The following is a 53,817-nucleotide window of genomic DNA, read 5'->3' as shown; positions in this document are numbered from 1 at the left end:
CGTACAGATCGCACCGGAATTCGCCTCCGTATCCTCCGGCGTGGTGAGCCGCGCAGAGACCGCCCAGGCGGCCGTACGGGCCAATGCCCAAGCCATGAGCCGGGTGTTCGACGCGCTGCGCCGCGCCGGCGTTGGCAGCGACGACATGCAGACAGCCCAGCTTACAGTGTCGCCGGTCTATGCCGACCGCCGCCAGCCCAACCAGATTGAACTGACCATTATCGGCTATGAGGCGCGCAACCAGGTCTCGGCCAAGGTGCGTGACACCGGCCGCGTCGGCCAGGTGATTGATGCCATGGTCTCGGCCGGTGCCAACAATATCAACGGTGTGACCTTCGGAGCCGACAATACGGACGACGCACTCAACAGCGCCCGCCGCAACGCCATTGCGGCGCTGCTCGCCAAGGCGGAGCTTTTCGCCGATGCCGCCGGGTTCGAACTGTGCGGAATCCGCCGCATGGGTGAGAGCAGCTACCGCCCGCAACCGATCTATGAAACCCGCATGATGAGCTTGGACGACAGCGCCTCGACGCCGATCGCAGCCGGCGAACTGTCGCTCACCGCCACGGTCAGTGCCGATTTCTGCATCAGTGAGTAGGCGGGAAAATCAGGCCGCCTGGGGCTTGGCCATGACCTTGTTGTGCTCGTCCAGCAGGACCACGACCGGATCATGCTGCTCGGCCTCGGCGGCCTCCATTTCGGCATAGGCGACCACGATGATGCGATCGCCGACCTGGGCCAGCCGGGCCGCGGCACCATTGATGCCGAAAGTCCGGCTGCCGCGCGGCGCCTCGATGGCATAGGTCGTGAAACGCTCGCCATTATTGATGTTGAGCACATCAACCTGCTCATAGGGCAGGATGCCGGCCGCATCGAGATAATCGCGGTCGATCGAGATCGAACCCTCGTAATGAAGGTCTGCCTGGGTCACGACGGCCCGGTGCAGCTTGCATTTCATCATGGTGAGGCGCATCGCGCATCTCCCGAACACAACATATTGCGCTGCACATAGAGCCTAAGACGGAAAAGTTCAACGCCTGCCCGCCGTATGCGGCGATGACAAGCCTGTTGGTGATTTGCAGCCACCGCCAGCCTGACAGGCGATCGACGCACCGCCGCAGGATGGCGGCGCGCGGAATGTCCTCATCGAAGGTTCATGCAGAGGGTGCAAAAAGACGCTATACTCGAGGTCAGGGAGAGACCGACGAAAGCCGGGGAGAGACCGATGACATACCGATCCACGCTTTGGGCACCACTTGCCGCCATGCTGCTGGTCAGCACGGCGACATCGGCCCAGCAGCAGCCCGCAACCCAGACACGGCAGCCCGTGCCGAGCCGGCTCGATACGTCCCAGCTGACGCGGCTGACCACACAGCAACCGGTGCGGGACCCGCGTCCCGACGCGCCTGTGGCGATGAGCATCAATTGGGGTCAGGTGTCCGAAGACATCCAGTTGCAGGCCCGCGAGTTCCAGCGCGCCAGCACGGTTGCGGCCATCGCCCAGAGCGATCTTCCCTTTGCCCGCCCCACCAATCCGGAAGCCGCCGGTGTGGCCGATACCGGCCTGCCCGTCCTGATCCCGGGAACGGCGGCGCTGGGGCTTGACGGCAATGCCCGCATCCTGCTGTTCCCGCGCGAGAATTTCTACAATCTGTCGATCACCGCGCCCGGCCTTGTGATCGAGGTCTTCGGCACCCGTCTCGCCCATGCCCGGGCCCCGGACCCGCTGAGCACCCGCCGCCTCAATGCCAGCGACAGCGATGGCTATCGCATCAGCCAGACCGAATATGGTCGCGAGCTCAGCTTCAATCGCTATGGCGCTGCCTATTCCATCACCGTGGAGTGTGACGGTCCGAACAGCGATCCACGCTGCCGCACGGATGCCTATGTGCGCGGCCTGGCGGACTCCCTGATCATCGCCGCCGGCAATCCGGCATCGGGAGGTCAGTGATGTCACGCGAAGCTGAACTCACCCTTGCCGCGGCGGTTGCGGCCGCCGGTATCGCGGCCATGATCTGGTGGCCCATGCAAGACGCGACACCGAGCGAGCAAGCCCCGCCGGCCGTTGAGCCCGTTGAGGAAGACCCGGCGCCGCTCGAAGTGCCGGACTCCGAGCCTGAACCGGAGCCCGAACCGGAACCCGAGCCCGTGCCCGACCCGGTCCCGGTCGATGACGCCGGCGAGACCTTCACCTACATGCCGCCCGGCGACCTGGTCGAGGGCTCTGGAACCGGCCAGACATTGCAGCCCAATTATGCCCCCGGCATGCGCTTCCCGATGGAAGCCGGCCAGGCCTATGCCAACAGCCAGGTCTATGGTTATGGCGGCTATCTCGGACCAGCCGGCGGGCAGTGCAATCCGGCCAATTATGAATATGCCTGGCGTGACAATTTCTGCGAGACACGCGGCTATGGCACGCCGATGTGCCCGACCGGGGTTGGCCATCAGGGCCAGGATATCCGCCCGGCCAGCTGCCAGGACAATACTCATTGGGCGGTCGCCGTCGCAGACGGAACCATCACATCGGTCGGCACCTATTCGGTCCGCCTGATGACCGATGAAGGCGTGCGCTACACCTATCTCCATCTCGACCGGGACACGCTGCTGGTCGAATCGGGCGACACGGTCAGCCGTGGCGAGCGGATCGGCTATGTCTCAAACGAATTCGGTGACACGGCAACCACGATCCACCTGCATTTCGAGATCAAGATGGCCATCGATACCGGCTCGGGCATCCAGAACACGCCGGTGCCGCCTTATGTCGCGCTGGTCGACAGCTATGAAAGCCTGCTGACAGGCGCCGAGGACTGATCGCGGCGCGGCCTTGGTCCTGTCGCCTTTTGCGCTAGCCTGGGTCGCAGCAGGGATGGATTGCCGTCGTCCGGGGTGCCGGACTGCGGCCAGAGGGGAGAACCCATGAAACCGATCGTTCTGGCGTGTCTCGCCTCACTGACACTTGTGGCTGGCTGCGAGAATTCCACCCCGCAGGACAGCGCCGAACGTGGCGAAGCTTTCGGCATGTTTGCCGCCGAAGATGCCATCATGGCAGAACCGGGTTATGCGCCGCCGCCGCCGCCGCCGCCGGCCGCGAACCACGCCGGCGCCGACGATGGCGCATTCACCGGTGGCGACGTCTCGGCACCCGATATGCGCCTGATTGCCTACAGCTACAGCTACCAGCTTGAAACACCCGCCGCGATGACATCCGGCCTGATCGACACCCATCGCGAGGCCTGCCTGTCGGCCGGTCCGGCGGTCTGCCAGGTCGTCAATGCCAATATCTACCAGCAGGGCGACCGCGGCGTGGCCGGCTCGCTCTCCCTGCGCGCCGTACCGGCCTGGATCGAGACTTTCCGCACGGGTCTTGGCGGCCAGCTTGAAACCGCTGACGGGCGGATCCGGCACCAGTCCCAGGACGCCGAGGACCTGACCGCCGCCATTGTCGATCTGGAGGCCCGGCTCACGGCCAAGCTGACCCTGCGCACCCGTCTGACAACCCTCCTGGAACGTCCCGGCGCGACCGTCGAGGAACTGGTCCAGGTTGAACGCGAACTGGCCCGCCTCCAGGGCGATATCGAAGGCTCACAGGCCCGCGTCCGCGCGATGCGGGGACGGATATCAATGTCATCGCTGACAATCAGCTACGCCTCGCGGGTCGAGCCGGTATCTCGCAGTGCCTTCGACCCGCTCGGTCGCGCCCTGCGAAACCTGTCCGGCAACTTCGCCTCGGGCCTCGCCGACGTCCTCACCTTCATCGCCGGCGCCCTGCCCTGGCTGATTGTCATCCTGCCTGTCGGCTGGCTGGCGACGCGCTGGATCGGTGGCGTCTTGCGGCGGCGACGCGAGCAGCGGAAACCCTGAGCCAGGTCGACGATGCGAGCGGCGTCCCGAACAGCTGGTTGCGGCGGGCTTCCATGTAAAGCGGGCATTAACCCTGTCTGGTGTGTCTTAGGCACCGCAAAGGTCTCCCCATGCCACGCTATCGCCTTCTGATACCGCTCAGTGCGGCCCTGTTCTGCCTTCTGGTCTTCACCGCACTTTCCCTGCACATCCGGTCGCAGGAGCATTATGCCGTTCGCGTCCATCTCGAAGAGATCTCGACCAACCTCCAATACAATCTCACCGAACGCGTGGACCGCGACCTCACCGGCCTGGAACGCATGGCCAGTCGCTGGGTGCGATCGGGCGGAACGGACGAGGCGGAGTGGCGCGCCGACGCGATGGCCTATGTCACTGACAATGCCGAATTGCGCTCGGTGCAATGGGCCAATCCGGCGTTTCGGCTGGAATGGGTGGAACCGCTGGAAGGCAATGAGGCGGTCCTCGGGCTGGACATCCTTTTTGAGGAATACCGCGCCCGCGCCGTGTTGCAGGCGGTCAATACCCGTCGTCCCAACAACAGCGCCGCCATCCATTTTCTCCAGGGCGGCACAGGCTTTCTCGCCTATTTCCCCCTCTTCCTGGAGGATCGTTTCGACGGTTTGATTGTTGGCGTCTTCGACGTGGCCAACATGATCGCGGCCGGACTTCCTGAAAGCTATTCCGACTATGTTGCAATCCGGGTCAATGAGGCCGGCGAGCCCATTGCCGAACTGGGCACCCCGACAAGCGGCCGCATCGTTTCCACCCGCACCGTCGAGCTTCCCGGCTCGGTCTGGACCGTCGAGGTCTTTCCCGCCGCACAGCTCTACGCCGAGGAATTCAGCTCGGTTCCGATCTTTCTTCTCCTGCTGGGCCTGCTGGTTTCGGCGGGCATCGGCATCGGGACACATCTCGTCCTGACCGGCCGGATCCGCCAGAATGAGCTGGCGTCGGAACGCGAAGCCGCCTTCGACGAGCTTGAGCGCAACCGCGAGCGCATGGCTCTGGCCGTGCGCGGATCATCGGACGGCTTCTGGGACTGGGACCTTGAGAACGGGACGATCTACCACTCGCCCCGGCTGCGCAGCCTCCTGGGCTATGACGACGAAGCGGCCCATCTCACCGAGGATGACTACCCGGACGATGTCCACCCTGATGACCAGGATCGGGCCATCGCCGCCATGCGCGATCACATCCGGCACGGCACCGACTATGACATGCAAATCCGGTTTCGTTGCGCTGGCGGCGGCTATCGCTGGTTCCGGACCCGCGGCGTCGCCCAACGCAATGACGGTCGGGCTGTCCGCATGGCCGGCTCGATCACAGACATTACCGATCTGATCGAGGCCCGTGATCGCGCCAACGCCGCCAATCGCGCCAAGTCGGACTTCCTGGCCAATATGAGCCATGAGATCCGCACGCCGATGAACGGCATTCTCGGCATGGCACGCGTGCTGGCGGACAAGTCCCTCCCCGACGATATCCACGCCAAGCTCGACATCATCGTACGCTCCGGCGACACGCTGATGCATCTGCTCGACGACATTCTCGACCTGTCCAAGATCGAAGCCGGCCAGATTGAACTCGAGGAAGCCGCCTTCAGCCTTGAACTAATCGGATCGCGACTCTCGGCGCTGTACGCGGACGCGGCTGAGGCCAAGGGCATCGACCTGAGAATCACGGTGCACGATACCAAGGACAGCGCCCGTTTCGGCGATCCGCTGCGCCTGTCCCAGATCGCCAACAATCTGGTTGCCAATGCGATCAAGTTCACGAGCGCAGGCTCCATCGAGGTGACGCTGGAACCCGTGACCGACCCTGCGTCTGGCACACAGGACACACGCAGCGACGCCAGCGACCAGGTCGAACTGGTCGTGACTGATACCGGTATCGGCATGAGCGAAGACCAGTGTCGCTCGGTGTTCGACAAATTCGTCCAGGCCGACAGCTCGACCACCCGCCGTTTCGGCGGCACGGGGCTTGGCCTGGCGATCTGCAGGGGGCTGGCTGAACAGATGGGCGGCACGATCTCGGTGACCAGCAGGCCGGGCAAGGGCACGCGCTTTTGCGTCCGCCTTCCCATGCCCGCGGTCGCGCCTGGCGCCGACATTCCGAACCGGCCCGACCTGATCGCGATCGGCGGCGCCCTGTCTGTCGACGGTCGTCCGGCCCGCATCCTTGCGGCCGAGGACAATCTGACCAATCGCCTCGTGCTCAAGGCCTATCTCGACAAGATGAAGGTCGAACTGGATATGGTCGAGAATGGCGAGGAAGCCGTCCATGCCTTCCGCACCAAGCCATTCGACATCGTGCTGCTGGACATCCAGATGCCGGTCATGAATGGCGAGGACGCGCTGAGCGAAATCCGGGCATTCGAACGCGCCGAGAACCGCCTGCCGACGCCAGTCCTCGCCCTCACAGCGAATGTCATGGCCGACCAGGTCAATCGCTACGCCATGCTGGGCTTCGACGCCTACACCGAAAAACCCCTGAACCCGGACGCGCTGGAACGCACCATGCGCCGCCTGCTCCTGGGCAATCAGCTGCGCCGCTCGGCCCGGCCGTCAACCGCCGCCTCGCAATAAGCCCGGCGCCGCTAGCCCGTCAGGTGCAGCACAACCTCGCGACGGTGCGACCGGTCACGATGTTCGAACAGGTAAAGCCCCTGCCAGGTCCCCAGCATCAATCGCCCGCCCTCGACCGGTATCCCGATCGAGGTCTGCGTCAGCGCCGCCCTGATATGCGCCGGCATGTCGTCCGGTCCCTCTGTGGTGTGGGCAAGCCAGGCCATGGACGGATCATCACCCGGCGGCACAAGCCGCCGGAAAAAGCCCTGCAGGTCCCGCTGCACGTCGGGATCGGCGTTTTCCTGGATGACGAGCGAGCAGGATGTGTGCCGCACGAAAGCGGTGAGCAGGCCGTCTGACGCAGAATGTTCGCGCGCGAAGTTTGCGGCGACCGGCGTGAACTCATAAAGGCCGGGACCGGCGGTTTGAAGCTGGTGACGGTGGAGGGGCATGAAGCGAGGCTAGCCCCTGGCGCATGGCCCGGCCACAAAAAAGCCGGCCCGAAGGCCGGCTTTTTCAATGTCTGAACCTGAAGCTCCGGATCAATTGTCCAGAAAGCTCCGCAGCTTGCGGCTGCGGCTTGGGTGCTTCAGCTTGCGCAGGGCCTTCGCCTCGATCTGGCGGATGCGCTCGCGGGTCACCGAGAATTGCTGGCCGACTTCTTCCAGCGTGTGGTCGGTATTCATGCCGATGCCGAAACGCATGCGCAGGACGCGTTCCTCACGCGGCGTGAGCGACGCCAGCACGCGCGTGGTGGTCTCGCGCAGATTGGCCTGGATGGCGGCGTCGATCGGCAGGACGGCATTCTTGTCCTCGATGAAGTCGCCGAGATGGCTGTCTTCCTCGTCGCCGATCGGCGTTTCAAGCGAGATCGGCTCCTTGGCGATCTTCATCACCTTGCGAACCTTCTCCAGCGGCATGGCCAGCTTTTCGGCCAGTTCTTCCGGGGTCGGCTCGCGGCCGATCTCGTGCAGCATCTGGCGGCTGGTGCGGACGATCTTGTTGATCGTCTCGATCATGTGCACCGGGATACGGATGGTGCGCGCCTGGTCGGCGATCGAGCGGGTGATCGCCTGGCGGATCCACCAGGTGGCATAGGTCGAGAATTTGTAACCGCGGCGATACTCGAATTTGTCGACGGCCTTCATCAGGCCGATATTGCCCTCCTGGATGAGATCCAGGAATTGCAGGCCGCGATTGGTGTATTTCTTGGCGATGGAGATGACGAGACGCAGATTGGCCTCGACCATTTCCTTCTTGGCGACGCGGGCCTCGCGCTCGCCCTTCTGGACGGTGCGGACGATGCGTCGCAGGTCTTCGATCGGCACGCCGGCACGCTGGGTCAGATCGGCGAGATCGTCGCGGATCTTGCCGGCATCGACACCTTCGCGATCGATGAAACGCGCCCAGGCCTTGGAGGTCGACGCCATCGAACCGGGCCATTCCGGATTCAGTTCATTGCCGAAATAGCTGTCCATGAACTGGGCCCGCGGCACGCCATGGGCATCCGCCATGCGCAAGAGCTTGCCCTCCAGCGCCATGCGTTCCTTGTTGATCGCATAAAGCTGTTCGACCAGCGCCTCGATACGGGCATTGTTCAGGTGCATCGTGTTGAGATTGGTCACGATGGCGTTCTGGAAGCCTTCGTACTTCTCGCGCGACTGCTTGGTGAGGTCCTTGCCCTCGATGCGGGCGGCGACCAGCTTGTCCTGCAGCTTGCGGAAAGCCGCGAAATCGGTGGCGATGGAGTCGAGTGTCTCCATCACGCCATCGCGCAGCTCCGCTTCCATGGCTGACAGGGACAGCGACGCACCGTCATCATCATCGTCATCATCGTCATCGCTGGACGAGGATTCGCTGTCGTCATCGTCCTCGTCATCATCCGACTTCTTGGACTCGCCCGCGTTGTCGTCATCCTCGTCGGATTTCGGCTTGACGCTCGCATCGCCGGCCGGGGTCGGCGTTTCGCCCTCGCCCGTGCCCTCGCCGTCCTCATCACCATCCTCGGCGGCTTCCGCCTGCTGGCCGCCATAGGTGGCATCGAGGTCGATGATGTCGCGCAGCAGGACCTGGCCTTCCTGCAATTCGTCGCGCCAGACCATGATGGCTTCAAAGGTCAGCGGGCTTTCGCACAGACCGCGGATCATCGCATTGCGGCCGGCCTCGATGCGCTTGGCAATCGCGATTTCGCCTTCACGCGACAAGAGCTCGACGGAACCCATTTCGCGCAGATACATGCGGACTGGGTCGTCGGTGCGATCGGCGGAGGTCGGCGTGTTCTGACCGGTGACGGCGGTCTTGGAGGCGCCGGCTACGGCACGGCTGTCGCTCTCCTCTTCCTCGTCATCATCGTCCTCATCATCATCGCCGGACGACGCGCCGGCCTTGGCGGTCTTCGGTGCATCGCCGCCGTCGTCATCCACATCGCTGTCATTGTCGACAACATTGATGCCCATCTCAGACAGCTGGGCGAGCACGTCCTCGATCTGCTCGGACGAGAATTCCTCGCTCGGCAGGACCGCATTCAGCTCGTCATGGGTGACATAACCGCGCTTCTTGGCGGTTTTCACCATGTTCTTCACTGACTGATCCGTCAGGTCCAGCAGCGGACCATCCGAATTTTCCGATGCATCATTGGCTTCGGCGGTTTTGCTCATCTATTCGTCCCTTGTCGCGCCGCCCGGGGGCGCGCAATTGGAATTATACGCATCAAGACGATTCCGAACGAGAGCTTTCATACCGGTAGGCATCCACCACCTGCCGAAAGCGTTCCGAATCCGCCTGCTTGAGTTCTTCGTCCAGACGGGCACGCGCCTCATCACGACGTGTCTGTGCTTCGCTTCGTTCCATATAGGCGTGAGCCAGCCGCTTCCAAGCTTCTGCCCTCACCTCTGGAGACGCCTCCATACCGCCCAGTTCCGCCCGCATGGGTCTGCGCTCACCGTCCAACCGCTTTATCTCTGCCGCGTATCCGGCATCGGCCAATTGAGCCCTTAGCGTGTCGGTCTGCACAAACTGCCCAGAAGAGCAGGCGTCTAGAACGGCGTCGCGCAGCCTGTCAAGCGATCCCAACCGCAAAAGCGCGAGGGTCTCGACCTGGGAGGCGGCGATTTCCGGGTATTCGATCGCTGCGACCAGCAGGAGATGCCCCAGCCTGGCGGTCGGATCCGCCTGCCGGGACTGCTTGTTGCGCAGCTCGGCCGTAGCCCCCAGCGGCACACCCTTGCCGGGGCGCCAGGGCCCGCGACGATCGCCGCGACCGGTTTTCGGCCGGGTGCCGAACAGGGCATCCGTCCGCTGATCAAACTCGCGCTTGTATTCCTCGCGGATGTCCGTGTCGGCAATCTGACCGACCAAAGCGCGGATGCGGCGGCGAAAACCGGCCCGGCGATCGGGATCATCGAGCGGTTCGGCGAGAACCTCGCGCTCCCAGATCAGGTCAGCCAGCGAGCGGGTCTCGCGGAAGACGGCGCGCAGGGCGTTGGCGCCCTCTTCGCGCAGGATGTCATCCGGGTCCTTGCCGTCGGGCATGAAGGCAAAACGCATTGTCTTGCCCGGCTGCAGCAGCGGCAGGGCGCGCTCGGCGGCCTTGAAGGCGGCGGCGCGGCCGGCGCTGTCGCCGTCAAGGCACATGACCGGTTCGCCACCGGCCCGCCACAACAGCTGGATCTGTTCCTCGGTCACCGCCGTGCCCAGCGGCGCGACGCCGTGCTCCAGCCCGGCCCGCGCCAGGGCGATCACGTCGAGATAACCCTCGGCCACGATCAGGCCGCGAATGTCCTGCTTGGGGTCTGACGCTGCCTTGCGCGCTTCGGGGTAGCGATAGAGGAGCGAGCCCTTGTGGAAGATGGGCGTTTCCGGCGAGTTGAGATATTTTGCCCGCGCTTCCTTGTTCAGGGCGCGGCCACCAAAACCGACCAGCCGGTTTCTCGGGTCGTGGATCGGAAAGGTGATGCGGTCGCGGAAACGGTCATAGGGCGATCCGCCGTCCGGCTCGATCAGCAGGCCGCACTCGATGAGGTCGGCGACCGGCGCCCCGGCGGTGACCAGCTCGTCTTTCAGCGCGGTCCGGCTTTCCGGGGCATAGCCGATCCCGAACCGGGCGCAATCCTCGCCGGTCAGGCCGCGCGATTTGAGATAGCGGCGCGCCTCCTCGGCGGCCGGTGCCCGCAAGGCGCGGAGGAAGAAGGCCTGGGCAGTCTCCATCCACTCGACGAGGGATTTGCGGTGCTGGGTCTTTTGCTGGCTCTCCGGGTCGGGCTCGGGCAGGCGCAAACCGGCCTCGCCGGCCAGACGCTCGGCCGCCTCCATGAAGGACAACCCCTCCATTTCCTCAAGCCAGGTGAAGATGTCGCCATGCTTTCCGGAGGCAAAGCAATGATAAAAGCGCTTGTCATCATTGACGAAAAAGGACGGGGACCGTTCTTTCTTGAAGGGCGACAAGCCGACGAATTCGCGACCCTGGCGCTTGAGCGGGACGGAACGGCCAATGAGGTCCGACGGGCGCACACGCGCCTTGATCTCGTCGATGAAATCCTCATTGAGACGCATGGAAACCCGTCACCCCGTCCGCGAAAACCCAATAGAGCATGATGCACCTTATTTGGGGGTCGGTCGATTTATTCGCTCAGGCCGTCCTCATCCTTTCGCGGGCCGGGCGTGAAGTTGAGTCGGCCGATCTCCTCCACCCGCTTGTCACCGAGCATGCCCTCGACAATCTCATAGCCCAGCAACGCCAGGATCCGGCCACGGAGGAAGATCGGACGGGCATTGCCATACCAGTCGGTGCACGACGCCCGGCAGCCATCGTCCAGCCCGGGACGGGCCCGCGCCTGCAGCCGCCCGATGGGCGCAAAACTGCCTGCCTCGCGCTGCAGGAAGACCATGTCCGCCTCGCGATCATCGCCCGACAGGAGAGGCAAGGCCGCCAACCCGTCGCCGTCCGCGCCTTCGGGGCGGAAGAAGAAGGCGTGGCTGCGGCTCTCCGATTCGGCACTGCCCGCGAGCAAGAAGCGGTCCGAGATCACCGGCTCATCCCCGGTCAGGGACACCGTGACGAAACCCGTCCCCTCGCCCTGTGTGACAACGAGCCCGTCGCGGCCAACCGCCTCGATACGCGACACCCGCCCGTCCAGCGGCAGACGCGTGACGGCGCCGCCCTCCAGCGCGACAGCCAGGGCCAGATCGAGACGTTCATCGCCCCCGCGCTCGGTCAGTCCGACCAGCAGCGTGTCGCCGACATAGCGGTTGTGTTCGATCAGGGCGTGCTCGGCGACCGGCAGGACCTGATAATCTGACGGCCTGGGTGGTTCGCTGCCATCTCCAAAGCGGGTTGTCGGCAGCCGCAACAGGGCCGGTCGTCCTGCCGCAGACTCGGCCCGCCACATCGCTTCGCCATTGCCGTCCGGCAGGACGAGGATGTCGAGCCGGCTCGCCGCTTCATTGGCGTGGAAGGAAAACTGGTCAAGCGGCGCACCCTCGACCCGGGCAACGCCGGGTGCCGACCCGTCCAGCGGGATGCGGTAGAGATAGCTCTGCCCGTCATCGCGCTCATACCAGTCCGGGACAACCCAGACATAGGTCGCATTGCGCGAGACGAAGAAGCTGCGCCCCATCTGACCCAGCACGACGGTCACCCGGCAATCGAAGTCGTCGGCGGCGAGGTCACAGCGCGTGACCACATGCATGCCTGACACGGCAGCGCCGCCACGCGCCTTCAGAGGCGCCGGAACATAGACATCACGGGCCTGCGCAATGCGGCGGAAGGCGACCTCTTCCTGGCCCGGCACCCAGCGGCTGAGCGCCGGCAGGCTGTCCAGCGGATCATCGCCCCAATAATTGTCAAAGGTCAGCGGCGCATAGGTGATCAGCTGGTCGCCGATCAGGCGCGAGGCGTAGTTGCGCGAGCTGTAATAATCGTCCGAACGCAGGTGATGGGTATCCAGATGCGTCAGACGGCCATCTCCAGCAAGCCGGAAGCGATTGATTTCGGTCGCTTCATATTCGTAGCTGAAGCCGATGATCACGATCAGGTCACCGGACACGATCATCTCGTCATACCAGCCGGCCGAACCCTCGCCGCCCGGCGGAAAGGCATCAATCTGATCGATGGCAACGAGATCGTCATCAGCGGTCGAGATGGTGAACAGGCGGCCGCGGCGAAGGACAATCAGGTAATCGCCAGCGACCTTGACGATCCCGCCCTCATCAACGCCTGCCACCTGGACATTGGTGATACCGGGATTGTCGATGCGCGACCCAGTGACGAGCAAGTCGGCCGTGCCGGCCTGCAGAGTCGGCGCACTGGCAGCGCCCGGCTGTGGGGGCGGAGGCGGAGGTGGAGGGGGCGGATAGAAGCTTCCAGGCAGCCAGTCCACGACCTCGCCATTCTCGTCGAGCTCGGCCAGAAAGGCGCGCAGCTCGTCGTCATCTTCGAAACTTGGAAGCGTTTGAGCGACGGCAGGCCCGACCAGCGTGACGGGCAGGCTGACGGCGCAGGCGGCCACCATGATCCGGATCGCCCCGGTCAATCTCGATACGAACATGCCCACTCCCCTGTTTTCCAAAGGAAAGCAGAGGGCGAACCGCACCGCAATCAAAGATCGGGGCCGCGCGTCACTTTTCAGGGATGACGGGTTGCAGATCCGGTGGGCGCCGGTCAGGCCGAGGCGAGCAGGTCTTTCACCTTGGCGCCGGCCTTGGCGAAGTCCATGCGGCCGGCAAAGCGCGATTTGAGCTCGCCCATGCAGCGTCCCATATCCTTCAGCCCGCTGGCTTCGAGCTCATCGACCACCGATTTCGCCGCATCGGCGATCTCGCCATCATCCATCGGAGTCGGCAGGTATTCGCGGACGATCTCGGCTTCCGAGCGTTCGGCTTCGGCGAGATCGAGACGGCCGGCCTTTTCATAGGTCTCGGCGCTCTCCTCGCGCTGCTTCACCAGCTTGGTAAGCAGCGTCATGATTTCGGTATCCTCGCAGCCGGCGCAGCGATCCTCCGCGCGAGCGGCGATATCGCGGTCCTTGATGGCGGCCGAGATGAGGCGAAGCGTCGACAGACGCGCCTTGTCCTGGGCCTTCATGGCCGATTTCATATCCGTGGCGATGCGTTCACGAAGCGACATGGTAGCAACCAAACCTATCCGGGCGCCGTCGGCAGCGCTCCCTGACGAGATCTCCGGTGTGAAGAACTTTTCCTGTGCACGCGTGGACGTGCCAATTGTTTCGAACAATGCGTGGCCTTTTGTTCTGCCTGATCGCGGGTGAGGCAAATGCCCCCGAAACGAGGGGCCGGGAATTATTCCGTTGGCGGCAAAGAATCAAGCCCGATTGTAAATCGTGATCAAATAACCGGTTTGCAAATTCGCCATGCGACCGCGCAAGCGAGGCTCCAATCAGCCGCGAAAGACCACCGGAGCATCTCTCCCCGCGCCCTTTCAGTCGTCACGACAGGTCCGCATCGCTATTGACCCGGCTCCCATCAGGGTCTAGCAGAGCGCCCGTTTACCCGCCCCTCGCCGCCAGCCGATTCCTGGCAGGGTGAGCGCGCCCCGCAAGACCCCTGGAGACCAAGTCATGACGTCCACGCCGACCCCCACACCGACCGGCGCGCTGGCGCTTGCCGACGGCAGCGTTTTCCTGGGCCACGGCACCGGCGCAACCGGCATGGCTCTGGGCGAGGTCTGCTTCAACACGGCAATGACCGGCCACCAGGAAGTCCTCGCCGACCCGTCCTACGCCGGCCAGGTCGTCTGCTTCACCTTCCCGCATGTCGGCAATGTCGGCGCCAATGCCGAGGACGAGGAGGCCGCCTCCGCGCCGGCCCGCAAGGCCGCGGTCGGCATGATCAGCCGCGCCAAGATCACGCCGCCGGCCAGCTGGCGTGCCCAGACGACCTTCGAGGAATGGCTGTGTACGCGCGGCATCGTCGCGCTCACCGGCATCGATACCCGCGCCCTGACCCGCAGGATCCGCGAGCACGGCATGCAAATGTGCGCCATCGCGCATGATCCGGCCGGCCATATCGATATCGATGCCCTCAAGGCCGCAGCAGCCGGCGCTCCGACGATGGAGGGCCGCGAACTGGCCGCCGATGTCGCCCGCACCGAGGGCGGTGACTGGCACGAGGGCAATTGGACGCTCGGCGAAGGCTATGCGGTCGGCCCGGAGACCGGTCCGCGCGTGGTCGTCCTCGATTACGGCGTGAAGGCCAATATCCTGCGCCTGCTGACCGGTGCCGGCGCCCGCGTCGCAGTGCTGCCGGGCAAGGCCTCGTTCGACGAGGTCAGCGCGCTGAACCCGGATGGTGTCGTCGTCTCGAACGGTCCGGGCGATCCGGCCGAAACCGGCAAATACGCCCTGCCGACGATCAAGGCCGTCATCGACGCCGGCATCCCGACGCTGGGCATTTGCCTGGGCCACCAGATGCTTGCCCTCGCGATCGGTGCCAGGACCGCAAAAATGCCCCAGGGCCATCATGGCGCCAACCACCCGGTCAAGAATTACGAGACCGGCCAGGTCGAGATCGTGTCGATGAATCACGGCTTTGCGGTGGATGGTGACAGTCTGCCCGACAATGCCGTCCAGACCCACATCTCGCTGTTCGACGGCTCCAATTCCGGCTTCAAGCTGGTCAACAAGCCGGTCTGGGCCGTCCAGCATCACCCGGAAGCCTCTCCGGGTCCGCAGGACAGTTTCGGCGTGTTTGACCGGTTCGTGGGTGAGCTCAAGGGCCGGGTTGAGGCGTAAGAGACCTCGACGACGCGATACCCGTCTTTGTGAACGGCTGGCGCAAAGCGCAAGATCGCCCATACATCACTTGCCAGCCAGTGCGCCGCTTTTCGAAGAAACACTCGCACTTTCACTGGACACAACCGTCACAAATCACGCCATCATGGCGGGATGCTGAACCGACGCGCCTTGCTTGCCGCCTCTGCGGCCACCGGCCTTGCGGCCTGCGGCCGCTCCGGACCGCCGCCCGGTCTCCTGCGCGTGGCCACCTCCGGCCTGCCCGACAGTCTCGATCCGGCGCGCGGTGAATTCGCCGCGGCGGCCCTGGTCTACAAGCAGATCCATGCCGGGCTGACCGAATACGCGCCGGACGGCTCGGTCGGGCCGGGCTTGGCCGAAGACTGGTCGGTGGACGAACGCGGCCTGGTCTGGACCTTCCGCCTGCGCGAAGGGCTCACCTGGTCGGACGGACATCCGCTCACGGCCGAGGATGTCGCCTGGTCGGCCCGGCGCATTGTCGACCCGGCCCAGAGCTTCGCCGTGCTGGGCGATTTCTATGCGGTCACGAATGCCCGCGCCGTCCATGCCGGTGATATGGCACCGGACCAGCTGGGCGTAGCCGCCCTCGATGACCGCACGGTCGAGGTCCGGCTTGAGACCCCGCTGGGTCTTTTCCCGACCCTGATGCGCGAATTCTACCCCTTCCCGCGCCATGTCATCGAGCGGGTCGGCCTGGACTGGGTGCGACCGGAGCATGTCGTGACGGCGGGGGCCTACACGGTTGCCGCCGAGAGCCAGATGAGCCTCGACCTCGTCCGTAATGCGCGTCACTACGCGGCCAGCCGGGTCGCGATTCCTGCCATCCGCCTCGACGGGGTGCGCGAGGACGCCACCCGGATGCGCCTGTTCCGCGCCGGCGATTACGACCTCGCCGACCGGCCACCGGCCAACCAGATCGATTACTGGCGCGAGCGGCTCGGGGCGCAATTCCAGAGTTTCGACGCGCCTGTCCTGCGCTATCTCAAAATCAATCATGCGCGCACCCCGCTGGATGATGTCCGGGTGCGCCGCCTGCTGTCGCGCGCCATCGACCGGTCCTTCCTGGCCCATGAATTCTACGCCGGCACGGCCCGTCCGACCGAGGTGGTGATACCCGGCGGGGTGATCACGGATGCCGGGCTTGCACCGCAAGCCGGCGGCGTCGCGCGTCCGCTGCAGATCCGCACCACGACCGGCGAAGGCGAACGCCTTGCGGTCGCGATCGCCGATGACTGGGGCCGGATCGGGATCGAAAGCGAGCTGCTGGTCAGCTATCCGACCGATCTCTACCAGGCCGTCGATGCCGGTGATTTCGACATTGCGATTTCCAGTTTCAATCGCGGCCTGAAATCCGATCCCTTCTTCATGCTCGACCCGTTCGCGCCCGGCGGTTTTGCCGACAATTTCGGCTGGCAGGACGACACTTTCGCCGAACTGATCAATGCCGCCAGGCGGCAGAACGCGGCTGCGGCCCGCGGTCAGCTCTACCTCGCCGCCATGGCGCGGCTGCACGACCGGATGGCCATCATCCCCCTCCTGCATGAGCGCGCCCACTGGCTGGTCGGGACACGCGTCGGCGGCACGCGGTCCGGCATCCAGCCGATGTTGTGGCGCGACCTGGAGCTGGTCGATGCATGACATGGAAGCGCAGCTGGAAGCGCGCTGGCACCAGCAAATGAATAGGCTCGGCTGGCGGGCCGGCGAGGCCGAGATTGCGGGTATTCTGGCCGCCTATGGCGAACCCCATCGCGCCTATCACGGCCTGTCGCACCTGATTTACATATTCGACGCGCTCGATGGTCTGGGCGATCTGGTCACCGACCCGCCCCGGGTCTGGATGGCGGCCTGGTATCACGACATCGTCTACGACACGCAACGCGATGACAATGAAGCCCGCAGTGCCGACCGGGCGTCCGCAGAATTGCCCGCACTGGGCGCGGCACCGGATCTGGTCATCCGGGTCAGGGCCCTGATCAACGCAACGGCCCATCATCAGGATGGCGGGCAGGACGAGGACGACAATCTCTTTCTCGATGTCGATTTCTCAATCCTCGGCGCGCCGGAGGATGTCTATGACCGCTATGCCGAAGGCGTTCGCAAGGAATACAGCTGGGCGCCGGACCTGCTCTACCGCAATGGCCGACGCGCCTTTCTCAAGTCGGCGCAGGCTGCGGAGCGCACCTTCCTGACGGACCGTTTCGAGGCTGAACTCGGTGCCCGTGCCCGGGCGAACATGCGGCGCGAATATCTCGCCTTGGGCGGAAAGCTCTGAGAATTCGCCAATCACCGCCCGCCGGACTTCGAACAACTTGCACGGATTGCAGCCCGCGCATCACTGACCCCGGCCGGTTTCAGGCGCGAACACACTCGATCCTGCCCGGCTTGCCTGTGGGCGCGGCCAGCCTGAACCCTCCGTTCCGCCCGACACAGGAAACCGGTACCCACCAAATCTCGCAAAGGTTGTTCTTGCCACATGCGCCATTTAAACTCGCCTTGCGCAGCCATTTGGGCTCCCGGGGGACTTTCATGACCGTTCAACTGCCTTCACGCCTCGCCAGCCTCGCCGCAGGCCTGCTCGTTCTCACAGCCTGCTACGAGGCACCCGATGGCCGGTCGATCACAACCGAACTCGTCGCGAACGAGGAAGCACCGGCTCAGGACGCGCCCCACGCCAATGCCATGCTCGCGGACAACGCGGCTGCGCCCACGCCAATCGCAACCGGCACGGGCGGCTCCTTCCTCGCCCTGTCCGATGTCCACCTGCTGTCGACCGACACGGCCTGCCCCGGGCACCATTGCGAGACATCGCCGTCCTTCTGGGCCGAAACGCAGACTTACGTCCAGACGCTGGTTGCGGCCGAACGACCGGACTTCATCATCTATCTCGGTGACATGCCGACCCACTCATCGCTTCCGGCGACGGTGCGCGATGACATCTTCGCCGGCGTTCTCAACGGCCTCGGCAACACGGCGGCCGGCACCGAGATTCCGGTGCTCTACCTGCCTGGCAATAACGACACGCTCGGACTGAACGAGGACTTCTACGGTCTCAACGATTACTGCCCCTTCACGGAAGACGACCAGACCGTCTTCAACGCGGTGGACGATCCGTTGCGCTGGCCGGTTCTGAATGGCAGTGCCGACATTGTCGACGGCAGCCACCGCGCCGACGGTTACTACGCCGCCCGCGTGCCGATCGGCGATTCAGGCTCGCACCTTCGGGTCCTGGCCCTCAATACCAATGTCTACACCTCGGCCTACACGCTTTGCAGCGATCTGGCCGTAGCGGTCGGCTCGGCCCAGCTGGACTGGCTCGCCGAACAGCTTGCCAGTGCCCGGACCGCCGGCGAGCCGGCGCTCCTTGCCATGCATGTGCCACCGGGACTGGATGGGTATCGGGGCAATGGCCAGTCCGAGCCGAACACGATGTGGGATCCCGACATGGCCTACCAGGGCAGCAATGCCGGCATGCAAGGCCGGTGGATGCAGGATGTCATGCTTGAGATTATTGCCGCGCACGAACCCGGGATCACGGGTCTTGTCGCAGGTCACACCCACCTCAATGGCATCCGGCGGCTGCACAGCTGCGACGCCGCCAGCACGGTGACCGAATTGCTGGTTTCTGTACCCGGCATCAGCACAGATCACCGCAATGCACCGGCCTTCAAACACATCCTGCTGGATGGGGCACTCGAGCCCGTCGGCGCCAGCACCCATGTCGCGACCTGGAACGGGTCAGCCCCGAGCTGGGCGTCCCCGACCATTTATGATTTCGCCACCAACTATCCCAATGCGGCAGCACCCGGCGCGACCCTTCTGGCCCAGGTCAACAGCATTGATGACGACGAGCGCCTGCAGGACATGCTCCGCTATCTCTACGCGCACGAGACCGCCGGTCCGCCTTCGGGACTGACCGATCCCGGATTCTTTCGCGAGGCCATGGAGGTGGCCTGCAGCCCTTAGCCTGCCACGGTATCAGGACGGCTCGGCCGTGCCTGGGCTGAACTCGAACAAATCGCCCGGCTGACAGTCCAGCGCGTCGCAAAGGGCGATCAGGGTTGAAAACCGGATGCCCCTGATCTTGCCGGTCTTGATCATCGACAGGGCCTGTTCGGACACACCGATCCGGTCCGCGAGCTCTTTCGAGCGAACCTTGCGGCGCGCCAGCAGGACATCGAGATGGACAATGATCTCGCCCGGCGGCTGCGCGTCGGCACTCACAGGATCAGCTCCAGCTCCTCGTGACGTTTGCGTCCCTCCGCCAGGATGAAGGCTATCAGGAAGAACAAGAGGGCTGCGCCGATCGATTCCAGATTATCCGTACCCAGCGAGACTTCCAGCGCGTTGAGGACATTGGGATTGCTGACCGACAGAAAGACCCCCATCAGCGTGTGCTCGAGCGGCGACCAGAGCGCCCCGACAAGGCTGGCCAGCGCGAACTGGCGAAAGCCGATCACCGCCGCGGCGGAAAAATAGGCGCCGCGCGCCGCTTCCTGAAACAGGACACGCAAATGGTAAAGGCCATAGAGCGTGATCGCCACGGCGACAGAGGACAGTCCGGCCGCGCCGAGCCGCACCGGCCAGATATACCAGGACAGGTCGTCTCCTCCGAACCCGTTGCCGGGGGCCGGCGTAGCGGCCACGCCGGATGCCCCGGGAAACAGCCAGATCCACCAGATCAGCGGCGGCATCACCAGGGCTATCAGACTGATCGCCCAGGCCAGAAACAGGCTCAGACGACGGATATGACGGTCGGAGGGCAGGTCGAGAGACGAGGTCCGGGGCACGGCACTGCCTTTCTGAATTAAAGTTTAACTTGAATTTTTTCTGATATTAGTTGAATCGTCTCGGGTCGGCAACCGGATGCGCCACCGTGATCAACCCAACCCCCAGCCGTCGCGGAAAATGGCGTTTGCCTCCTTCATCCAGCCCTTCCTCACGCCGGGCCGCCTGACGGAGCCCTGGTCCGGTTGCCGACACCAGCCAAGGCGCACAGCGTCCCCGGCCATGAATTTCCTGACCGTGCTTTGCCCATGTTTTCAGAGGCATGCCCGGAAAGCAGGATTTCGCACAGTTTCCCCCTCGCCATGGCGCCGATTCCGCGATAGGTACCCGCTTCAGCACCAAAACTGATCGCTCGCACGGCACTCCGTACCCGGAGGGTCGCTTCGAGCGCGCGCGTATGATGCGCCCCCGGGCGCCGAAGACGGGAAAAGAAGGCCACGCCCATGCCCAAACGTACTGACATCCAGTCCATCCTGATCATCGGCGCCGGCCCTATTGTTATCGGGCAAGCCTGCGAATTCGACTATTCAGGGGTTCAGGCGGTCAAGGCGCTCAAAGCCGAGGGCTACCGGGTCATCCTGGTCAATTCCAACCCGGCCACCATCATGACCGACCCGGAACTGGCCGACGCGACCTATATCGAGCCGATCACGCCAGACATGGTCGCCAAGGTGATCGAGAAGGAACGCCCCGACGCCCTGTTGCCGACCATGGGTGGCCAGACGGCGCTGAACTGCGCCCTCGAACTCGACAAGCGCGGCGTGCTGGACCTGTTCGGGGTCGAGATGATCGGCGCCAAGGCGGACGTGATCGACAAGGCCGAGAACCGCGAGCGCTTCCGCGACGCCATGGACAAGATCGGGCTGGAAAGCCCGCGCTCGCGCACCGTCCATTCGATGGCCGAAGCCGAAGCAGTGATGAACGAGATCGGCCTTCCCGCCATCATCCGCCCCTCCTTCACGCTCGGCGGCACGGGCGGCGGCATTGCCTACAATGTCGAGGAATACCGCCATATCTGCGGCACCGGCCTCGACGCCTCGCCGGTCGACGAGATCCTTGTCGAGGAATCCATCGTCGGCTGGAAAGAGTTCGAGATGGAAGTCGTCCGCGACAGGGCCGACAATTGCATCATCATCTGCTCGATCGAGAACGTCGATCCGATGGGTGTGCACACGGGCGATTCGATCACGGTCGCCCCGGCCCTGACCCTGACCGACAAGGAATACCAGATCATGCGGACGGCCTCGATCGCCGTTCTGCGCGAGATCGGTGTCGAGACCGGCGGCTCGAACGTGCAGTTTGCGGTCGACCCGGCCGACGGTCGCATGGTCGTCATCGAAATGAACCCGCGCGTCTCGCGTTCCTCGGCCCTGGCCTCCAAGGCAACCGGCTTCCCGATTGCCAAGGTCGCGGCCAAGCTCGCGGTCGGCTACACGCTCGACGAGATTGCCAACGACATCACCGACGGGGCGACCCCCGCTGCCTTCGAGCCGACAATCGACTATGTCGTCACCAAGATCCCGCGCTTTGCCTTCGAGAAATATCCCGGCGCCGAAGCCAAGCTTTCGACCTCGATGAAGTCGGTCGGCGAAGCCATGGCGATCGGCCGCACCTTCCAGGAAAGCATGCAGAAGGCCCTGCGCTCGATGGAAACCGGCCTGACCGGTTTTGACGAGATCGAGATCCCCGGCGTCGATGATGCCGTCGATCTTGATGCCCGCAAGCAGGCCGTGCGCGCAGCCCTCGCCATGGCCACGCCCGACCGCCTGCGTGTCATCGCCCAGGCCTTCCGCGAAGGCCTTTCGGTCGAGGAAGTCGAGCGCGCCTCGCTCTATGAACCGTGGTTCCTGCGCCAGATCGAGGAATTGATCACCACCGAGGACGACATTGCCACACTGGGCCTGCCGGACACGCCCGACGCTTTCCGCGACATCAAGGCGATGGGCTTTTCCGACGCCCGCCTGGCCAAGCTGGTAAAGACGGAAGAGGCCGATATCCGCAAGGCGCGCCGCGACCTGGGTGTGCGCCCGGTCTTCAAGCGCGTTGATACCTGCGCCGCCGAATTCTTCGCCGCAACGCCTTATATGTACTCGACCTATGAGCTGCCGGCCTTTGGCGGGCAGACGGATTGCGAGAGCGATCCTACGGATGCGAAGAAAGCGATCATCCTGGGCGGCGGCCCGAACCGGATCGGCCAGGGCATCGAGTTCGATTATTGCTGCTGTCATGCCGCCTTCGCCTTTGGCGAGATGGGCATCGAGTCGATCATGGTGAACTGCAACCCGGAAACCGTCTCGACCGATTATGACACGGCAGACCGTCTCTATTTCGAGCCACTGACCATTGAGGACACGCTCGAGCTCATCGAGACCGAGCGCGAACGCGGCACGCTGCTGGGCGTGGTCGTCCAGTATGGCGGCCAGACCCCGCTCAAGCTGGCTGCCGAGCTGGAAGCGGAAGGCGTGCCGATCCTCGGCACTGCGCCGGACGCCATCGATCTGGCCGAAGACCGCAAGCGCTTCAAGGACCTGCTGGACAATCTCGGCCTCAAACAACCGCCGAACGCGATCGCGTCGTCGGATGCCGAAGCGCGCGCCGCTGCCGAGAAGCTCGGTTTCCCGCTGGTCCTGCGCCCCTCCTATGTGCTCGGCGGCCGGGCCATGGAAATCATCCGCGAGATGGACAGTTTCGAGCGCTATATCCGCGAGGCCGTGAACGTTTCCGGCAAGTCGCCGCTGCTCCTGGACCGCTATCTGACCGATGCCGACGAGATTGATGTCGATGCGATCTGCGATGGCACCGATGTCTGGGTTGCCGGCGTGATGCAGCATATCGAGGAAGCCGGCGTGCACTCCGGCGACAGCGCCTGCTCCCTGCCGCCCTACAATCTCTCCGACGAGATGATCGCCGAACTGAAGGCCGAGACCGTCGCCATGGCAAGGGCCATCGGCGTGAAAGGCCTGATGAACGTCCAGTTCGCGGTCAAGAACGGCGAGATCTACGTGCTGGAAGTCAATCCGCGCGCCTCGCGCACCGTGCCCTTCGTTGCCAAGGCGATCGGCCTGCCGGTGGCCAAGATTGCCGCCAAGGTCATGGCCGGCACGCCGCTGAAGGAATTCGGCCTGAAGGATCCGGCGCCCAAGCACATCTCGGTCAAGGAAGCCGTCATGCCCTGGGCCCGCTTCCCCGGTGTCGATCCGGTGCTCGGCCCGGAAATGCGCTCGACCGGTGAAGTCATGGGGATCGACAGCACATTCGAGGCCGCCTTCGCCAAGGCCGAGCTCGGTGCCGGCATCGCCCTGCCGCGCAAGGGCGCCGTCTTCATCTCGCTGAAGGAAGGCGACAAGGCAGCCATGATCGAACCTGTGCGCGTGCTGAAAATGCTCGGCTTCACCATTCTCGCGACCGGCGGAACGGCCAAGACCTTCGAAGAGGCCGGCATACCGGTCACGCGTGTGAACAAGGTCTTTGAGGGACGCCCCCACATTGTCGACGCCATGAAGAATGGCGAAGTGCAGTTGATCTTCAATACGACGGAAGGCCGCCAGTCCCATCTGGACAGCTATTCGATTCGCCGGTCTGCGCTTGAAGCGCGCATACCCTGCTACACGACCGCGTCGGCTGCGCGGGCCGCGATCGCCTCCCTGCGCCGCATTGATGAGGGAGCGCTTGAACCTCAGGCGCTGCAGACCTACTCTTGATGGTCAATTAAGCGGAGGCTAGCCTGTCTCCTCTTTCCCGAAGATAAGTGGTCGCATGAACAAGATCCCGATGACCGTTGCCGGGCAGATTGCCCTCGACGAAGAGCTGAAACGTCTGAAAACCGTCGAACGCCCCGCCGTGATCGCGGCGATCTCTGAGGCGCGCGAGCATGGCGACCTGTCAGAGAATGCCGAATACCATGCGGCAAAGGAGCGTCAGGGCTGGATTGAGGGCCGTGTGCAGGAGCTTGAGGACAAGCTCGCCCGCGCCCAGGTGATCGACATCACCAAAATGTCCGGCGACACCGTCAAGTTCGGCGCCACGGTGACCGTGCTCGATGAAGACACTGAACAGCAGGCGACCTACCAGATCGTTGGCGAAGACGAAGCGGATGTGAAATCGGGCAAGATCTCGATCTCCTCGCCGATCGCCCGCTCGATGATCAACAAGGAAGTCGGCGATGTTGCCGAGGTGAACGCGCCGGGTGGCCTCAAGAGCTATGAGATCATGTCGGTGAGCTGGGGGTAAGTCTCCCGCTCCAACGCGATGACATGCCAAACCGGCGCTCCGATGGGGCGCCGGTTTTGCGTTGGGGGGAGCCCGGCCTCGCTTGATGCGGCGCCGGGCCCTGAAAACCGTGGCGCAGGTGGCCGAGCGCCCCTACCCCTCAATCGCAAACCTCAACCCGGCATGCTTTTGCAGGCGCTTGATCAACGCGTCGCCCATGGCCGGGGCGGTGGTGTAGACGCCACCGGGCGTGGTGTCGCGATCGACATCGAAGGCGAGGCACAGGCCGGCCTCGGCGATCATGCGCGAGGTCGAGCCATAGCCCGGGTCCCGCGTGCCGGAGACGCTGGCCGTCATCCGCTCGCCATCCTTGGTCAGGCCGGTGAACATGACGTCGTAAAAGCCCGTCTCGCGCTCTTCCTTCGAGGGGCCCTCGCCCGGCTTGGGCGGGTTTTCCGACATCGACTTGTCATTGGCGATCATCTTGGCGAAGCTCTCGCCCTGCTCGCCCGGACCGGTCAGGAACATCTCGTCATAGACGAAGTCCTCGCCATAGAGATGACCCAGGAGTGCGTTCGAGCGGTGCACATTCTTGGTGTTGATCGAGGCCATGATGAAAGGCGCGGACCAGGAATCGAGATCCGCCTCGAACACGACTTTCGAGCCGCTCGGCTGTTTCGGCCCCTCAAAGCCCGGCACCAGCGAGAACGGATCCTTGAGCCAGCCGATGATCTCCGGCTGCTTGCCGGCGCGCTTCATGGTTTCCGCAAAGCTGGCCGCTGTGCCGCCGGAGAAGGTCCCCTTCATCTTGCGGACGCGGCCCTTCACCTGTGTGATCGGCGCCCCTGTACTGGCAATGGCGGCCTGTTGCAGGTGATAGACGCCAAGGTCGAAGGGGATGGAGTCGAAGCCACAGGACAGGACAATGCGGGCGCCACTGGCCCGCGCCGGTGCGTCATAGGTGCGGATGATGTCATGCATCCAGGCCGGCTCGCCGCACAGATCGACATAATCCGTTCCCGCCGCCACGCAGGCCTTCACCAGCGGCTCGCCGTAAAGCTGGTACGGCCCGACCGTGGTGACCACGGCCCGCGTCTTCGCGGCAAGTGCATCCAGCGAGGCCGGGTCGGAACTGTCAGCGAGCAGCAGCGGCGTGTCGGACGGGGCGCCGATCAGGTCGCGCACCTCGGCCAGCTTGGCCTCGGACCGGCCCGCCATGGCCCAACGGATCGCCGCATGCTCTGCAGCGAGATACTCGGCCACGAGACGCCCGGTAAAACCCGTCGCCCCATACACCACGATATCGAATTCACGTTCTGCCATTGTCATCCCCGATCGTTGAAAATCTGCTTTGTGTTCGTGATGGCGAGGATAATTGGATGATCAGGACCATACCCGCAAGTCGAAGCTCCAGCCGCGCACACAAAAGGGGCGACCGACAGGCCGCCCCTTTTCACGTCGCGCGGATCGATTGCGCCTAGCGGAGCCCGGTCACATGGGCCGCCGGATCAACGCGCTGGCCATTATGGCGGACCTCGAGGTGCAGGTGAGGCCCTGTCGAGCGTCCGGTCGAGCCGACCGTGCCGATCTCCTCGCCCGCCGCCACTGTGGCGCCCGCGCCGACCTCGATATCCTGCATGTGGGCGTAGAGTGTCTCCCAGCCATTGCCATGATCGATGACGACCGTATTGCCCCAGGCCGGCCAGCCATTATAGCCCGCCTCGGCATGGCGCACCGTGCCGCCGGCAGCGGCCAGGATCGGCGTGCCTGACGGGGCGGCGATGTCGATACCGCCATGATCGGCCTCGGCGCCGGCCGGACGGGACGGACGATTGCCGAAATGCGAGGTCACGCGGCCGGCAGCAACCGGATGGAAAAAGGACGCCGGCGCCGGTGGCTCGACGCGACGCAAGGCGCGCGGCGCCTCTGCGGGTTTCGGCTCGGAGGTCGCGGTCGGTGTGGCTTCCGGAGTGCGCGATGCGGCCGGGAAGGGTTCGCGGGCACCGCCGCGCGGTGCGGGCTCACGCGTCGGTTCCACGCGCTCGGGTGCGACCGGGGCTTCAGGAAAAACATAGTCACCGTCTTCCGTACGCCAGTCGACATCGACATCGACATCCCCGTCAAAGCGCATCGTATTGCCGGCTTCGTCGGTGAAGGCGAATTCACGTGTCTCGCCGTCTTCGCTGGAGAAGAAGACAATCTCGCCCTCACCCCCCTCGGGGATGAACATCATATTCTGACCGGCATCGCCGAACGACATTTCCAGATTGCCATCCTCATCCGGATCAGCCTCGGTGAAGATGAGGGTGCGGCCGTCCTCCGTCCGGAAGACCATATCGCCATCCGTACCGTCATGTTCATGCAGTTCGGAGTCCGGACCGAAGGCGTGCTCCTCGTGCAGCTCATCGCTGAAATGGTGCTCGTGATCGCCGCCCGCTTCGGTCTCGCCATCCGGGGCCGCATAGAAGCGCACGGCATGATTGGCGGCCGGATTCTCCAGATTCACCGCCAGCTGTGTGCGTTCGGTCAGCGCCGCCTGGGCGCAGGCCACCGGAAGGACGGACACGCCGGCCAGCATGACCGCCAGAAGGCGCGAGGACGGGCGGGCGGAACGGCCCGACAATATGGCTTTGATACGCATTTCTCGATGTCTCCTGTCATCGGGTCCGAAGGCCGAAACCAGCCGGGCCGGACTTCTCATCATGGTGATCAGCGTCGACGCATAGGGCTTGCGCTCCGCGTCCCCCAGCGTTTCCAGACTTTCCGAATCGCAATCGATCTCGCGCGCCTCGTGGAGCTCGCGCTCGATGCGGCGGAGCGGCCAGTGGAACCACAGCGCGACCATGAGCGCTGCGCCCAACAGGCGATCCTGCTCGTCGCCGCGGCGGTAGTGGACGAGTTCATGGGTCAGGGCATAACGGCTGGCCGCCATGTCATCGAGCAGGTCCGGCGCGGCCAGGATGACCGGGTTCCAACCGGTCAGAAGCGGCGAGGCCAGCCCGTCGCGCAGACGGAAATCCGGTGTCTCGACACCGACCCGTGACGCCAGGACAGACAGATAATCCTGGGCGATCTCCGGTGCGGGGCGGCTCGCGGCAAGCAGGCGGGCGCGGCGGTGATGGCGCAGCGCAGCGCCGGCCAGGGCGACCAGCAGACCGGCGAGGTAGAGCCCGGCGAGCACAAGCAGCCAGTTGATCGACATCATGATCGCGGCCGGATCAAGGCCGGATGTCTGCTGCAGATACGCGCCGCCCGCGCGGGGGGGACCGTCCGGCAGGGGCGCATGCATCGGCGCGATCATGGTCTCGGGAATGAAATAGATGACCGGTGCCAGAAGCAGCGGCGCCAGGGCAGCCCAGCGCGCGACGCGCCACAGACCCGCCCCGCCGCGACCGCGACCGGTCAGCCAGCCGGCGAAGGCGAGCGCGCACAGGCCGGACACGAGCGAGAGCGCAGCGCCGACCACCAGGGCTTCGAAAAGGCCGGACATCAGCGTCCCTCCCCGTCAGTCTCGCCTTCGGTCTCAAGCAGACGGGTCAGCGCCTCCGCTTCGGCATCCGAGAACAGGCGGCTATTGGCGAAGGTTGTGGCCGGCAGCGGCCCGTCCATGTCGAGGACATTGGCGGCAAACTCACGGATCAGGCGCCCCATCAGCGTGACTTTCTCGACCCGGGCCTCGAACACCGACAGGCCGTGCACGTCGCGGCGCGCCACCAGACCCTTCTCGGTCATCCGCGCCAGCAGGGTCCGCGTGGTTGAATAGGACCAGCCGGTCGCCGCCTCGATGCGGCTCTGGACTTCCCGCGCCGATTGCGGACCGGCCGTCCACAAATGCTTGAGAACGGCCAGTTCGGCCTGTGAAGGTGTGGTTGTGGTCATGTCGAACGTCACCGCTTCGCTACAATCGTCTCATGATGTTACGTTTGTAGCAGTCCATGTCAAATTACGGCCTATTCATGTTCGCGAGCGACCGCCGCCCGGCCGACCGCCCCGGTGCTGCGTGACTCGATCCCGCTATGGTTGTATTATTCCGTTTTCAAGAGACGCCTGAGACCATGGGGGCATCGGGGCGATGGACTGGAATGAGATTCTGCAAAAGACCCGCAAGAACGGGCTGACTGCGGGCCTGGTATCGCTGGTGGCCGTCCTCGTCCCGACCGTTCTCACGATCTCCACCGAGGCGATCAGCAGCACGATCCAGTCCTGGTCCGCGGGTTGCCGCATCGTGATCGACTCCCGCCGCCATTCCATGGGCGACGCCTCCGGTTCGACCGAGGGTCGGATATATCGGGTCCGGACGCAGGGGGCGACCCCGGACCATGCCGAACTCACGATCGGCACGCAGACCCGCATGACCGAGGCCACACCGCTGATCTACCGGGTCGAGATCATTGATGACCCTGATCGGGCCTATTCGCTTCGGCATCCCTATCTGGGCGAGCGCTGTGAAGGGGGCCGAGAATCCGCCAATGGCGTCGACATCGACCGGTTCGATAGGTTGTGCCTCGAGGAAACGAATTTCCTGCAACGCCCCTCCGACGCCGATAGCCCGGAATTCGATGTGCCGGAAAACTGGATGCCGCGCGAAACGAGCGACCGCTATTCCGCCGGTGCCGTTGGCCTGAGGATCGACCCCTTGGTCCGAAATTTCGCGCTGTACCTGTTCGTCGAGACCAACCGGCCCGGCCAGGCCCTGCCGGCGCGGCTGGAATACGACTACGCTGATCAGCTCCAGCCCTGCACGCTGGAGCGCGCCAATCTTTTCAACCAGTTCGCCTTCCTGAACGCCTACCAGAAAGTGCTCTTCCTGGCAGTCTGTGTCGGCTTCATCCTTGTCATTTATGCCGCCCTCGCACGGCTGCGTCGACGAGAGGCGGCATCATCCGGGGAGAATGACCGTGTCTAGACTTTATCTGCTGGCCCTTGGCCTGGCCGCCACCCTGTTCAGCCCGGTCTGGGCCCAGGACCCGAAAGCGGAAATCATCGTCCGCGCCGCGCGGGTCAACGAAACCACGCCCTTTCCCGGACTGGGCGAAATCCGGGTCAGGCGTGACCTTGCGGATGCCGAAAAGGTCTGTGCCGTCCGGACGGACCCGAATGGCTATTATCAGTGCAACTTCACCTGTTTGCCCGGTGAAATAATCGGTCCGGAGCTGATTGCCTTCGAGTTTCCGCGCTATGGCAGCTATTCGACGCCGTCCAGGGAGGAATTCCGGCTCGACCACGAGACCTGCTCCTTTCAGCCAGCAGACCCGCCAACGGCGGTTTACGGACAGCGCATTCTGGCCAGCGCCAATGTCAGCGCCGCCTTCGCGCAGAGTTTCGACGCAACCGGCTATGCCGACCTGGCAACCACCGACTCCGGCACATTGCAGGAACGATTCCGCCACCTCGCGGAATTCGACCGTCAGGCTTTTACCCTGGTGAGTGCAGACATTGAGGATCTGCAATATGTCAACCTGACCGATGCGCCCCGAGAGGCCGCAAGCTATGGCAATGTCCTGTCCTATTCGGTCGCGACGATGGCGTCGACACTCACCGTCGATGCCGGACTGGAACCAGCCCCCTTCACCGATCCCGACCAGCTGGTCCCCTATGTCCAGGATTCGGTGGACCGTATCCTGCGCGAAGGCCTGCTGGACGGGTTCGCTCCGGAGACGGTCCAGAGCATACAGCAGCTCAGCGACCAGCTCGCCCAGACCCAGCGGCTGGACCGGCGTGAACTCTCGACGCTGGAGAGCGCTTTCGTTCTTGCACCCGCCCAGCCACAGTAGCTGACGGCGGGCTCCGGCGTTGCGTGCTTGACCGGGATGCGCACCCACGCTGAAACTCTGCGCATGTCCTCACCTGCTGTGCCAAAAGAGTCCGTAACGCTGCATACCGTCATCTGGGTCGTCTCGGATGGCCGCCGCGGCATCGAGAACCAGGCGCTCGGCCTGGCCGAGGCGGTGGCCGTCGGCCTCGATGGCGACACCGTAATCGAGCGGGTGACGGTCAGGAAGGACGGCTTCGTGACCCTGCCGGCCCATTCCCATCCGGATATCTGGATCGGTTGCGGACGCGCGGCCATACCACTGGCACAACGCCACAGACGGATTTTTCCCGAGTGCTTTTTCGTCTATGTCCAGGATCCACGCACGCGCCACGCCGATTTCGACCTGATCATTGCGCCCCGCCACGACCGCCTGAGCGGCGCCAATGTGCTGACCATGACCGGCTCGCCCAACCGGGTCACCGACGATGTCCTGACCGCGGGCGCTGTCGAATTCGAGCGCGAGCTGGCTGCCCTGCCGGGCAAGCGGGCTGCCGTGCTGATCGGCGGCGATTCCAAGCGCTTCCGGCTGGACACGGCGAGCGCCGATTATCTCGAGAGTCGGCTCGACAGCCTGCTCGACCGGGGCCTGTCGCTGATGATCACCGTGTCGCGGCGCACGCCGGACAATGTACGGACGCGTTTCCGACAGCATTTCAGCGAACGTCCGAACGCATGGTATCATGACGGCGACGGCGCGAACCCCTATTTCGCCTTCCTGGCAGCGGCCGACTGGATATTCGTTACCGAAGAATCGACCAACATGCTGGTCGAGGCCTGCACGACAGGGACACCGGTCTATGTTCTGCCGCTGACCGGAACGCCGGGCAAGTTCGCCCGCCTGCACGCCGACCTCGAAGCGCACGGCGCCGTCCGCCCCTATCTCGGCCAGCTCGACAGCTGGACCTACACGCCGCTGCATGAGACGCAACGGGTCGCGCATGCCTGCCTCGCACGCTACCTTCAGCATCGCCAACACATGACCGGGCAACCGGTCGCAGCCGGGCGACAAGCGCCCTGATCCGAGAGGGAGAGTTCATGACCCCGCCGAATGACGCCGCCATCGTGGCCCGCCACAACTCGGTCTGGCTGGCCAGTCAGCCGAACGAAGCCGATCTTGACGCCTGGGCCGCGGACGGAGCCCGGATTGTCATCAATTCCCGCACCCATGAGGAAACAGCCAGCCTGCCCTTTGACATGGCCGCGGCCGTGGCGGCGCGCGGCATGCATTATGTCGAGATGCCGATTGGCGGCAGCCATGGCGCCGGTCCGGCCCTCACCCGGGCGCTGGGCGAAATCCTGCAGGCCGATGACGGCCCGGTGGTGATGCACTGCCGGTCGGGAACCCGTTCGGCGCATCTCTACGCAGCCCACCTGATCGCGACCGGCCAGGCCGGTGATGATCCGTTCGAGACCATGAACTGGCCGGGCGGTCGCGATCCCGGCATGGTGCGCGCCCTGCTGCCGCCTGTCGGCGCTTAGCCGATCCGCAGAATCCGGCTGCAATGGCGGGCAGGCAAATGCCCGGCGACCGCCTATATAGGGGGTCAATCCCTTATCCGGGGGCTCAGCCCCCTCGCATGACTTGAGGTTCGACCATGTCCGAGACGCGTCACTCGCGCCTGATAATCATTGGTTCCGGCGCTGCCGGTTACACTGCCGCCATCTATGCCGCCCGCGCCATGCTCGAGCCGACACTGATCGCCGGCCTGCAGCCCGGTGGCCAGCTGACCATCACCACGGACGTGGAAAACTATCCCGGCTTCGCCGATGTCATCCAGGGGCCCTGGCTGATGGAGCAGATGCGTGAACAGGCTGAAAAGGTCGGTACCGACATGGTGTCCGACATCATTGTCGAAGCCGACCTGAAGGTCCGACCCTTCGTGCTCAAGGGCGATAGCGGCACGGTCTACACCGCCGACAGTGTCATCATCGCAACCGGCGCCCAAGCCAAATGGCTGGGCCTTGAGAGCGAACAGAAATTCCAGGGCTTTGGTGTCTCGGCCTGTGCGACGTGTGACGGTTTCTTCTACCGCGGCAAGGAAGTCGTGGTCGTCGGAGGCGGCAATACCGCCGTTGAGGAAGCCCTCTTCCTGACCAATTTCGCCTCCAAGGTGACCCTGGTGCACCGGCGTGACAGCCTGCGCGCCGAAAAGGTGATGCAGGACCGCCTGTTCAAGCACGAAAAGATCGAGGTGGTCTGGGACAGTGAGGTCGAGGAAGTCCTCGGCGATACCAATCCGCCAGGCGTGACCGCCGTGCGCGTCAGGAACGTAAAGACCGGCGCGACCACGGATATTCCAGCGCATGGCTTCTTCGTTGCGATCGGCCACGCCCCGGCCACCGAGCTCTTTCTCGATCAGCTTGAAACCAAGGAAGGCGGCTATCTGGTGGTTGAACCGGGCACGCCGAAAACCTCGATACCCGGCGTGTTCGCCGCCGGCGATGTCACTGATGACGTCTACCGCCAGGCCGTGACGGCCGCCGGCATGGGCTGCATGGCGGCGCTCGACGCAGAACGCTATCTCGCGTCGCAGGAATAGTCGGCCACGCGATCGCGCCGGGCCGCGGCGCGCGGTTGCGGGAGCCGGGGCGCGAAAAAGGGTTGGATTATGCTGGATGATCTGAGCACGACCCGGAACCGCATCATGCGCGCCGCCCTCGACCTGGTCGCAACCGAGGGCTTTGCCGCCACGACGACGGCAGCCATCGCGCGTCAGACCGGGCTTGCCGAGGGCACGCTCTATCGCCACTTCCCCGGCAAGGATGCCCTCTTCCTGGCGATCTATCGCCAGCTCAAGCAGGAAGTCTTCGAAACGGTTCAGGCCAAGACCGTGCCCGGCGGCTCGCTGCGTGACCGTTTCGGGCAGCTATGGATGGGCGTCTGGCATGCCTATCTGTCCGACCCGGCCGCTTTCACCTATGGCCAGCGTTTCGCGGAAAGCCCGCTCTCGGGCAGCGAAGGCGCCGCCCATGAGGGTTTCCACCAGCACGTCACCGATCTGATGCAGGACGGCAAGGACGCCGGTCTGATCAAGCCATTGCCCGGCGCCGTGCTGCGCGCCTTCTTCTTCCCGCCATTGGTTTCGATGCTCAAACAGGCCTTGGCCGGCCATGTCTGGAGCGGGTCTGATATCGACGCCGCGATCGAAGCGGCATGGGACAGCTGGGCCGTCTGAGGCTATAATTCTCCTGTCGCCCTTGTGCCGGGTGGTCGGGCACACAATATGTGAGTGAGCACTCACACGCTGACCCGTCAGGGACAGTGTCCGGGTGCCTGGCGCCAATTCAACCGCCGCACCGGGTGCGGACGGGATCGGGAGATCATCATGCTGAAACGCGAAATCGGACATAGCGGCATTTTCGTCAATGCGATCGGACTGGGCTGTATGGGCCTGTCGGAATTCTACGGCCCCGCCGTGGAGACCAAGGACGGCGTCGCCCTGCTGCACGCCGCCATCGAGGCCGGCGTCAATCATTTTGACACCGCCCAGCTCTACGGCATGGGCGCCAATGAACGCCTGCTCGGGGAAGCCTTTCACGACCGCCGCGACAAGGTCGTCATCGCCACCAAGTTCGGGCCGGTCCGCGACAAGCAGACCGGTGCCTTCCTCGACGTCGACGGTTCGGAAGCCAATATGCGGTCTGCCATCGAAGACTCGCTGCGCTTTCTCCGGACCGACCATGTCGATCTCTACTATCTGCACCGGGTCGATCTGAAGACTCCGATCGAGGAAACCGTCGGGGCCATGGCCAAGCTGGTGGAAGAAGGCAAGGTACGCGCGCTTGGCCTATCGGAAGCCTCGGCCGATACGCTGCGACGGGCCCACAAGGTCCATCCGATCGCAGCGCTGCAATCGGAGTATTCGATTTTCTCGCGCGATATCGAGGAAGGTCCACTCAAGGCCGTCGATGAAATCGGTGCCTCGCTGGTTGCTTATTCACCGCTAGGGCGCGGACTTCTGACCGGCCGCTACACGCCGGACCATGAGCCGGAAAAGGGGGATTTCCGCTCTGCCGCCACCCAGCCACGTTTCGAGTCCGAGGCCCTGAAGGCCAATCTCGAACTGGTCGAGGAGGTCAAGGCGATCGCCGGGGCCCACAATGCCAAGCCGGCGCAGATTGCGCTCGCCTGGGTGCTTGGCCGCGGGGACAATGTCCTGGCGATTCCGGGTACGACCAGGCTGGCAAACCTGGAATCCAACCTCGCCAGTGCCGAGATCGGCCTTGCAGCGTCGGAACGCGAACGGCTTGATGCCCTGGCCGACCGGGTGAAAGGCGCCCGCTATCCGGCCAGCCGTTCGAGCAATATCAACGCCTGATACCGGGCGCGAAAAAGCGGGAGTGTGTCCGATTTTTCGGCACACTCCCCCTTGCCGCGACGCGGAAGCTCGGTACGGTACGCGCCGGTCGCGGCCCGAAAGGTGTCGTCCCTGCACCTGATCCGGGATTTTCCATGCGTATTGTTTCAGTTCTCGCTTTTCTTGTTCTCGCCATCGGCGGGATCGGGGCGCCGGTCGCCGCGCAGGGCGATGGCGCAATGCCCGATTTTTCTCGCTTTGCGCAGTCCGACCCCGACTCCGCGATCCATGTCGATCACAGCGGCTGGACGATCATCCTCCAGGACATTGTCCTGAACGTCCCGCCAATGGACCGGATCCCCGAACGCTCCCGGCCGATCACCACCGGCTCGCGTCTCAGCACTGGCAATCTCAGCCGCTATCGGCATGAAGGAAACCGGGTTCTCTACCATATGATGCCGGACGATTACCGGGCCGGAATCACGACGCTGCGCGAGGACCTCGAAGCGCTCCCCGAACGCATCGGCGGACTGGCCGGACTCAGCCGCGACGAGCAACTGGCCTACTGGTTCAATCTCCACAACGTCGCCGTCGTCGAACAAGTCCTCGCCGCCTACCCGGTCCGCAACATCAGCCGCCTGCGCGCACCCGGCACGGATCAAAGCCTGTTCGAAGGTCGCTTTTTGAGCGTCGAAGGCCAGGCACTGAGTCTCAACGATATCCGGTTGCGGATTGTCTTCGAGCAGTGGGATGACCCGCGCGTGATCTATGGATTTTTCAATGGTTCGGTCGGCAGCCCCGAACTGCGTCGCGCCGCGTTCGAAGGTGACCAGGTGTGGGCACAGCTGGACGCCAGTGCAGACGAATTCGTCAACGCGCTGCGCGGCGTCGAGGTCCACCCCCGCAAGCTCCGCGTTTCACACGTCTATGAGGACGCCCGCCGCCTGTTCAGCAATTTCGACCGTGACCTTCGCATCCACCTCCTGGTCTATGCCAATCCGGAAACCCGCGGCCAGCTGACGGGTGACCGCCCGCTGGAAACCAATGTCGCCGACTGGCAAATCGCCGACATGATCAATGGGTCCTATCGCTGCCGCGGTGCCGGCGGGGCATCGCCGCTCCTGTCCTTCAGCGGATCGTCTGCGGTCAACGGCGTTGCAACTTCCTGCGGGGTCCTGCCAACCAATGGTCGCATCCTGCTTGAGGCGGTCCAGGAGCGCCGGATCGAGCTGCTTGGCGAAGGCCGCTATGGCGAGGTCTTCACCAATGACCTGCCCTCGCAGGATCCGGACAACGTGGCGCTGGACGAGACCATGGGCGAGGAAGCGGCCGACAATGCCGGCCCGGCCGGAGACGGCACGGACTAGCGGAGTCGCGGTTTCCAGCTTTCCCGCTAGACTGGTCCAAACCGATTCCAAACGGGGGCGATGGCGGGTCATGGACTGGGACAAGCTGAAGACGTTTCACGCTGCGGCGCAGGCCGGATCTCTGACCAAGGCGGCGGAAATGCTAGGCCTGTCGCAATCGGCCGTCAGCCGGCAGATCGCGGCGCTTGAGGATGATCTCGGCGTCACACTTTTCCACCGTCACGCGCGCGGCCTTATTCCCACCGAGCCGGGTAATCTGCTGTATGGCGCCGCGCACGAGATTGCCTCGAAAGTGGCGATCGCCGAGGCCCACGTCCATGACGCCCGCGACGAACCCTCCGGGGAATTGAAAGTGACAGCGCCGACCGCGCTCGGCGCGATCTGGCTGGCACCACGCCTGGCCGAGTTTCACGATGAGTACCCCAATATCCGTATCCGCCTGATGCTGGATGATCATGAGCTGGACCTCGCAGGCCTGGAAGCCGAGGTCGGTATCCGCCCCTGGCCCTCGACCCAGAATGATCTCGTCCAGCGCAAGCTGCTGTCAGTGCGGCAACATCTTTATGCCAGCCACAACTATATCGAGCGGAAGGGGTCGCCGGCCACGCCCTCCGAACTCGACGATCACGCCATCATCTATTACGGCCCGCCACAGCTGGCCCCGATCCCCGGCCTCGACTGGGCCGCAAAGGCCGGTCGCGAAGAGGGTGCGGCGCCGCGCCCGGCGGTGATCGAGGTCAATACGATCTACGGGGTTATGAAGGCCGTCGAAGCGGGCATGGGCATTGCCGCCCTGCCTGACTATGTCGCCCGTGAGAACAAGAATCTCACGCGCGTGCTTCCCGACCTCGATGGCCCTGATTTCGAGGTCTATTTCGTCTATCCAAGCGAGCTTCGCGGCTCCCGCCGGATCGTCGCCTTCCGGGATTTCCTGATCGAGCAGGCGCGTCGCTGGCAGAGCTAGATCAGGCGGTCGGGGCTTCGAGCTCGCCGATCAGCTGGTCAAGCAGCTGCACCACCGTCGCTGAAGCGGCTTCCATGCGGCTGATAGCGGCTGATAGCGGCTTCGGCGCCGGCCTTGTCACCTTGGGCAAAGCAACGGGCCGCGTCGCGCCCCTCGGCATGGACGGTGGCGTGCTGCGCTCGTCGACCTGGCGAATATCACCCGTGGCGCGCGACACGGCGGCCCGACTGCGACGCCCCGCCCTGAATTGTGGCAACAATGCAGCAACGCTTGACCTAAATGTGTCAGTTATTGCGTTTTCGCATAACCGACATGCCGCCATGGCGCTTCCGCTGCCGGCAACAATCACACATATACACCCCCGACGCGGCGATCACGCCGCTCCTCGGATCTCCCCATCTGAGTTTTGTGCGCCCCTCCTCCCCATTCGGGCGCGCAAATTTGCGCCGGGTCCCTCTCCTCCCCTTTAGGACCCGGCGCCATTTCTTTCGGGCTACCCCGGCCCGCATCACAATGACTGCCCCGGCTCCGAGGAGCCGGGGCTTTTTTTTCGTCCGACGCTGGAGCCGCATACGAAAAAGCCCCGGTGCGAACACCGGGGCTCTGGTCAACGAACCGGCGGACCGGTCAGGGTGCGGACTGTCAGCCGATCGTCGATCGCAGCATCCAGGCCGACTTCTCATGCTCGGTCAGACGCGGGGTCAGCACATCGGCCGTGGCTTCATCGCCATGCTCGCTCGCCAGCGCCAGCGCCTTGCGGATCGTGGCGACGACGGTCTCATGGCCTTTGAGCAGGTCACGCAGCATGTCGTTGGCGTCCGTCGCATCACCGCCGGACTTGATGGCGGCCGCTTCGGTCATTTCGGCATAGGAACGCGGCGCGACGACATCGAGCGCGCGAATACGCTCGGCAATCAGATCAGTGGCCATCCACAATTCATTGTACTGCGTCTCGAACAGAGCGTGCAGATCGTGGAAGCGCGGTCCGGTGACGTTCCAGTGGTAGACATGCGTCTTGAAATAAAGCGCATAGGTGTCCGCCAACACGGCCGTCACAGCCTTGGCCATCGCTTCCCGTTGTGCGTCGGTCAGACCCATATTGATGCCCATGTCAGTCTCCTTGATAGCTCCTGCGGCGGCAGCGCCGCCTCTCGACGTAAGGTTTAGGCAATCTATACCCATAATTCCAATCAGGATTTATTGGGTCTGACATTGATGCAGTCTATAGTCAGCGCAATGAGGCACAAAACCGCTGAATACGTTTGCCCGCTTCGACAAGCGCTTCATCCGATGTCGCATAGGAAATCCGGAAGCAGGGCTCGAGTCCGAACGCCACACCCGGCACCGCCGCCACGGCTTCCGCGCCAAGAAGCGCCGCACAGAAATCGGTGTCCGTCCGGATGACGGTGCCGTCGGGCGCCCTCTTGCCGATCGTGCCGGAACAATCGGCGAAGACATAAAAGGCGCCTTCCGGCGTCGGGGCCACCAGACCCTCGGCACCGTTGATGGCTTCGAGCACCAGGTCACGGCGACGCAGGAAGGCGGCATTGCGGGCGACCAGGAAATCGTGATCACCATTGAGCGCCTCGACCGACGCCCATTGCGAGATCGAGCACGGGTTCGAGGTCGTCTGCGAGGCGACCTTTGCCATTTCCTTGATCAACGCCGCCGGGCCGCCGGCATAGCCGATCCGCCAGCCGGTCATGGAATAGGCCTTCGACACACCATTCATCGTCAGCGTGCGGTCATACAGTTTCGGCTCAACCTCGGCGATCGTCGCGAACTCGAAGCCGTCATAGACAATGTGCTCATACATGTCGTCGGTCATCACCCAGACATGCGGGTGCGCCAGCAGCACATCGGCCAGGGCCCGCAACTCGTCGCGCGTATAGCCCATGCCGGTCGGATTGGACGGCGAGTTGAGGATCAGCCAGCGCGTCATCGGCGTGATCGCGGCAGCCAGCTGGTCGGGACTGATCTTGAACCGGTTCTCGATCCCCGACCTGACTTCGACCGGCGTGCCACCAACCAGGTTGACCATCTCCGGATAGCTGACCCAGTAGGGCGCAGGGATGATGACCTCATCGCCGGTATTCACGCTGGCCAGCAGCGCGTTGTAGATCACCGGCTTGCCGCCGGTTGAAACGTGGATCTGGCTGGCCTCGTATCTGAGACCATTGTCACGCTGGAATTTCTTGATGATGGCGTCCTTCAGCTCCGGAATGCCATCGACATTGGTGTATTTCGTTTCACCACGCCGGATCGCGTCGATTGCCGCGTCCTTGATATGGTCCGGCGTGTCGAAATCCGGCTCCCCGGCACCGAGCGAGATCACGTCAATCCCCTTGGCCTTGAGCTCGCGAGCCTTCTGGGTAACGGCAAGCGTGGCAGAGGGTTTGACGCGCTGAAGCGCGGCGGACGGCGTGAATGTCATGATCTTGTCCCGGTAGAGCTCGGCTGGAGGAAAAACCCTAGTCCCGCTCGCCCGGCAGGCCAATCCCCCAGCCATGCATGTTCGCCGAACTCGCGGGCAATTTTGCATGGCTCGAAACATGCCCGATCGGGCCGGCCCGCCCAGACATCGCCCCAATTTTCCCCGCAATCGCCGTATTAACGCCCTGTCACGCTCTTGATCGGGGACCAGCGTGAACTCGGACAGGGAAGCCGGTCGCTCCGCACTCACCCTCGCACCGCGGGGCGGCCGGCACAATTCGGGGAGGTTCGCATGGCGGCCGCACGCACACACACATCCGCCGGCTCGCTTCCCTTTTTCGCGCTCACTCTGGCCGTCGCGGCCTTTGCCGTCTCGCTCCTGCTCTGGTCGGACGCCAGAGCCGACTCCGTCACCGACACGCCGGAACCGGCCGGGATCGACGAAAGCCAGCTGGTCCGATTGTCCGAGATCAATGAGGGCGCCCTGCTGATCCGAACCGTCGAGCCGGGCCGCTATCTCCCCGCTCCCATGGTCGCGACCGATCTTGCTTTCGACATTTCCGGCCCGGTGATCCGCGCCACCATCACCCAGCGCTTCCAGAACCCGTCCGACGCCTGGGTCGAGGCGAGCTATGTGTTTCCGCTGCCCGAGGACAGCGGCGTCGACCGCTTGCGCATGCAGGTCGGAAACCGTTTCATCGAGGGCGAGATCCAGGAACGCCAGGCGGCGCGCCGCACCTATGAAACCGCCCGCCGCAATGGCCAGCGCGCCAGCCTGGTCGAACAGGAACGCCCCAACATGTTCACCACCTCGGTCGCCAATATCGGACCGGGTGAAACCATTATCGTGCAGCTGGAATACCAGAGCGTCGCGCGCTTTGCCGACGGTCGTTACGAGCTGCGCCAGCCGCTCGGCCTGACGCCGCGCTATATCCCGGAAGGCAGCGGCTTTCTTCCCGCCTCGACCGGCGCTGCGGACAGCCCCGCCGTACCGGACGCCGGCCGCATAACTCCGCCACTCCTGCATCCCTCCGCCGAACCGCGCGATCAATTGCGTCTGCCGGTCACGATCACCGCCGACCTTGATGCCGGTTTTGCGCTTGGCGAGGTCGCGAGTCTTTATCACGCAACCCGGGTCGAACGCCTGCCGGACGAAACTGCCCGCATCGCGCTGGCCGCCGGCCCGATCCCGGCCAATCGCGATTTCGTGCTGACCTGGCGCGCCGCCGATCCGCATGCTGCCAGCGCCGCCCTTTTCATCGAGGAATGGCAGGGCGAGACCTATCTGCTGGCCCAGGTCCTGCCGCCAGCCGAGATGAGCGATGCGATCCCGCGCCGCGACCGTGAAACCATTTTCGTGATCGACAATTCCGGATCCATGGCTGGCGCCTCGATGCGCCAGGCGCGGGCCGCGCTGATCACGGCCCTGCAGCGCCTGGAGCCGACTGACCGCTTCAATGTCATCCGCTTCGACAACACGATGGACCAGCTCTTCCCGCAGGCCGTCCCGGCCAATCCGGGCAATATCACCACCGCCCTCGCCTTCGCCCGCCGGCTCGAGGCCGAGGGTGGCACCGTGATGCTGCCCGCCCTCAATGCCGCCTTGCGTGACACGCGCAGCGACAGTGATGACCAGGTCCGCCAGGTCGTCTTCCTGACCGATGGCGCGATCGGCAATGAGGCGCAGCTGTTTTCCGCCATCGACGCCGGGCTGGGCCGCTCGCGCCTGTTTCCGGTCGGGATCGGCTCGGCGCCCAATTCCTACTTCATGAGCCGGGCCGCCCGGCTGGGCCGCGGCACCTTCACCCATATCGGCCAGGTCTCCGAGGTCGAGGCCCGCATGGAAGCCCTGTTCACCGCGCTGGAACGCCCGGTGATGACCGATCTCGACGTGCTCTTCCCGGACGAGGCGCTCAGCGAGATCTGGCCGGCGCCGCTGCCGGATCTCTATCACGGCGAACCGGTCACCCTGACCGCCCGCCTCGGTCGCCGCGACGGGGTGATGGTCATTGAAGGCGCGCTGGCCGGGGCGATGTGGCGCGAAACCCTGTCGCTGGCCAATGCCCGCGAAGGACGCGGCATTGCTGCCCTGTTCGGCCGCAACCGGATCCGCGCTCTCGAGGAGGCCCGCTTCCAGGGCGCCAGCCAGGCCGGGATCGATGCCGCCGTCCTGCAGACCGCGCTCGATTTCGACCTTGTGTCACGCCTGACCAGCCTGGTCGCGGTCGATGTCACCCCGGCCCGGCCGGACGGTACACCGCTGGCTTCGCGCGATGTGCCGGCCATGACCCCGCAGGGGTGGGATCTCGATACGGTCCGTGAACGCGAGCCCGGGCCGGTTCAGCACGCCCGCGCCGACGCCCGCCTGTTCGCCCTGCCTGCTCCCGTAGCCGGCGGTGAGGCCGAGCGCTCCAACGGCCTCGCCCTGCCCGCCACAGCGACGCCGCGCGAACTCCTCATGGGGCTCGGCGCCCTGATGATGATCCTTGCCCTGATCTGGCTGGTCACCCGTCGCGAGGAGCGCCTGTGGTGATCCGAAATCCAACACGCCTTCTCGCCCTCGGCCTGCTGGCCGCCGGTTTCTGCGTCTTCGTACACGGCGCCTGGATGGGGGTGAAGGCCGATATTGCGCAGGTCCTCCTCGCACAATCCTGGACCCGCGCAATCGACGGGGAGTCCGCGTCCACACCATGGCCCTGGGCCGATTTTCGGCCCGTGGCGCGGCTCTCCGTCCCGTCTCTCGGCGAACACGCCATCGTCCTGTCCGACGGCGGCGGTGAAAGCCTCGCCTTCGGACCCGCCCTGCTCGACGCCTCGGCCCGCCCGGGCGAGCCCGGAATCAGCGTCATAGCCGCCCATCGCGACACGCATTTCGCCTTCATCGGGAGGATCGAGACCGGCGATGAACTGGTGCTGGAAGACAGCGATGGCCGACAGCACCGCTATATCGTCACCGGCTCGGAAGTCGTCCATGCCGCCCGCTCCGGTATCGAACCCGAAACCCGGCCTGATCGCCTCGCCCTTGTCACCTGCTGGCCGCTTGGCGCGACCATGCCGGGACCCATGCGTTACATCGTCTGGGCCGAGGCCGTTGCGATCTGACAGGCCGGCTAGCGCACGGCGCCGCTTTCATACCCGTCGACGGCTTCCATGAGGGCCGCAACGAGCTGGCATTCCTCGTCGGTCAGTTCTGGGCGCCAGATGTCGAAGATCAGAATGATCCGGGACGCATCCGATCCGTTCCAGGCCTCATGCTCGATCGTATCGTCGAACACCCAGCCCTTGCCACGCTCCCATTCCCGGACGTCATTTCCGACTCTCAACTTGCAGCCCGGCGGGACGATCAGGGGCAGGTGGCAAATCAGCCGCGAATTGATGAAGCCATGGTGCGGTGGAATTTTCGCGCCCGGCAGCAGGCGCGAAAACAGGATGGACGGCGTCCGGCCCTTGATTTGCGCCAGCGGCACATCTTCCAGCGCCGCCATCGTCTTGGGACATCGCGCCACAACGGCCTCAACGGGCTCGCCATTGCGCACCAGATAGCAGGACGACCAGTCATCACTGTCCAGCAGCGCCATGGAATGATCGACCGGCCGGTCCGGCGATGCCTGGATGTAGGGTGAGAACTCGGCCGATCCACTATCGATCAGAGCCTGCAACTCGCCGCAGATATCCTCGACCGCCGCCTCGAGCCTGTCGAACCATGGAAACTCATCGCGGGCGTAAAACTGCTTCTGGGGCAGTTCGGGAAAAAAGTGCGCACGCGGCTTTTGCAGGTAGGGCGTTTTCTGTCCGGTGAGCAGCTCAAGCGAATGGGTGAAGCGAGCACTGGACGACGCAGCATCATAACCGGCGCGGCCGAGCTCGGCGGCAAGGTGCCCGTAAAACTTGTCGGACTGCTTCTGGCAGGCCTCGCGCGCCCGATTGATTTCGGCAAGGAGTGGCGCGGGCAGGCCCTCATACTGCTCGGCAGTGCGGAGCGCCTGATTGTAGAACGCCATGGCGGCCCGCCCGTCACCAAGCGCGACAAAGAGATCGCCGCGGTGGATGAGCGCAATCATGTTCTGCGGGTCGCGCTTGAGCGCTGCGTCGAGAGCTTCGCCGGCACCAGCCAGGTCACCCGCCCCTCGCCGCGCCGTCGCCAGCCCGATCCACACCGCCGGATCATCCAGGCCACCCTGGATGGCTGTCTGGAAATGCCTGGCTGCCTCGACAGGCTCACCCCGCCCAAGCGCGGCGCTCGCCGCCTGTACATGCACATTGGCCAATGTGTCTGTGCCCATCATCTCGCTCCCGCATCGTTCGGGGCTAGGGTTTGCACTTGCCTCCCTTGCTGGCAAGCCACGAGGTCAGACTGCGCCGGTTCACATGCCGGTTCACATGCCGGCTGGATTGTCGTGTCGGCCTGGTCTAAGCAGGATGCGTGACGGCGGGGGCCGAGCGAAAGGATGGGCCGGGCGTGGTGTTTTCAACGCCCCCTTCTGAAGCCTTGCGTCGCCGTCTGACCGCCGGCGCGGCTGCGCTTGCCGTAAACCTCCTCATCATAGTCGGCCTGATCATCGTGCCGCGGCCCGACCTGCAATCGTCCGCGCCCGGTTCGCTGGACGTCGTCTTCGTCAGCCTGCCCGAGCCCGTTGACGAATCCGGCACCGAACCAGGCAACGAACCGGTGATCGAGCCGGAGCCGGACGGTGAGGCTGTGCCCGAGCCCGAACCCGCCGACATTCCGCCGGAACCCGAAGCCGAAGCGGCCGCAGATCCGGATCCCCTCCCGCCTGCGCCGCCCCCGGATGGGCCGACGGCGAGCCCGGCCGGGACGACCGGCCGTCTCGCTGAGGCCCCGAACATCCTGCGCGACACCAATCCGTTCAATGACGAACGCGTCGCCATCCCCTTCCCCGGCGGCGAGGGATCGAGGGAGTCGGCCGTGCGCTCGGTCTTCTGCCTGTCGACATCAGACGCCAACCGGCGGGCCCTGGACTGCTCGCCCTTCACGGCCGGCGACGGCCTGCCGATGCGGCTATATGCCAGCGAGGAAAACATCGCCCGCGGCCAGGCCGCCATGGCGCAATTCACCGCTGACCAGATCCGCGCCCTGCTCGCGCGCAATCCCTATCCCGGTCGCAACCTCGCCGGCCAGGCCACCCTCGCCGATGTCAGCGGACGGCCAACCGCCTCAGCCGACCAGATGCGCGACACACTGCCGCCGCTCATTCCCGACCCAGCCTTCGGCGATTGACGCAGGCCCGCGCCTTCTGTCCATTGCCCGTCATGAATTTCCTGTCTGACACAACCGCCCCCGCCCATCCGGCCCTGATCGATGCCATCGCGGCCGCGAACCGTGATTTCGCGCCCTCCTATGGCGCCGATCCGCTGACCGCCAAGGTCGAAGCCCGTCTGAAGGCGATTTTCGAGACCGATCTGAAACTCGTCTTCGCGGTCTCCGGCACCGCCTCCAATTCGCTCGCCCTGTCCGTGCTGTGCCCGCCGCACGGCGCCATCCTGTGCCATGACGAAGCCCATATTCACCGTGATGAACGCGGCGCGCCGGAATTCTTCACCGGCGGCGGCAAGCTGATCCCGCTCAAGGGCGATCATGCGAAGATCGACCTCGACGAGCTTGACCGGGCGCTTGGCGAAATTCCCGAGGGTTTCGTGCACACCAGCCCGGTCCGCGCCCTGTCCCTGTCCAATCTTTCCGAAAGCGGCACCGCCTATGCGCCGGGCGAGGTGGCCGAGCGCGCAGGACGCCTCAAGGGGCGACCGGCCTTCGTGCACATGGACGGGGCCCGGTTCGCCAATGCCCTGGTCACGCTGGGATGCAGCCCGGCGGAGCTGACCTGGAAAGCCGGCATTGATACGCTCTGTTTCGGCGCCACCAAGAATGGCGCGCTGGGCGCCGAGGCGGTCATCCTCTTCCCCTCGGTCATGGACCGGTTCGAGGAACTCCAGATCCGCCAGAAACGCGCCGGCCACATGGCGCCGAAAATGCGCTTCATGGCAGCCCAGTTCGACGCCTGGCTGTCCGATGATCTCTGGCTCGCCCTGGCCGGCACGGCGAATGCCCGGGCCCGGGCGCTGGCGAACGGCTTTGCGAGCAAAGAGGGCGCGGAAGTCCTGCACCCGGTCGATGGCAACGAGATCTTCGTCCGGCTGTCAGAGCCGCGTGCCGCGCAGCTCCGCGAAGCCGGCGCCCAGTTCTACCAATGGCCGGACGGATCGGCGCGCTTCGTGACGAGCTGGTGCACGACCGAGACCGAGATCAGCGATGCCCTCGCCGCACTCTGACACTACTTGCAGGAGCAGAACAAAAGGGGTACACTCCATGCGTGCAGTCGGGAGGTCCGCATGTCGACCGAGTGGGGAGTGCTGTTTCACCTCGATGCAGTCCGCTTTGACGCTTATGGCCGGGCGCTGATCGCCGACAGGCCGGCGGCGCGCCGCCTGCAGGGCCTGTTGGCCGAAGCCGATGCCATCGCCTGCCGCTCCGGTTGCGGCGCCCCGCTGAGCTGCGACACGGCGCTGATCCTGCGCGAGGAATTGACCGGGGTCGGGCCCGACCTGCTGGTGAACAATGCCGACTTCGCCACCATTATCCGCAAGCGCAAGGCCGTCGGGGCGGAGGAGGCTGTGATCGTTTTCTCGCTCTATCGGCGGTATCCGGTCACACTCGAGGCGCTGGAACGAGCCTGAGATAGCGGAGCCCGGCCGGGCGCGGCGGCGACCTGGGCGGTCAGCCTTGGGTGTGCGCGTTGGCGCCTTGGCGCCTTGACGACACAGTGGCCGGCGTCGCGTTCAGTGCCGAACCGTCCTGCTACGGTTCAGGAAGCCTTAGCGGCCGGCGTGCCAGCCTTCCGGCAGTCAACCGGAGAGACGCCCATGTTGTCGATGATTGCCCTGGCCGCTGCTTTGTCGTCGGCCCCGTTCGCCATCGCCGACACGCCGGCGATTGGCACGAACACGCACAAACCGGTTTCGGCGAAAGCCCTGCAGGGCGACTTCGCGCGCAGCCTGACAATCGAGATCGAGGTGGTCTCGGCGAGCTCACTTGTTCTGGATTATGGCAGCCTGACGGGCGGGCAATGGCAGCAGCCCCCCATGGCAGGATCGGTTATCGAGCCCGGCGACAGCATGACCTATGTCAATGGTGTCGAGAACCCGTTCGACGCGCTGGGCGGCATGATGATGCTCTCGCTGCCATCCGGAGCCACGATCGCGATCGCGTTTGAATGGGCATTCGGCGGTTCGGTGGCGTGCACCGCCAATGGCGAAAACCTGCAGACAGTGGCCGTGACCAACGAGCTGGTGAATACGATGGGCAATGCGCCGACCTGCCTGGTCACGATCACGGACCAAGGCAGAGAATAACACCCAGCGTCAGGTGCCGTCAGCCCGGCCTCAGCTCGCCGCCGAGTTCTCGTCATCGCCCTCGCGGCGCCACGGGCCGGCATAGCGCGGGTCCTGGCGGCGACGGCGGTCGGGGCCGAAATAGGTCGGCGCCTTGATGAAGCGGCGCGGCCGCTCGATCAGGGCCGAGATGCGATGGAAGAGGTCCACCGGACGCACCGGCTTGGCGAGATATTCATTCACGCCGGCATTGATCGCCTCGATCACCTTGGACCGGTCGGTGTGACCGGTGACCATGACGATGGGCAGGTATTTGTTGGCACTGTCCGAAGCGGTGCGCACCAGGCGGGTGAATTCCAGCCCGTTCAGATCGCCCAGCATGTAGTCGACCAGGGCAAAGTCCGGATTGACATCGCGCATGGTCTCGAAGGCATCCGCCGCGTCACGCACTTCCACGATCGTGCGCACGCCGAACCCCTGCAGGATGGTGCGCAGGATGGTCGACATGTGCGCATTGTCCTCGACGATCAGGACGCGGATGCGGTCGAAGCTGCCGGACATGAAATCTCGCAGTGGCGAAAGGGAATCACTGAACCCTCCCGATTGTGCACCGACGGCCTTAACCAAGTCTTGACCGGGTGGAGCCGCCCGCACCCGCTCAGGACGCACGGGACCGCCTGTCATGGAATGTGACCGACAGGACAGCCTTTTTGTGCTAGGCTTCACCTGTTGCATCGCGGTGATTTCCCCAGCTTGAAGAGGGCAAGGTCATGAATATCGCGGAGAAAATGGTGCGCAGCCTGATTGAGCGGGCCCGCGCCTATGACAGCAAGGAACAGATCGACGATTACGAGGCGGATCACGACAGCGGCGAGACCGATGCCGTAGAGAGCCTGCTCACCGGCGATACCGATCCGATCCGGACCGAGATCGAGGACTGGCTGGGTTCGCTCGACGAGGAGGCCCAGGCCGATCTCGTGGCGCTCTACTGGATCGGTCGCGGCGATTATGACGGCCGGGACTTCCCGGACGCGTTGCGCGAAGCGCGCAGTCGCCGCAGCGGCCCGACCGAGGACTATCTGCTCGGCGCGCCCATGCTCGGTGATTATCTCGAACTGGGCCTGGATTCGGTGATCGAGGCGGACGTTTACGACGACGCCTGACACCACCCGCCTGACACGACACCATCCGAGCCTGGGCGCACGGCGTCAGTTCATCGCTGGCGCATTCGCGCGCCGGTCGGCGCCGGTCTCGTTCAGCGCATCCTGAACCTCGGCCGCGGCGTCATTGAGCCGCCGTGCGCGCCTGCTCCGCCCCGTCGCCGCGAACCGCCGCGACCAGTATGTCCGCTATCCGCTGCAGGAACTGCACGGCTGCTTCGGCGGAAAACCCGGCGACAATGGCAATGGTCAGGGGGCCGTAATCTCCGGCGACGCCGCTCAGACCGGCATTGCCGCCAACGATTTCACCGAGGATGAAGCCTGTGATGATGCCCAGGACGAAGCGCACGACATAGGGCTGGCAGGATTGCCATCATCCCGCTGGACCGGGCCACTGGACCGGGCCGGCCATTCCACTAGATTCAAGGCCCCGACCCCGGAGAGATCATTCATGCCACCGATCCCGCGCCGCTTCATCCCGGCCCTGCTGATCCCGATACTCGCCCTTGCCGCCTGCACCAGCCCGCCGCGCGACCGGCTGAGCGGCGACCAACCGCCGGCCACGGTGTCGCGGGTCGATGTCGAGCGCTATCTGGGCCGCTGGTTCGAGATCGCCCGCGCCGATCATGGGTTCGAGCGCGGCTGTGACGGCGTGATTGCCGAGTATTCCCGCCGCCCTGACGGACTGCTGCGCGTGATCAATTCCTGCTGGAAAGAGGGGCTGGAGGGACCGGTCAACCTCGCAGAGGGCCGGGCGCGCATCGTCGACACGGACAGCAATGCCAAGCTGGAGGTCAGCTTCTTCGGGCCTTTCTTCGGCGATTACTGGATCATTGACCTGGCCGAGGATTACAGCTGGGCCGTCGTGTCGGAAGCACAGGGTCGCTATCTGTGGATCCTGGCGCGAGACCCGCGCCCAAGCGAGGCGTTCATCGCGCAACGCCTCGCTTCGCTGGAAGCGCGGGGCTTTGATACCGACGGGCTGATCTTCCCCGAGCAATGGCCCGCGGCGTCGGCGGCACCGACGTCAGAGTGAATTCAGGATTTCCAGGAGACTTCCGTATTGCGCAATCCGGCCGTCAGGTCCCCGCGAGCGCGAATGGCATCGAGAATGCGCTGGCCGAGCCGGTCCGGCATGACCGGCTTGACCAGATAGTCATCGACGCCCGCCTTTTGGGCCGCGTCCACGATCCGCATTTCATCATGGGCGGTGAGAAGGATAATCGGAACATCCTTGTTGAAGAGGTCCGTCTCGCCGCGGATCCGCCAGGCGATCGAGACGCCGTCATCGCTTTGCAGCTCGTAATCGAGCAGGACCGCGTCGAGCTGGCGCTTGCACAGATGATGCCAGGCCGTCTCGCCATCGGCCGCCTCGAGCACGTCCTTGCATCCCAAGCGGTTCAGCAGCTTGACCACAAGGCTGCGGATCGAGGTCACGTCTTCGACCACGAGGATCGACAGACCGGCGAGCGGCTCATTGGGCATGCATCATCTCCCTGCGGAACAGGATTCTAGCACGGTCGGCGGCGCCTGCAATGTGACGGGGCGGACAAGATACTCGGCCAGCCCGGCCATCAGGGTACGCGGATTGACCGGTTTGGGCAGGACGGCGGTGATGCCGGCCGCCGCCGCGCCGTGCACGAGATGGGCGAAACCATCGGCGGCGAGCAGGAAGAGCGGCAGGTCCGGATGCTCGCATTGCAGCGGATCGCGCAGCCGGCGGGCCAGGTCGAGCCCGGTCGCCTGGCCCAGATCATAGTCAATGAGCGCGAGGTCGGGACGGCAGGTGCGGCTGATGACCAGCGCCTCATCGCCATCGGCCGCCTCGAAGACGCGGGCAAAGCCGAGACCGGTCAACAGGGTGCGGATGACGGCGCGGACCGGGCGGCTGTCATCAACCAGCAGCACGGTCAGGCGATCCGGCGAAGGCGCAGGCACTTTCGGGGCCGGCAGGGCGGACATGCTTATCTCCTCTGGCCCGAGATTAACCACAGCCAGCTGAACATCCGCCTAACGCGACCGCATGCGATATGAGCCCTCCTGACAGCATGGTGGCAAGGATGTCGCAGCCAGCCACTGGCCCTCGCCCGCGCGCCGTCACATATTCTCGCCCATGGCCAAGCTGACCCTCGACGACACCCTCACCGCTCCGGAAGACTTCGTGCTCGACACGCTGACCAGCGTGACGACCGCCGGCGCGTGGACACCGCACCGGCCGGAGCGACCGGCCAAGTCCGAGGGCGGGCAGCGTTTCCGGTGTGTCTCGGAATACTCCCCCAAGGGTGACCAGCCGCAGGCGATTGCCGAACTGGTCGAGGGTCTCAAGGGCGAGGAGCGCGACCAGGTCCTGCTCGGCGCGACCGGCACCGGCAAGACCTTCACCATGGCCAAGATCATCGAGGCGGTGCAGCGCCCGGCCCTCATCCTGGCCCCCAACAAGACGCTCGCCGCCCAGCTCTATGGCGAGTTCAAAAGCTTCTTTCCGAACAATGCGGTGGAGTATTTCGTCTCCTATTACGACTACTACATGCCCGAGGCCTATGTGCCGCGCACCGACACCTATATCGAGAAGGAATCGTCGATCAACGAGGCGATCGACCGGATGCGCCACGCCGCGACGCGCTCCATCCTCGAGCGTGATGACGTCATCATCGTCGCCTCGGTCTCCTGCATTTACGGCATCGGCTCGGTCGAGACCTATACGGCGATGACCTTCGAGCTGAAGCCCGGCGATATCGCCGATCCGCGCGCCGTCATGCGCCAGCTGGTCGACCTGCAATACACCCGCAATGACGCCGCCTTCATCCGCGGCACCTTCCGCATTCGCGGCGACAATCTGGAGGTTTTCCCGGCCCATTATGACGACCGCGCCTGGCGGATCGGCTTTTTCGGCGACGAGGTCGAGCAGATCACCGAGTTCGATCCCCTGACCGGCAAGACGATGACCGAGCTCAAATCGGTGAAATTCTACGCCAATTCGCACTATGTGACGCCGCGCCCGACGCTCAACCAGGCCATCGTCAAGATCAAGGCGGAGCTTCAGGAACGCCTCGCCTGGATGGAAAGCCAGGGCCAGCTCCTGGAGGCCCAGCGCCTGCAGCAGCGCACCGAATTCGACCTTGAAATGCTCGGCGCCACCGGCTCCTGCGCCGGCATCGAGAATTATTCCCGCTATCTGACCGGCCGCAAGCCGGGCGAGCCGCCGCCCACGCTCTTCGAGTACATACCGGAAGACGCCCTCGTTTTTGCCGATGAGAGCCATGTCTCCATCCCGCAGCTCGGCGCCATGTACAAGGGCGATTACAGCCGCAAGAAGACGCTGGCCGATCACGGTTTCCGCCTGCCAAGCTGCCTCGACAACCGCCCGCTCAAATTCGAGGAATGGGACGCCATGCGGCCGCAGACCATCTCGGTCTCGGCGACGCCGGGCCAGTGGGAGCTGAACCAGACCGGCGGCGTGTTCACCGAGCAGGTCATCCGCCCGACCGGCCTCATCGACCCGCCGGTCGAGATCCGCCCGGTCGCCGCCGATGGCGCCTCCCAGGTCGATGATGTGATCGACGAGGCCCGCGCCACGGCCGAGAAAGGCTTCCGCACCCTGATCACCACCCTGACCAAGCGCATGGCCGAGGATCTCAGCGAATACATGCACGAGCAGGGCATCAAGGTCCGCTACATGCATTCCGACGTCGACACGGTCGAACGCATCGAGCTGATCCGCGATCTGCGCCTGGGCGTCTATGACGTGCTGATCGGCATCAACCTGTTGCGCGAGGGTCTGGACATTCCCGAATGCGGCCTCGTCGCCATTCTCGATGCCGACAAGGAAGGCTTCCTCAGATCAGAGACCAGCCTGGTCCAGACCATCGGCCGCGCCGCCCGCAATGCCGACAGCAAGGTCATCCTCTATGCCGACCGCATCACCGGCTCGATGCAACGCGCCATGGACGAAACCAACCGCCGCCGCGCCAAGCAGATCGCCCACAACGAGGAACACGGCATCACCCCGACCACGATCACCCGCGGGATCAGCGACATCCTGGAAGAAGTGATGGAGTCCCAGGCCAAGGGCCGCGGCGTCGCTGCCAAGGGCCGCAAGAAGGGCGATGGCCGGCCGAAGGGCCTGCGCGACGCCGACCAGGCGAAATTTGTCGCCGGGGACAATGTTGTCGCCACGATCGCGGACCTGGAGAAACGGATGCGCGAAGCCGCGGCGGATCTGGAGTTTGAGACGGCGGCCAAGCTGCGGGATGAGATCTTGGCGTTGCGGGGGGAGTGAGGCGCGGGCTTTAGCGGCTGCAGAGCGAGCGGCAAAGCCGCGTCTCGCGGGATCGAAGCTGGCGGCGTGGGCATGGGATGAGATTAAGGCGGTAGAGGGGTAGTGAGGAAGCGTTTCGGTTTTGCGGTGCCAACGACCAACCACAAACACCAGAGCCGAAATCAGACTTACCACTGCTTGTAATTCAGCTAGAACACGACTTACAATACATTGAATTGGCTTCTGGGGGGCAACATGACCGGCGAGCACTACATCTTTGAAGAAGCCACCGCCCAATTGATAACTCTAATCGAAGAGTCGACACGCGCTAGTCAAATCACTGCGAAATACTTCATCGAACCAGCGCCCGGCACCTTATCGCGAGCGAAATCTCGCCGGCATCACATTGTGTTTGGTCGACGTGGTTCAGGTAAATCAAGCCTCCTAAACAAAATACATTCTGAAAATCTCATCCATCGATGTCCCTCAGCATTCGTGGATCTCGAAAAATTTAAAGGTCATATCTACCCCGATCTACTTTTGAGTATTTTGATTGACACATTCTCTGAATTCAAAATCTGGTTGGACAGCGCGGCTATTGCCCCCTCAAACAAGCGTTCGTTTTGGGAATCCATTTCGTTTCTTCAGCCCGACAAGCGGAGAGCTGACATCACTGCCACCAAAGCGCTTTCCAAAAAGCTCGGCCTCGAAATAGAGGAGTTAAACCGGCTGTTGCACCAGGAGGAAGTCGTTCAAGTCTCCACGGTTGATAACGCGAAAATATCGCAGAAAAGTCAGACCGGCGGCGGAATCGGGGCGACGAGCGGCAATGTGAACTTGGGGGTCGAAGCAAAAAGCATTCGGGCGGCATCCCGCTTTTCTGAAAAAATGACCGCGTATCAGAGTGAGAAGCACAAAATTCTGCAAAGAAATGTAATTCGCTATCAAAACATATTTAAAGAAATTAGATCGATTTCCAACTCTGAAGTGTTTTTAATACTTGATGACTTGTATCATATTCCAAAACAAGATCAGCCGGATGTAATCGATTATTTCCATAAAATTGCAAAGGGTGGGAATTTTTGGATTAAGATTGGGACCGTTCGTCATCGTACAAGTCACTATAGGAACGGCAACCCTCCTATCGGCATGAAATTGAGCGATGATATCGATTCAATCGATTTGGATGTAACTTTAGAAAAGTACTCAACAACAAAAGCCTTCCTGTTCAAGGTTTTGACTGAATTTGCTCTGGACAGCGGAGCGGACCTTTCGTCAATTTTGACCGACGGCGCCAAGGACCGCTTGGTTCTTGTCAGCGGCGGTGTCGCTCGAGACTTCCTCAGCCTCTTTCGGAAGGCCATTGAAGAAGCTAGGGAACGAATTACGTCCGGAAAGCTGTCACGCGGGGGACGCGTCACATCCGAGGACACAAACCGCGCGTCTGGAAAATACTATGATGACAAGCTACAGGAACTCGACCGCGACACTAATGATGAAGATAGAGAATCTATCGAAGAATTTATTGAAAGCGTCCGGCAATTTTGCTTCGACAGATCAAAGACAAACTGCATTTTGATCGAAAAAGATCGATCAAACGATCTGAATAATGTGGTCGGTGAGCTAGTTGATTTGAAAATTTTGCATCAGGTCAGAACCGGAATTTCCGTCAGCAAGGAGCCGGGCAAACGGTTTGACGCTTACATGCTAGACTACAGTTTTTATACGGGCGACAGAACGAAGCGAAATTTCACGGTCATCGACTTCTGGAAAGCTAATGCCAGCGACGAAATCTTGCGGCGCGTGGGGCTTATTTATGATCGGGCGGCCTGATCGCTTTCGGTAAAAATGCAGGACACGCGCAATTCCCCCCCTAGATGTCGTTTCTCAAGACGTTGTTCAGTAGCTGGCTGAGCCTTTTGGCTGGCGGCTGTTTGGCGAGAGCATAGTGCGGCCGGCCGGTATTGTACCAGTCTAGATATCGG

General features: G+C 64.0%; 49 protein-coding genes. 30 read left to right on the top strand and 19 right to left on the bottom strand.

Annotated elements, in window-relative coordinates:
* A partial coding sequence (locus QZZ02_RS12895) for an SIMPL domain-containing protein (RefSeq protein WP_291845004.1) occupies positions 1-598 on the top strand: 598 nt, incomplete at its 5' end.
* Between the two features lie 9 nt (positions 599-607).
* On the opposite strand, the gene panD is transcribed toward QZZ02_RS12895, so the two are convergent.
* Positions 608-973, bottom strand: a complete 366-nt coding sequence (gene panD / locus QZZ02_RS12890) for an aspartate 1-decarboxylase (protein ID WP_291845003.1) — start codon at positions 971-973, stop codon at positions 608-610.
* A 252-nt stretch (positions 974-1,225) separates the two neighbouring features.
* Between panD and QZZ02_RS12885 the strand changes: the two genes are divergently transcribed.
* From QZZ02_RS12885 to QZZ02_RS12870, 4 genes are all read left to right on the top strand, one after another.
* Positions 1,226-1,951, top strand: a complete 726-nt coding sequence (locus tag QZZ02_RS12885) for a hypothetical protein (protein WP_291845002.1) — start codon at positions 1,226-1,228, stop codon at positions 1,949-1,951.
* On the top strand, positions 1,951-2,811 hold the full coding sequence (locus QZZ02_RS12880; RefSeq protein ID WP_291845000.1) for a M23 family metallopeptidase: 861 nt from the start codon (positions 1,951-1,953) through the stop codon (positions 2,809-2,811). Before QZZ02_RS12885 ends, QZZ02_RS12880 begins: the two co-directional genes overlap by 1 nt.
* 105 nt (positions 2,812-2,916) lie before the next feature.
* Positions 2,917-3,861 (top strand): DUF4349 domain-containing protein, encoded by a 945-nt coding sequence (locus QZZ02_RS12875; RefSeq protein ID WP_291844998.1) that lies wholly within the window; start codon positions 2,917-2,919, stop codon positions 3,859-3,861.
* Positions 3,862-3,971: 110 nt separating this feature from the next.
* On the top strand, positions 3,972-6,446 hold the full coding sequence (locus tag QZZ02_RS12870; RefSeq protein WP_291844997.1) for an ATP-binding protein: 2,475 nt from the start codon (positions 3,972-3,974) through the stop codon (positions 6,444-6,446).
* Positions 6,447-6,457: 11 nt separating this feature from the next.
* Here QZZ02_RS12870 and QZZ02_RS12865 read toward each other — a convergent pair whose 3' ends face one another.
* The 5 genes from QZZ02_RS12865 to QZZ02_RS12845 all read right to left on the bottom strand — a co-directional run bounded on the left by QZZ02_RS12865 (position 6,458) and on the right by QZZ02_RS12845 (position 13,551).
* The gene (locus QZZ02_RS12865; protein ID WP_291844995.1) at positions 6,458-6,880 is read right to left on the bottom strand and encodes a secondary thiamine-phosphate synthase enzyme YjbQ; all 423 of its coding nucleotides are present in this window, start codon (positions 6,878-6,880) and stop codon (positions 6,458-6,460) included.
* A gap of 90 nt (positions 6,881-6,970) precedes the next feature.
* A complete protein-coding gene (rpoD, locus tag QZZ02_RS12860) occupies positions 6,971-9,085 on the bottom strand; it encodes an RNA polymerase sigma factor RpoD (RefSeq protein WP_291844994.1) in 2,115 nt (704 codons plus the stop codon).
* Positions 9,086-9,137: 52 nt separating this feature from the next.
* Entirely contained in the window at positions 9,138-10,979 is a 1,842-nt protein-coding gene (gene dnaG, locus QZZ02_RS12855) for a DNA primase (protein ID WP_291844992.1), read from the bottom strand.
* A gap of 68 nt (positions 10,980-11,047) precedes the next feature.
* Positions 11,048-12,973, bottom strand: coding sequence for a beta-propeller domain-containing protein (locus QZZ02_RS12850; protein ID WP_291844990.1), 1,926 nt, complete (start codon positions 12,971-12,973; stop codon positions 11,048-11,050).
* Positions 12,974-13,086: 113 nt separating this feature from the next.
* On the bottom strand, positions 13,087-13,551 hold the full coding sequence (locus QZZ02_RS12845) for a GatB/YqeY domain-containing protein (protein ID WP_291844987.1): 465 nt from the start codon (positions 13,549-13,551) through the stop codon (positions 13,087-13,089).
* Positions 13,552-14,002: 451 nt separating this feature from the next.
* Between QZZ02_RS12845 and carA the strand changes: the two genes are divergently transcribed.
* The 4 genes from carA (at position 14,003) to QZZ02_RS12825 (ending at position 19,159) form a co-directional block, all read left to right on the top strand.
* On the top strand, positions 14,003-15,175 hold the full coding sequence (gene carA, locus QZZ02_RS12840) for a glutamine-hydrolyzing carbamoyl-phosphate synthase small subunit (RefSeq protein ID WP_291844984.1): 1,173 nt from the start codon (positions 14,003-14,005) through the stop codon (positions 15,173-15,175).
* 153 nt (positions 15,176-15,328) lie between these two features.
* Positions 15,329-16,834 (top strand): peptide ABC transporter substrate-binding protein, encoded by a 1,506-nt coding sequence (locus QZZ02_RS12835; RefSeq protein ID WP_291844980.1) that lies wholly within the window; start codon positions 15,329-15,331, stop codon positions 16,832-16,834.
* The gene (locus QZZ02_RS12830; protein WP_291844977.1) at positions 16,827-17,468 is read left to right on the top strand and encodes a hypothetical protein; all 642 of its coding nucleotides are present in this window, start codon (positions 16,827-16,829) and stop codon (positions 17,466-17,468) included. Before QZZ02_RS12835 ends, QZZ02_RS12830 begins: the two co-directional genes overlap by 8 nt.
* A gap of 254 nt (positions 17,469-17,722) precedes the next feature.
* Entirely contained in the window at positions 17,723-19,159 is a 1,437-nt protein-coding gene (locus QZZ02_RS12825; protein WP_291844974.1) for a metallophosphoesterase, read from the top strand.
* Between the two features lie 12 nt (positions 19,160-19,171).
* Here the strand turns inward: QZZ02_RS12825 and QZZ02_RS12820 are convergent, their stop codons facing one another.
* Together QZZ02_RS12820 and QZZ02_RS12815 are read right to left on the bottom strand one after the other, a co-directional pair.
* A complete protein-coding gene (locus tag QZZ02_RS12820; RefSeq protein WP_291844971.1) occupies positions 19,172-19,417 on the bottom strand; it encodes a helix-turn-helix transcriptional regulator in 246 nt (81 codons plus the stop codon).
* Positions 19,414-19,983: a DUF2975 domain-containing protein gene (locus QZZ02_RS12815; RefSeq protein WP_291844968.1), complete on the bottom strand. Its 570-nt coding sequence runs from the start codon at positions 19,981-19,983 to the stop codon at positions 19,414-19,416. Before QZZ02_RS12815 ends, QZZ02_RS12820 begins: the two co-directional genes overlap by 4 nt.
* 441 nt (positions 19,984-20,424) lie before the next feature.
* On the opposite strand from QZZ02_RS12815, the gene carB reads away from it, so the two are divergent.
* The gene (gene carB / locus QZZ02_RS12810; RefSeq protein WP_291844965.1) at positions 20,425-23,682 is read left to right on the top strand and encodes a carbamoyl-phosphate synthase large subunit; all 3,258 of its coding nucleotides are present in this window, start codon (positions 20,425-20,427) and stop codon (positions 23,680-23,682) included.
* Between the two features lie 55 nt (positions 23,683-23,737).
* Complete coding sequence (gene greA / locus QZZ02_RS12805) at positions 23,738-24,211, top strand: transcription elongation factor GreA (protein WP_291844962.1); 474 nt, start codon at positions 23,738-23,740, stop codon at positions 24,209-24,211.
* Positions 24,212-24,343: 132 nt separating this feature from the next.
* Here greA and QZZ02_RS12800 read toward each other — a convergent pair whose 3' ends face one another.
* The 3 genes from QZZ02_RS12800 to QZZ02_RS12790 all read right to left on the bottom strand — a co-directional run bounded on the left by QZZ02_RS12800 (position 24,344) and on the right by QZZ02_RS12790 (position 28,069).
* Positions 24,344-25,513, bottom strand: coding sequence for a saccharopine dehydrogenase NADP-binding domain-containing protein (locus QZZ02_RS12800; protein WP_291844960.1), 1,170 nt, complete (start codon positions 25,511-25,513; stop codon positions 24,344-24,346).
* A 154-nt stretch (positions 25,514-25,667) separates the two neighbouring features.
* Positions 25,668-27,680 (bottom strand): peptidoglycan DD-metalloendopeptidase family protein, encoded by a 2,013-nt coding sequence (locus QZZ02_RS12795; protein WP_291844957.1) that lies wholly within the window; start codon positions 27,678-27,680, stop codon positions 25,668-25,670.
* On the bottom strand, positions 27,680-28,069 hold the full coding sequence (locus QZZ02_RS12790; RefSeq protein ID WP_291844955.1) for a BlaI/MecI/CopY family transcriptional regulator: 390 nt from the start codon (positions 28,067-28,069) through the stop codon (positions 27,680-27,682). The genes QZZ02_RS12795 and QZZ02_RS12790 overlap by 1 nt, the downstream gene beginning before the upstream one ends.
* 193 nt (positions 28,070-28,262) lie before the next feature.
* Between QZZ02_RS12790 and QZZ02_RS12785 the strand changes: the two genes are divergently transcribed.
* The 9 genes from QZZ02_RS12785 (at position 28,263) to QZZ02_RS12745 (ending at position 36,634) form a co-directional block, all read left to right on the top strand.
* Positions 28,263-29,096: a hypothetical protein gene (locus QZZ02_RS12785; protein ID WP_291844953.1), complete on the top strand. Its 834-nt coding sequence runs from the start codon at positions 28,263-28,265 to the stop codon at positions 29,094-29,096.
* Positions 29,089-29,964: a hypothetical protein gene (locus QZZ02_RS12780; RefSeq protein WP_291844951.1), complete on the top strand. Its 876-nt coding sequence runs from the start codon at positions 29,089-29,091 to the stop codon at positions 29,962-29,964. The genes QZZ02_RS12785 and QZZ02_RS12780 overlap by 8 nt, the downstream gene beginning before the upstream one ends.
* 63 nt (positions 29,965-30,027) lie before the next feature.
* Positions 30,028-31,023 carry a mitochondrial fission ELM1 family protein gene (locus QZZ02_RS12775; protein WP_291844949.1) on the top strand — a complete coding sequence of 332 codons (996 nt, stop codon included), beginning with the start codon at positions 30,028-30,030 and terminating at the stop codon, positions 31,021-31,023.
* 17 nt (positions 31,024-31,040) lie between these two features.
* Positions 31,041-31,484 carry a sulfur transferase domain-containing protein gene (locus QZZ02_RS12770; RefSeq protein ID WP_291844948.1) on the top strand — a complete coding sequence of 148 codons (444 nt, stop codon included), beginning with the start codon at positions 31,041-31,043 and terminating at the stop codon, positions 31,482-31,484.
* Positions 31,485-31,600: 116 nt separating this feature from the next.
* Positions 31,601-32,545 (top strand): thioredoxin-disulfide reductase, encoded by a 945-nt coding sequence (gene trxB / locus QZZ02_RS12765; protein ID WP_291844946.1) that lies wholly within the window; start codon positions 31,601-31,603, stop codon positions 32,543-32,545.
* A 69-nt stretch (positions 32,546-32,614) separates the two neighbouring features.
* A complete protein-coding gene (locus QZZ02_RS12760; protein WP_291844944.1) occupies positions 32,615-33,181 on the top strand; it encodes a TetR/AcrR family transcriptional regulator in 567 nt (188 codons plus the stop codon).
* A 150-nt stretch (positions 33,182-33,331) separates the two neighbouring features.
* On the top strand, positions 33,332-34,324 hold the full coding sequence (locus QZZ02_RS12755) for an aldo/keto reductase (protein WP_291844942.1): 993 nt from the start codon (positions 33,332-33,334) through the stop codon (positions 34,322-34,324).
* Between the two features lie 134 nt (positions 34,325-34,458).
* Entirely contained in the window at positions 34,459-35,670 is a 1,212-nt protein-coding gene (locus QZZ02_RS12750) for a DUF547 domain-containing protein (RefSeq protein ID WP_291844940.1), read from the top strand.
* A gap of 70 nt (positions 35,671-35,740) precedes the next feature.
* A complete protein-coding gene (locus QZZ02_RS12745) occupies positions 35,741-36,634 on the top strand; it encodes a LysR family transcriptional regulator (protein ID WP_291844938.1) in 894 nt (297 codons plus the stop codon).
* A gap of 1 nt (position 36,635) precedes the next feature.
* On the opposite strand, the gene QZZ02_RS12740 is transcribed toward QZZ02_RS12745, so the two are convergent.
* From QZZ02_RS12740 to QZZ02_RS12730, 3 genes are all read right to left on the bottom strand, one after another.
* On the bottom strand, positions 36,636-36,851 hold the full coding sequence (locus QZZ02_RS12740) for a hypothetical protein (RefSeq protein WP_291844936.1): 216 nt from the start codon (positions 36,849-36,851) through the stop codon (positions 36,636-36,638).
* A 425-nt stretch (positions 36,852-37,276) separates the two neighbouring features.
* The gene (locus tag QZZ02_RS12735; RefSeq protein WP_366511539.1) at positions 37,277-37,759 is read right to left on the bottom strand and encodes a Dps family protein; all 483 of its coding nucleotides are present in this window, start codon (positions 37,757-37,759) and stop codon (positions 37,277-37,279) included.
* A gap of 103 nt (positions 37,760-37,862) precedes the next feature.
* Positions 37,863-39,068 carry a pyridoxal phosphate-dependent aminotransferase gene (locus QZZ02_RS12730; RefSeq protein WP_291844931.1) on the bottom strand — a complete coding sequence of 402 codons (1,206 nt, stop codon included), beginning with the start codon at positions 39,066-39,068 and terminating at the stop codon, positions 37,863-37,865.
* A gap of 291 nt (positions 39,069-39,359) precedes the next feature.
* On the opposite strand from QZZ02_RS12730, the gene QZZ02_RS12725 reads away from it, so the two are divergent.
* Together QZZ02_RS12725 and QZZ02_RS12720 are read left to right on the top strand one after the other, a co-directional pair.
* A complete protein-coding gene (locus QZZ02_RS12725) occupies positions 39,360-41,600 on the top strand; it encodes a marine proteobacterial sortase target protein (RefSeq protein ID WP_291844929.1) in 2,241 nt (746 codons plus the stop codon).
* Positions 41,597-42,169 (top strand): class GN sortase, encoded by a 573-nt coding sequence (locus QZZ02_RS12720; RefSeq protein WP_291844927.1) that lies wholly within the window; start codon positions 41,597-41,599, stop codon positions 42,167-42,169. Before QZZ02_RS12725 ends, QZZ02_RS12720 begins: the two co-directional genes overlap by 4 nt.
* 8 nt (positions 42,170-42,177) lie before the next feature.
* On the opposite strand, the gene QZZ02_RS12715 is transcribed toward QZZ02_RS12720, so the two are convergent.
* Complete coding sequence (locus tag QZZ02_RS12715) at positions 42,178-43,350, bottom strand: aspartyl/asparaginyl beta-hydroxylase domain-containing protein (RefSeq protein WP_291844925.1); 1,173 nt, start codon at positions 43,348-43,350, stop codon at positions 42,178-42,180.
* Positions 43,351-43,529: 179 nt separating this feature from the next.
* On the opposite strand from QZZ02_RS12715, the gene QZZ02_RS12710 reads away from it, so the two are divergent.
* The 4 genes from QZZ02_RS12710 (at position 43,530) to QZZ02_RS12695 (ending at position 46,435) form a co-directional block, all read left to right on the top strand.
* Positions 43,530-44,306 carry a hypothetical protein gene (locus tag QZZ02_RS12710; RefSeq protein WP_291844923.1) on the top strand — a complete coding sequence of 259 codons (777 nt, stop codon included), beginning with the start codon at positions 43,530-43,532 and terminating at the stop codon, positions 44,304-44,306.
* Positions 44,307-44,338: 32 nt separating this feature from the next.
* Positions 44,339-45,355 (top strand): beta-eliminating lyase-related protein, encoded by a 1,017-nt coding sequence (locus QZZ02_RS12705; protein WP_291844921.1) that lies wholly within the window; start codon positions 44,339-44,341, stop codon positions 45,353-45,355.
* A 60-nt stretch (positions 45,356-45,415) separates the two neighbouring features.
* Positions 45,416-45,760, top strand: a complete 345-nt coding sequence (locus QZZ02_RS12700; RefSeq protein WP_291844919.1) for a hypothetical protein — start codon at positions 45,416-45,418, stop codon at positions 45,758-45,760.
* A 186-nt stretch (positions 45,761-45,946) separates the two neighbouring features.
* A complete protein-coding gene (locus QZZ02_RS12695) occupies positions 45,947-46,435 on the top strand; it encodes a hypothetical protein (RefSeq protein WP_291844918.1) in 489 nt (162 codons plus the stop codon).
* A gap of 30 nt (positions 46,436-46,465) precedes the next feature.
* On the opposite strand, the gene QZZ02_RS12690 is transcribed toward QZZ02_RS12695, so the two are convergent.
* Positions 46,466-46,975 (bottom strand): response regulator, encoded by a 510-nt coding sequence (locus tag QZZ02_RS12690; protein WP_291844917.1) that lies wholly within the window; start codon positions 46,973-46,975, stop codon positions 46,466-46,468.
* A gap of 209 nt (positions 46,976-47,184) precedes the next feature.
* On the opposite strand from QZZ02_RS12690, the gene QZZ02_RS12685 reads away from it, so the two are divergent.
* On the top strand, positions 47,185-47,577 hold the full coding sequence (locus QZZ02_RS12685) for a DUF3775 domain-containing protein (RefSeq protein ID WP_291844916.1): 393 nt from the start codon (positions 47,185-47,187) through the stop codon (positions 47,575-47,577).
* Between the two features lie 121 nt (positions 47,578-47,698).
* Here QZZ02_RS12685 and QZZ02_RS12680 read toward each other — a convergent pair whose 3' ends face one another.
* Complete coding sequence (locus QZZ02_RS12680) at positions 47,699-47,923, bottom strand: hypothetical protein (RefSeq protein WP_291844915.1); 225 nt, start codon at positions 47,921-47,923, stop codon at positions 47,699-47,701.
* 102 nt (positions 47,924-48,025) lie between these two features.
* Between QZZ02_RS12680 and QZZ02_RS12675 the strand changes: the two genes are divergently transcribed.
* Positions 48,026-48,610 carry a lipocalin family protein gene (locus QZZ02_RS12675; protein ID WP_291844914.1) on the top strand — a complete coding sequence of 195 codons (585 nt, stop codon included), beginning with the start codon at positions 48,026-48,028 and terminating at the stop codon, positions 48,608-48,610.
* Positions 48,611-48,612: 2 nt separating this feature from the next.
* On the opposite strand, the gene QZZ02_RS12670 is transcribed toward QZZ02_RS12675, so the two are convergent.
* Together QZZ02_RS12670 and QZZ02_RS12665 are read right to left on the bottom strand one after the other, a co-directional pair.
* Positions 48,613-49,059 (bottom strand): response regulator, encoded by a 447-nt coding sequence (locus QZZ02_RS12670; protein WP_291844912.1) that lies wholly within the window; start codon positions 49,057-49,059, stop codon positions 48,613-48,615.
* A gap of 3 nt (positions 49,060-49,062) precedes the next feature.
* A complete protein-coding gene (locus QZZ02_RS12665) occupies positions 49,063-49,536 on the bottom strand; it encodes a response regulator (protein WP_291844911.1) in 474 nt (157 codons plus the stop codon).
* A gap of 151 nt (positions 49,537-49,687) precedes the next feature.
* Here QZZ02_RS12665 and uvrB point away from each other — a divergent pair, with 151 nt between their 5' ends.
* Entirely contained in the window at positions 49,688-51,853 is a 2,166-nt protein-coding gene (gene uvrB / locus QZZ02_RS12660; RefSeq protein ID WP_291844909.1) for an excinuclease ABC subunit UvrB, read from the top strand.
* A 234-nt stretch (positions 51,854-52,087) separates the two neighbouring features.
* Positions 52,088-53,665: a P-loop NTPase fold protein gene (locus tag QZZ02_RS12655; RefSeq protein WP_291844908.1), complete on the top strand. Its 1,578-nt coding sequence runs from the start codon at positions 52,088-52,090 to the stop codon at positions 53,663-53,665.
* The last annotated feature ends 152 nt before the right edge of the window (positions 53,666-53,817 follow it).

It is taken from the genome of Maricaulis sp. (genome assembly GCF_015665295.1).
In the GTDB taxonomy this organism is placed as follows: domain Bacteria; phylum Pseudomonadota; class Alphaproteobacteria; order Caulobacterales; family Maricaulaceae; genus Maricaulis.
Note: the sequence above shows the minus strand (reverse complement) of the source record. Positions and strands in the feature narration are given on the sequence as shown.

Coding starts and splice junctions, on each gene's coding strand:
- panD (WP_291845003.1), bottom strand. CDS start 973: ATGCGCCTCACCATGATGAAATGCAAGCTGCACCGGGCCGTCGTGACC.
- QZZ02_RS12885 (WP_291845002.1), top strand. CDS start 1,226: ATGACATACCGATCCACGCTTTGGGCACCACTTGCCGCCATGCTGCTG.
- QZZ02_RS12880 (WP_291845000.1), top strand. CDS start 1,951: ATGTCACGCGAAGCTGAACTCACCCTTGCCGCGGCGGTTGCGGCCGCC.
- QZZ02_RS12875 (WP_291844998.1), top strand. CDS start 2,917: ATGAAACCGATCGTTCTGGCGTGTCTCGCCTCACTGACACTTGTGGCT.
- QZZ02_RS12870 (WP_291844997.1), top strand. CDS start 3,972: ATGCCACGCTATCGCCTTCTGATACCGCTCAGTGCGGCCCTGTTCTGC.
- QZZ02_RS12865 (WP_291844995.1), bottom strand. CDS start 6,880: ATGCCCCTCCACCGTCACCAGCTTCAAACCGCCGGTCCCGGCCTTTAT.
- rpoD (WP_291844994.1), bottom strand. CDS start 9,085: ATGAGCAAAACCGCCGAAGCCAATGATGCATCGGAAAATTCGGATGGT.
- dnaG (WP_291844992.1), bottom strand. CDS start 10,979: ATGCGTCTCAATGAGGATTTCATCGACGAGATCAAGGCGCGTGTGCGC.
- QZZ02_RS12850 (WP_291844990.1), bottom strand. CDS start 12,973: ATGTTCGTATCGAGATTGACCGGGGCGATCCGGATCATGGTGGCCGCC.
- QZZ02_RS12845 (WP_291844987.1), bottom strand. CDS start 13,551: ATGTCGCTTCGTGAACGCATCGCCACGGATATGAAATCGGCCATGAAG.
- carA (WP_291844984.1), top strand. CDS start 14,003: ATGACGTCCACGCCGACCCCCACACCGACCGGCGCGCTGGCGCTTGCC.
- QZZ02_RS12835 (WP_291844980.1), top strand. CDS start 15,329: ATGCTGAACCGACGCGCCTTGCTTGCCGCCTCTGCGGCCACCGGCCTT.
- QZZ02_RS12830 (WP_291844977.1), top strand. CDS start 16,827: ATGCATGACATGGAAGCGCAGCTGGAAGCGCGCTGGCACCAGCAAATG.
- QZZ02_RS12825 (WP_291844974.1), top strand. CDS start 17,723: ATGACCGTTCAACTGCCTTCACGCCTCGCCAGCCTCGCCGCAGGCCTG.
- carB (WP_291844965.1), top strand. CDS start 20,425: ATGCCCAAACGTACTGACATCCAGTCCATCCTGATCATCGGCGCCGGC.
- greA (WP_291844962.1), top strand. CDS start 23,738: ATGAACAAGATCCCGATGACCGTTGCCGGGCAGATTGCCCTCGACGAA.
- QZZ02_RS12800 (WP_291844960.1), bottom strand. CDS start 25,513: ATGGCAGAACGTGAATTCGATATCGTGGTGTATGGGGCGACGGGTTTT.
- QZZ02_RS12795 (WP_291844957.1), bottom strand. CDS start 27,680: ATGTCCGGCCTTTTCGAAGCCCTGGTGGTCGGCGCTGCGCTCTCGCTC.
- QZZ02_RS12790 (WP_291844955.1), bottom strand. CDS start 28,069: ATGACCACAACCACACCTTCACAGGCCGAACTGGCCGTTCTCAAGCAT.
- QZZ02_RS12785 (WP_291844953.1), top strand. CDS start 28,263: ATGGACTGGAATGAGATTCTGCAAAAGACCCGCAAGAACGGGCTGACT.
- QZZ02_RS12775 (WP_291844949.1), top strand. CDS start 30,028: ATGTCCTCACCTGCTGTGCCAAAAGAGTCCGTAACGCTGCATACCGTC.
- QZZ02_RS12770 (WP_291844948.1), top strand. CDS start 31,041: ATGACCCCGCCGAATGACGCCGCCATCGTGGCCCGCCACAACTCGGTC.
- trxB (WP_291844946.1), top strand. CDS start 31,601: ATGTCCGAGACGCGTCACTCGCGCCTGATAATCATTGGTTCCGGCGCT.
- QZZ02_RS12760 (WP_291844944.1), top strand. CDS start 32,615: ATGCTGGATGATCTGAGCACGACCCGGAACCGCATCATGCGCGCCGCC.
- QZZ02_RS12755 (WP_291844942.1), top strand. CDS start 33,332: ATGCTGAAACGCGAAATCGGACATAGCGGCATTTTCGTCAATGCGATC.
- QZZ02_RS12750 (WP_291844940.1), top strand. CDS start 34,459: ATGCGTATTGTTTCAGTTCTCGCTTTTCTTGTTCTCGCCATCGGCGGG.
- QZZ02_RS12745 (WP_291844938.1), top strand. CDS start 35,741: ATGGACTGGGACAAGCTGAAGACGTTTCACGCTGCGGCGCAGGCCGGA.
- QZZ02_RS12730 (WP_291844931.1), bottom strand. CDS start 39,068: ATGACATTCACGCCGTCCGCCGCGCTTCAGCGCGTCAAACCCTCTGCC.
- QZZ02_RS12725 (WP_291844929.1), top strand. CDS start 39,360: ATGGCGGCCGCACGCACACACACATCCGCCGGCTCGCTTCCCTTTTTC.
- QZZ02_RS12715 (WP_291844925.1), bottom strand. CDS start 43,350: ATGGGCACAGACACATTGGCCAATGTGCATGTACAGGCGGCGAGCGCC.
- QZZ02_RS12705 (WP_291844921.1), top strand. CDS start 44,339: ATGAATTTCCTGTCTGACACAACCGCCCCCGCCCATCCGGCCCTGATC.
- QZZ02_RS12700 (WP_291844919.1), top strand. CDS start 45,416: ATGTCGACCGAGTGGGGAGTGCTGTTTCACCTCGATGCAGTCCGCTTT.
- QZZ02_RS12695 (WP_291844918.1), top strand. CDS start 45,947: ATGTTGTCGATGATTGCCCTGGCCGCTGCTTTGTCGTCGGCCCCGTTC.
- QZZ02_RS12690 (WP_291844917.1), bottom strand. CDS start 46,975: ATGTCCGGCAGCTTCGACCGCATCCGCGTCCTGATCGTCGAGGACAAT.
- QZZ02_RS12685 (WP_291844916.1), top strand. CDS start 47,185: ATGAATATCGCGGAGAAAATGGTGCGCAGCCTGATTGAGCGGGCCCGC.
- QZZ02_RS12675 (WP_291844914.1), top strand. CDS start 48,026: ATGCCACCGATCCCGCGCCGCTTCATCCCGGCCCTGCTGATCCCGATA.
- QZZ02_RS12670 (WP_291844912.1), bottom strand. CDS start 49,059: ATGCCCAATGAGCCGCTCGCCGGTCTGTCGATCCTCGTGGTCGAAGAC.
- QZZ02_RS12665 (WP_291844911.1), bottom strand. CDS start 49,536: ATGTCCGCCCTGCCGGCCCCGAAAGTGCCTGCGCCTTCGCCGGATCGC.
- uvrB (WP_291844909.1), top strand. CDS start 49,688: ATGGCCAAGCTGACCCTCGACGACACCCTCACCGCTCCGGAAGACTTC.
- QZZ02_RS12655 (WP_291844908.1), top strand. CDS start 52,088: ATGACCGGCGAGCACTACATCTTTGAAGAAGCCACCGCCCAATTGATA.